General features: G+C 66.3%; 50 protein-coding genes (2 of these 50 only partly in view). 10 read left to right on the top strand and 40 right to left on the bottom strand.

Going from position 1 to position 57671, the window contains the following annotated elements; genetic code table 11:
• Together HWX09_RS30965 and HWX09_RS30960 are read right to left on the bottom strand one after the other, a co-directional pair.
• Nucleotides 1-565, bottom strand: the start of a protein-coding gene (locus HWX09_RS30965) for a pyridoxal phosphate-dependent aminotransferase (RefSeq protein WP_027783178.1). It extends 590 nt beyond the left edge of the window; only the first 565 of its 1155 coding nucleotides appear in the window; the start codon lies at nucleotides 563-565; its stop codon lies off the left edge, out of view.
• 206 nt (nucleotides 566-771) lie between these two features.
• Nucleotides 772-1440 (bottom strand): TetR/AcrR family transcriptional regulator, encoded by a 669-nt coding sequence (locus HWX09_RS30960; protein WP_027783177.1) that lies wholly within the window; start codon nucleotides 1438-1440, stop codon nucleotides 772-774.
• A gap of 119 nt (nucleotides 1441-1559) precedes the next feature.
• Between HWX09_RS30960 and HWX09_RS30955 the strand changes: the two genes are divergently transcribed.
• Nucleotides 1560-3212: an acyl-CoA dehydrogenase family protein gene (locus HWX09_RS30955; protein ID WP_027783176.1), complete on the top strand. Its 1653-nt coding sequence runs from the start codon at nucleotides 1560-1562 to the stop codon at nucleotides 3210-3212.
• A gap of 52 nt (nucleotides 3213-3264) precedes the next feature.
• Nucleotides 3265-4773 carry an AMP-binding protein gene (locus HWX09_RS30950; protein ID WP_027783175.1) on the top strand — a complete coding sequence of 503 codons (1509 nt, stop codon included), beginning with the start codon at nucleotides 3265-3267 and terminating at the stop codon, nucleotides 4771-4773.
• A 123-nt stretch (nucleotides 4774-4896) separates the two neighbouring features.
• On the opposite strand, the gene HWX09_RS30945 is transcribed toward HWX09_RS30950, so the two are convergent.
• The 4 genes from HWX09_RS30945 to hemE all read right to left on the bottom strand — a co-directional run bounded on the left by HWX09_RS30945 (nucleotide 4897) and on the right by hemE (nucleotide 14289).
• Nucleotides 4897-6036 (bottom strand): branched-chain amino acid ABC transporter substrate-binding protein, encoded by a 1140-nt coding sequence (locus HWX09_RS30945; protein ID WP_027783174.1) that lies wholly within the window; start codon nucleotides 6034-6036, stop codon nucleotides 4897-4899.
• Between the two features lie 84 nt (nucleotides 6037-6120).
• Entirely contained in the window at nucleotides 6121-10053 is a 3933-nt protein-coding gene (putA, locus tag HWX09_RS30940; RefSeq protein WP_027783173.1) for a trifunctional transcriptional regulator/proline dehydrogenase/L-glutamate gamma-semialdehyde dehydrogenase, read from the bottom strand.
• Between the two features lie 427 nt (nucleotides 10054-10480).
• Nucleotides 10481-12742 carry a primosomal protein N' gene (locus tag HWX09_RS30935; protein ID WP_027783172.1) on the bottom strand — a complete coding sequence of 754 codons (2262 nt, stop codon included), beginning with the start codon at nucleotides 12740-12742 and terminating at the stop codon, nucleotides 10481-10483.
• A 452-nt stretch (nucleotides 12743-13194) separates the two neighbouring features.
• Nucleotides 13195-14289 carry a uroporphyrinogen decarboxylase gene (gene hemE / locus HWX09_RS30930; protein WP_034185389.1) on the bottom strand — a complete coding sequence of 365 codons (1095 nt, stop codon included), beginning with the start codon at nucleotides 14287-14289 and terminating at the stop codon, nucleotides 13195-13197.
• Between the two features lie 149 nt (nucleotides 14290-14438).
• On the opposite strand from hemE, the gene HWX09_RS30925 reads away from it, so the two are divergent.
• Nucleotides 14439-15239, top strand: coding sequence for a transporter substrate-binding domain-containing protein (locus HWX09_RS30925; protein WP_027783170.1), 801 nt, complete (start codon nucleotides 14439-14441; stop codon nucleotides 15237-15239).
• A 247-nt stretch (nucleotides 15240-15486) separates the two neighbouring features.
• Nucleotides 15487-15675: a hypothetical protein gene (locus tag HWX09_RS30920; protein ID WP_155257337.1), complete on the top strand. Its 189-nt coding sequence runs from the start codon at nucleotides 15487-15489 to the stop codon at nucleotides 15673-15675.
• A 309-nt stretch (nucleotides 15676-15984) separates the two neighbouring features.
• Here the strand turns inward: HWX09_RS30920 and HWX09_RS30915 are convergent, their stop codons facing one another.
• The 26 genes from HWX09_RS30915 to HWX09_RS30790 form a co-directional block, all read right to left on the bottom strand.
• Nucleotides 15985-17712, bottom strand: a complete 1728-nt coding sequence (locus HWX09_RS30915) for an AMP-binding protein (RefSeq protein ID WP_027783169.1) — start codon at nucleotides 17710-17712, stop codon at nucleotides 15985-15987.
• A 255-nt stretch (nucleotides 17713-17967) separates the two neighbouring features.
• Nucleotides 17968-18393, bottom strand: a complete 426-nt coding sequence (locus HWX09_RS30910; protein ID WP_027783168.1) for a F0F1 ATP synthase subunit epsilon — start codon at nucleotides 18391-18393, stop codon at nucleotides 17968-17970.
• Nucleotides 18394-18609: 216 nt separating this feature from the next.
• Nucleotides 18610-20004, bottom strand: coding sequence for a F0F1 ATP synthase subunit beta (atpD, locus tag HWX09_RS30905; protein ID WP_027783167.1), 1395 nt, complete (start codon nucleotides 20002-20004; stop codon nucleotides 18610-18612).
• Nucleotides 20005-20079: 75 nt separating this feature from the next.
• The gene (atpG, locus tag HWX09_RS30900; RefSeq protein ID WP_027783166.1) at nucleotides 20080-20955 is read right to left on the bottom strand and encodes a F0F1 ATP synthase subunit gamma; all 876 of its coding nucleotides are present in this window, start codon (nucleotides 20953-20955) and stop codon (nucleotides 20080-20082) included.
• 71 nt (nucleotides 20956-21026) lie between these two features.
• Nucleotides 21027-22568 carry a F0F1 ATP synthase subunit alpha gene (gene atpA / locus HWX09_RS30895; RefSeq protein ID WP_027783165.1) on the bottom strand — a complete coding sequence of 514 codons (1542 nt, stop codon included), beginning with the start codon at nucleotides 22566-22568 and terminating at the stop codon, nucleotides 21027-21029.
• A gap of 44 nt (nucleotides 22569-22612) precedes the next feature.
• Nucleotides 22613-23152 (bottom strand): F0F1 ATP synthase subunit delta, encoded by a 540-nt coding sequence (locus HWX09_RS30890; RefSeq protein ID WP_027783164.1) that lies wholly within the window; start codon nucleotides 23150-23152, stop codon nucleotides 22613-22615.
• Between the two features lie 2 nt (nucleotides 23153-23154).
• Complete coding sequence (locus HWX09_RS30885; RefSeq protein ID WP_027783163.1) at nucleotides 23155-23625, bottom strand: F0F1 ATP synthase subunit B; 471 nt, start codon at nucleotides 23623-23625, stop codon at nucleotides 23155-23157.
• A gap of 127 nt (nucleotides 23626-23752) precedes the next feature.
• Nucleotides 23753-24022 (bottom strand): F0F1 ATP synthase subunit C, encoded by a 270-nt coding sequence (gene atpE / locus HWX09_RS30880; RefSeq protein WP_025990054.1) that lies wholly within the window; start codon nucleotides 24020-24022, stop codon nucleotides 23753-23755.
• A 75-nt stretch (nucleotides 24023-24097) separates the two neighbouring features.
• Nucleotides 24098-24949 carry a F0F1 ATP synthase subunit A gene (gene atpB / locus HWX09_RS30875; RefSeq protein ID WP_027783162.1) on the bottom strand — a complete coding sequence of 284 codons (852 nt, stop codon included), beginning with the start codon at nucleotides 24947-24949 and terminating at the stop codon, nucleotides 24098-24100.
• A gap of 111 nt (nucleotides 24950-25060) precedes the next feature.
• The gene (locus HWX09_RS30870; RefSeq protein ID WP_027783161.1) at nucleotides 25061-25588 is read right to left on the bottom strand and encodes an ATP synthase subunit I; all 528 of its coding nucleotides are present in this window, start codon (nucleotides 25586-25588) and stop codon (nucleotides 25061-25063) included.
• Nucleotides 25589-26150: 562 nt separating this feature from the next.
• Complete coding sequence (locus HWX09_RS30865) at nucleotides 26151-27281, bottom strand: SLC13 family permease (RefSeq protein WP_027783160.1); 1131 nt, start codon at nucleotides 27279-27281, stop codon at nucleotides 26151-26153.
• Nucleotides 27282-27291: 10 nt separating this feature from the next.
• Entirely contained in the window at nucleotides 27292-28185 is an 894-nt protein-coding gene (locus HWX09_RS30860) for a ParB/RepB/Spo0J family partition protein (RefSeq protein ID WP_027783159.1), read from the bottom strand.
• Nucleotides 28186-28216: 31 nt separating this feature from the next.
• A complete protein-coding gene (locus tag HWX09_RS30855; RefSeq protein WP_027783158.1) occupies nucleotides 28217-28996 on the bottom strand; it encodes an AAA family ATPase in 780 nt (259 codons plus the stop codon).
• A gap of 51 nt (nucleotides 28997-29047) precedes the next feature.
• The gene (gene rsmG, locus HWX09_RS30850) at nucleotides 29048-29734 is read right to left on the bottom strand and encodes a 16S rRNA (guanine(527)-N(7))-methyltransferase RsmG (RefSeq protein ID WP_027783157.1); all 687 of its coding nucleotides are present in this window, start codon (nucleotides 29732-29734) and stop codon (nucleotides 29048-29050) included.
• On the bottom strand, nucleotides 29731-31701 hold the full coding sequence (gene mnmG / locus HWX09_RS30845; RefSeq protein ID WP_027783156.1) for a tRNA uridine-5-carboxymethylaminomethyl(34) synthesis enzyme MnmG: 1971 nt from the start codon (nucleotides 31699-31701) through the stop codon (nucleotides 29731-29733). The genes rsmG and mnmG overlap by 4 nt, the downstream gene beginning before the upstream one ends.
• A gap of 537 nt (nucleotides 31702-32238) precedes the next feature.
• Complete coding sequence (locus HWX09_RS30840) at nucleotides 32239-32994, bottom strand: ABC transporter ATP-binding protein (RefSeq protein WP_027783155.1); 756 nt, start codon at nucleotides 32992-32994, stop codon at nucleotides 32239-32241.
• Nucleotides 32994-34778 carry a branched-chain amino acid ABC transporter ATP-binding protein/permease gene (locus HWX09_RS30835; protein ID WP_051421375.1) on the bottom strand — a complete coding sequence of 595 codons (1785 nt, stop codon included), beginning with the start codon at nucleotides 34776-34778 and terminating at the stop codon, nucleotides 32994-32996. The genes HWX09_RS30840 and HWX09_RS30835 overlap by 1 nt, the downstream gene beginning before the upstream one ends.
• 4 nt (nucleotides 34779-34782) lie before the next feature.
• On the bottom strand, nucleotides 34783-35832 hold the full coding sequence (locus HWX09_RS30830; RefSeq protein ID WP_027783153.1) for a branched-chain amino acid ABC transporter permease: 1050 nt from the start codon (nucleotides 35830-35832) through the stop codon (nucleotides 34783-34785).
• Between the two features lie 205 nt (nucleotides 35833-36037).
• Nucleotides 36038-37195 carry an ABC transporter substrate-binding protein gene (locus tag HWX09_RS30825; protein ID WP_027783152.1) on the bottom strand — a complete coding sequence of 386 codons (1158 nt, stop codon included), beginning with the start codon at nucleotides 37193-37195 and terminating at the stop codon, nucleotides 36038-36040.
• 78 nt (nucleotides 37196-37273) lie between these two features.
• On the bottom strand, nucleotides 37274-37843 hold the full coding sequence (locus tag HWX09_RS30820; RefSeq protein WP_152777878.1) for a hypothetical protein: 570 nt from the start codon (nucleotides 37841-37843) through the stop codon (nucleotides 37274-37276).
• A gap of 426 nt (nucleotides 37844-38269) precedes the next feature.
• Nucleotides 38270-39247, bottom strand: a complete 978-nt coding sequence (locus tag HWX09_RS30815) for a branched-chain amino acid ABC transporter permease (protein ID WP_027783151.1) — start codon at nucleotides 39245-39247, stop codon at nucleotides 38270-38272.
• Complete coding sequence (locus tag HWX09_RS30810) at nucleotides 39247-40131, bottom strand: branched-chain amino acid ABC transporter permease (RefSeq protein ID WP_027783150.1); 885 nt, start codon at nucleotides 40129-40131, stop codon at nucleotides 39247-39249. The genes HWX09_RS30815 and HWX09_RS30810 overlap by 1 nt, the downstream gene beginning before the upstream one ends.
• A 128-nt stretch (nucleotides 40132-40259) precedes the next feature.
• Nucleotides 40260-41459 carry an ABC transporter substrate-binding protein gene (locus HWX09_RS30805; protein ID WP_027783149.1) on the bottom strand — a complete coding sequence of 400 codons (1200 nt, stop codon included), beginning with the start codon at nucleotides 41457-41459 and terminating at the stop codon, nucleotides 40260-40262.
• Nucleotides 41460-41536: 77 nt separating this feature from the next.
• A complete protein-coding gene (locus tag HWX09_RS30800) occupies nucleotides 41537-42292 on the bottom strand; it encodes an ABC transporter ATP-binding protein (protein ID WP_027783148.1) in 756 nt (251 codons plus the stop codon).
• Nucleotides 42289-43068 carry an ABC transporter ATP-binding protein gene (locus HWX09_RS30795; RefSeq protein ID WP_027783147.1) on the bottom strand — a complete coding sequence of 260 codons (780 nt, stop codon included), beginning with the start codon at nucleotides 43066-43068 and terminating at the stop codon, nucleotides 42289-42291. Before HWX09_RS30795 ends, HWX09_RS30800 begins: the two co-directional genes overlap by 4 nt.
• A gap of 430 nt (nucleotides 43069-43498) precedes the next feature.
• Complete coding sequence (locus tag HWX09_RS30790; protein ID WP_027783146.1) at nucleotides 43499-45184, bottom strand: GMC family oxidoreductase N-terminal domain-containing protein; 1686 nt, start codon at nucleotides 45182-45184, stop codon at nucleotides 43499-43501.
• A 413-nt stretch (nucleotides 45185-45597) separates the two neighbouring features.
• Between HWX09_RS30790 and HWX09_RS30785 the strand changes: the two genes are divergently transcribed.
• Together HWX09_RS30785 and HWX09_RS30780 are read left to right on the top strand one after the other, a co-directional pair.
• A complete protein-coding gene (locus HWX09_RS30785) occupies nucleotides 45598-46497 on the top strand; it encodes a LysR family transcriptional regulator (RefSeq protein WP_027783145.1) in 900 nt (299 codons plus the stop codon).
• Between the two features lie 196 nt (nucleotides 46498-46693).
• Entirely contained in the window at nucleotides 46694-47227 is a 534-nt protein-coding gene (locus tag HWX09_RS30780; protein WP_027783144.1) for a class IV adenylate cyclase, read from the top strand.
• Nucleotides 47228-47291: 64 nt separating this feature from the next.
• On the opposite strand, the gene HWX09_RS30775 is transcribed toward HWX09_RS30780, so the two are convergent.
• Nucleotides 47292-47777 carry an Lrp/AsnC family transcriptional regulator gene (locus HWX09_RS30775; RefSeq protein ID WP_006408082.1) on the bottom strand — a complete coding sequence of 162 codons (486 nt, stop codon included), beginning with the start codon at nucleotides 47775-47777 and terminating at the stop codon, nucleotides 47292-47294.
• Between the two features lie 138 nt (nucleotides 47778-47915).
• On the opposite strand from HWX09_RS30775, the gene phhA reads away from it, so the two are divergent.
• Nucleotides 47916-48806 carry a phenylalanine 4-monooxygenase gene (gene phhA / locus HWX09_RS30770; protein WP_027783143.1) on the top strand — a complete coding sequence of 297 codons (891 nt, stop codon included), beginning with the start codon at nucleotides 47916-47918 and terminating at the stop codon, nucleotides 48804-48806.
• A 61-nt stretch (nucleotides 48807-48867) separates the two neighbouring features.
• Complete coding sequence (locus tag HWX09_RS30765; RefSeq protein ID WP_256980638.1) at nucleotides 48868-49245, top strand: 4a-hydroxytetrahydrobiopterin dehydratase; 378 nt, start codon at nucleotides 48868-48870, stop codon at nucleotides 49243-49245.
• 93 nt (nucleotides 49246-49338) lie between these two features.
• Here HWX09_RS30765 and HWX09_RS30760 read toward each other — a convergent pair whose 3' ends face one another.
• Nucleotides 49339-49569, bottom strand: coding sequence for a DUF3717 domain-containing protein (locus HWX09_RS30760; RefSeq protein ID WP_027783141.1), 231 nt, complete (start codon nucleotides 49567-49569; stop codon nucleotides 49339-49341).
• 122 nt (nucleotides 49570-49691) lie between these two features.
• On the opposite strand from HWX09_RS30760, the gene HWX09_RS30755 reads away from it, so the two are divergent.
• A complete protein-coding gene (locus HWX09_RS30755) occupies nucleotides 49692-50384 on the top strand; it encodes a response regulator transcription factor (RefSeq protein ID WP_006401494.1) in 693 nt (230 codons plus the stop codon).
• 120 nt (nucleotides 50385-50504) lie between these two features.
• Nucleotides 50505-51989, top strand: a complete 1485-nt coding sequence (locus HWX09_RS30750; protein ID WP_027783140.1) for a sensor histidine kinase — start codon at nucleotides 50505-50507, stop codon at nucleotides 51987-51989.
• 135 nt (nucleotides 51990-52124) lie between these two features.
• On the opposite strand, the gene HWX09_RS30745 is transcribed toward HWX09_RS30750, so the two are convergent.
• The 6 genes from HWX09_RS30745 to HWX09_RS30720 all read right to left on the bottom strand — a co-directional run.
• Entirely contained in the window at nucleotides 52125-52667 is a 543-nt protein-coding gene (locus tag HWX09_RS30745) for an SET domain-containing protein-lysine N-methyltransferase (RefSeq protein ID WP_027783139.1), read from the bottom strand.
• 177 nt (nucleotides 52668-52844) lie between these two features.
• Nucleotides 52845-53957: an NADH:flavin oxidoreductase/NADH oxidase gene (locus tag HWX09_RS30740; protein WP_027783138.1), complete on the bottom strand. Its 1113-nt coding sequence runs from the start codon at nucleotides 53955-53957 to the stop codon at nucleotides 52845-52847.
• A 209-nt stretch (nucleotides 53958-54166) separates the two neighbouring features.
• On the bottom strand, nucleotides 54167-54877 hold the full coding sequence (locus HWX09_RS30735) for a glutamine amidotransferase (protein ID WP_027783137.1): 711 nt from the start codon (nucleotides 54875-54877) through the stop codon (nucleotides 54167-54169).
• A gap of 28 nt (nucleotides 54878-54905) precedes the next feature.
• Nucleotides 54906-55544, bottom strand: coding sequence for a MarR family winged helix-turn-helix transcriptional regulator (locus HWX09_RS30730; protein ID WP_027783136.1), 639 nt, complete (start codon nucleotides 55542-55544; stop codon nucleotides 54906-54908).
• A 507-nt stretch (nucleotides 55545-56051) separates the two neighbouring features.
• Nucleotides 56052-57167, bottom strand: coding sequence for a YbdK family carboxylate-amine ligase (locus HWX09_RS30725; RefSeq protein ID WP_027783135.1), 1116 nt, complete (start codon nucleotides 57165-57167; stop codon nucleotides 56052-56054).
• A 14-nt stretch (nucleotides 57168-57181) separates the two neighbouring features.
• On the bottom strand, nucleotides 57182-57671 hold the final stretch of the coding sequence (locus HWX09_RS30720; RefSeq protein ID WP_027783134.1) for a cation:proton antiporter. 725 nt of this gene lie beyond the right edge of the window; only the last 490 of its 1215 coding nucleotides appear in the window; the start codon falls outside the window, past its right edge — the gene reads right to left on this strand; its stop codon occupies nucleotides 57182-57184.

Raw genomic sequence — 57671 nt, 5'->3', positions numbered from 1 at the left:
GCGCGAGCCGCTCGAGATCGTCGGCGGAGAACACCGTCGCGGTCGGGTTGTGCGGCGTGTTGACGATGATCATCCGCGTGCGCGGCGTGATGGCCGCGGCCACCTCGTCCCAGTTCACGCGGAAATGCTCGGGCGACAGCTTGATCGCGACCGGCGTCGCGCCCTGCAGCCGCACGATCGGCGCATAGCTGTCGAACGACGGCTCGAAATAGATCACTTCGTCGCCCGGATGCACGAGCGCGCTGATCGCCGCATAAAGCCCTTCGCTCGCGCTCGCGATGACCGTGATCTCGGTCGCCGGGTCGTAGCGCGCGCCGTACAGCGCCTCGGTCTTCTCGGCGAGCCGCTCGCGCAGCGCGATCACGCCGGCCATCGGCGCGTACTGGTTGTGGCCGTCGCGCATCGCACGCGCGACGCCTTCGACGAGCGCCGGATCGGGCGCGAAATTGGGTGCGCCCTGCGAAAGGTTCAACGCATCGTATTGCGCGGCCAGCTGGCCGATCACCGTGAAGATCGTCGTCCCGACGTCGGGCAGTTTCGAACGGGGCGCGGCGGCGCTTCGCATGACTCCTCCTCCTGATGTCCTTCGGCGGGCCGCGCCCTGCGCGGCCCTGCATCTGCCGCATGATTTAGCCCCAGCCAATATCGGCGGACAATCGAAAGTTCGTCATGGCGGCCATGCATTTTTCTCATGGCTCGCGGCGAGAAGTACGCAACGGCAAGGCTGATCTGCGGCCTCGACATGCGAATCAGGCATTTCCCCTACGAAAGCTATCCATTCGCCGCCGCGAGGTACGCGAGCAGCACGGCCCGCAGTTCGCGGCGTTGCGCGGCGAAATCGAGCGCCGGCCCGAGCGTCAGCAACGCCTGCGACAGCCCGCCGTAGCAGATCGTGTGGGCCATCCGCGCGAGCCCGTCGAGCCGCTCGGCCGGCGGCGGGTCGGCCGCGTGCGCGAGCGCATCGCGCCACAGCGCGACATAGGCGTCGTAATGCCGGCGATAGGCGGTCAGCGGCGACACCTGCCGCTCCAGCGCGAACAGCGCGCCCCACAGCGCCGCGTCGGCAGCGATCGTCTCGACCTGGAGGTCGACCAGCGCGGCAGCGAGCTGGGCCCGCGGCGCGCCGCGCAACCGCCGCACCATGTCGCGCAGCCGGTCGGCCAGCGCCAGCACGCGGCGGTGAATGCAGAGCGCCGCGAGGCTCTGCTTGTCGCCGAAATACTCGTAGAAGGTGCCGATGCTGACGCCCGCGACGGCCGCGATCTCGCGGATCGTCGCCTTCGCGTAGCCGCGTTCGAGCAAAAGCTGAACGAACGCCTGTTGCAGCGCGTCGGAGCTCGCCTGCGCGCGCGACTGGCGCGGCCGGCGGCGCAACGCGGGCGCGGGTTGCGCCGCCGGCGAGCCGGGCGGCGCCGGAACCTGAACATGTCGCGGCGGCATATTTGCTACTCTGAATTCAGCAGGGCATCCGTTTACCGGAAGCCGGAACCCGCGCCGAAGCGCCCCCCGCGCGGCACGACGCCGGCTGACCGCGAAGCATGAGACCGGAGACAACCGCGATGATCGACTCGATTCACGCCGTCACGAACCAGTTCGACGAACTCGTCGACTATAACCTCTTCGCGACGGATCTCGCGCTGCGCGGCGCGCTCGCCCGGGCGGGCGCCGACTGGGCCGTGCCGCAGCTCGACGCGTACGGCGCGCGGCTCGGGAGCGCCGACACCGCGCGGCTCGCCGACGAAGCGAACCGCCACACGCCCGAACTGAACGCGTTCGACCGGCGCGGCCGGCGCATCGACCGCGTCGACTTCCATCCCGCATGGCACGCACTGCTCGGCCAGTATCGCCACGAAGGCTTCGTGTCGCTCGCGTTCCGCGACGCGCGCCGCGGCCGCTGGGCCGCGACGGCCGCCGGCTTCTACCTGCACGGCCAGATCGAGGCCGGCACGCTGTGCCCCGCGACGATGACGCAGGCCGCGATCCCCGTGCTGCAGAAGGAGCCGGCGCTGTGGGCCCTGCTGCGCGACAAGCTCTACAGCGACGACTACGATCCGCGCGACGTGCCGGTCGCCGACAAGCGCGCGATCTGGTTCGGCATGGGCATGACCGAGAAACAGGGCGGCTCCGACGTGCGCGCGAACACGACGCTCGCCACGCCGGTCGGCGCGGGCGGGCGCGGCGGCGAATACCGGCTGCGCGGCCACAAGTGGTTCTTCTCCGCGCCGATGTGCGACGCGCACCTCGTCGTCGCGCGCACCGAAGCCGGCGGCCCGTCGTGCTTCTACGTGCCGCGCTGGCAGCCGGACGGCACGAAGAACGCAGTCGAGATCCAGCGGCTGAAGAACAAGGTCGGCAACCGCAGCAACTCGAGCAGCGAGGTCGAGCTGAACGATGCGTGGGGGATCATGCTCGGCGACGAAGGCCGCGGCATTCCGACCATCATCGAGATGGCCACCACCACGCGGCTGAACTGCGTGCTCGGCAGCGCGGCGATGCTGCGCCAGGGTGTCGTGCAGGCGATCGCCTACACGCGCCAGCGCCATGCATTCGGACGCGCGCTCGCCGAGCAGCCGCTGATGCGCACCGTGCTCGCCGATCTCGCGCTCGAAAGCGAGGCGGCACTGTCGCTCGCGATGCGCCTTGCCGACGCGTTCGAACGCGACGACTCGCCGCGCGAACGCGCATGGAAGCGGATCGTCACGCCCGCCGCGAAATTCTGGGTCTGCAAGCGCGCGGTCGAGCTGACCGGCGAGGTGATGGAAGTGTTCGGCGGCAACGGCTACGTCGACGACGGCCCGATCGCGCGCCTCTTCCGCGAGGCGCCCGTCAACTCGATCTGGGAAGGCTCGGGTAACGTGATGTGTCTCGACGTGCTGCGCGCGGTGTCGCGCGAGCCCGACGCGGCCGCCGCGCTGTTCGACGAATTGGCCGACCTCGGCGCGGGCGAACCGCGCATTCGCGCGCCGCTCGACGCGTTGCGCGCGATGCTCGCCGCCCCGGCCGACACGCTCGAGGCATCGGGCCGCGTGTTCGCGCAGCGGCTCGCGATCGTCGCGCAGGCGTGCCTGCTGCGCCGCGATGCGCCGGCGGCCGTCGCCGACGCGTTCGTCGCGACGCGGCTCGCCGCGCCCGACTGGGGCCGCATCGCGGGCGGCTTCGAGCCGCACGCGATCGACGTCGCCGCACTGCTGCAGCGCGCGTACCCGGCCTGACGCCGGTCCGTTCACCCGAATTCGCAGTCGTTCGCCTCGCCCCGGAGCCTCGATGAACCTCGTCGCCGCCCTCGACCGCGCCGCCCGTGCGACGCCCGACAAGCCGTTCCTCGTCAGCGAATCCGCGACGATCACGTATGCGGCCGCACGCGAGCGTTCGTACCGCGCGGCGGCCGTGCTGAGCGCGCTCGGCGTCGCGGCCGGCGACCGCGTCGCCGCGATGTGCCTCAACACGCCGGCCTTCGTCGACCTGATGTTCGGCGCATGGCGCCTCGGCGCGGCATTCGTGCCGGTCAACCACAAGCTGCAGGCGCCGGAGATCGACTACGTGCTCGAACACAGCGGCAGCAAGGCGCTGCTGTTCGACGTGACGCTCGCGCCGGTGGTCGAGCGCATCGTGCATCCGGCGCGGCGGCTCGTCACCGAGGGGGAACTCGACGGCGTGCCGAACTTCGACGCGATGTGCGCGACGATGGACGGCCTCGCGGGCATCGAGCCGGCCGACGACGACATCGCGCAGATCCTCTACACGTCCGGCACGACCGGCCGCCCGAAGGGGTGCGTGCACAGTCATCGCACCGTGACGCTCGCGGCGATGCAGGCGGCGCTCGCGACCGGGATCGGCCGCGACGAGCGCACGCTGATGGCGATGCCGATCTGGCATTCGTCGCCGCTGAACAACTGGTTCGGCGGCACGCTGTACGCGGGCGGCACCGTCGTGCTGCTGCGCGAATACCATCCGCTGCGCTTTCTGCAGACCGTCGAGCGCGAGCGCGTGACGCTGTATTTCGGCGCGCCGGTATCGTATACGCTGCCGCTCGACACGATCGACGGCTTCGCGGCATTCGACCTGTCGAGCGTGCGCGCGTGGCTGTACGGCGGCGGCCCGATCGGCGCCGCGCAGGCCGAACGGCTCGCCCACGCGTACCGCAGCCACGCGTTCTTCCACGTGTACGGGATGACCGAAACCGGGCCGGCCGGCACGACGCTGTATCCGGACGAGCAGATCGCGAAGGCGGGCTCCATCGGCCGCCAGGGCGGCCCGGGCGTCGACCTGCGGGTCGTACGGATGGACGGCGTCGATGCGCGGCCGGGCGAAACCGGCGAGATCTGGCTGAAGGCCGACTGCATGATGCTCGGCTATCTCGACGACGCGGCCGCGACGCGCGCCGCGTTCGCGCCGCACGGCTGGTATCGCACCGGCGACCTCGCGCGGATCGATCAGGATGGCTACCTGTTCATCGTCGACCGGCTGAAGGACATGATCGTCACCGGCGGCGAGAACGTCTATTCGAAGGAAGTGGAGGACGTGCTCGGCGCGCACCCGGACATCGCCGAGGCGGCCGTCGTCGGCGTCCCGCATCCGGACTGGGGCGAGACGGTCGTCGCGCACGTCGTGACGCGGGCGAACGCGGCGCTCGATGCGGATGCGCTGCGCACGTTCTGCGGCGAGCGGCTCGCCGCGTACAAGATCCCGCGCGAATTCACGTTCGTGCAGGCGCTGCCGCGCACGCCGACCGGCAAGCTGCAGAAGTTCCTGCTGCGCGTGCGCGGGGAGTAGCCTCCGCTCACGCCGATAAAAAAAGCCACCGAGCTCGACGGCCCGGTGGCTTTTTTACATGCATGAGCGGCCGGGCAGCGACCTTCGCCGCCGCCCGCGCTTCAGAACATCACGACCGGCTGCTTACTTGCCGCCGATGCTCTTCAGCGGCTTCCACTCGCCCTTCTCGACCTTGTACATCGTGATGCCGCCGTTCTTCAGGTCGCCCTTCGCGTCATACGCGACGTGCGTCGACGTGACGCCGGCCATGTCGGTCTTCGCGAGCACCGGCAGGTACTTCGCCGGGTCGGTCGAATCGGCCTTCTTCATCGCGTTCAGCATCGCCATCGCGCCGTCGTACGCGTACGGCGAGTACGTCTGCACGTCTTCGCCGAAGCGCTTCTTGTACTTGTCGGCGTAACCCTTGCCGCCCGGCATTTCTTCCAGCGGGAGGCCGGCCAGCGACGCGATCGTGCCTTCGGCCGCGTTGCCCGCGATCTTCAGGAACGTCGGCGTCTTCACCATTTCGCCGCTCATCAGCGGTGCGGTGATGCCGAGCGTCTTCATCTGCTTGACCATCGGCGCTGCCTGCGAATCCGCGCCGCCGTAGTAGACGAGGTCCGGCTTCGCCGCCTTCAGCTTCGTGAGAATGGCCTTGAAGTCGACGGCCTTGTCGTTCGTGAATTCACGGTCGACGATCGTCGCGCCGCCGGCCTTCGCGGCCTTCTCGAACTGGTCGGCGAGACCCTGGCCGTAGGCCGTGCGGTCGTCGACGATCGCGATCTTCTTCATGCCGAGATCCTTCGACGCGAACGTGCCGGCCACCGAGCCCTGCTGCGTGTCGGACGTCATCATGCGGAAGGTCGTCTTGTAGCCCTGCTGCGTGTATTCCGGCGCCGTCGCCATCGCGATTTCCGGAATGCCGGCGTTCGCGTAGATGCGCGAGGCCGGAATCGTCGTGCCCGAGTTGAAGTGGCCGAGCATGCCCTTGATGCCGTCGTCGACCAGCTTCTGCGCGACCGTCGTACCCGTGCGCGGGTCAGCCTGGTCGTCCTGCGTGTCGAGCACGAACTTCACGGCCTTGCCGCCGATCTTCGGGTTCGTCGCGTTGAAGTCTTCCAGCGCGAGCACGATCCCGTTCTGCATATCCTTGCCGTAGTGCGCCTGCGCGCCCGTCATCGGCCCTGCGTAACCGATCTTCACGTCATCCGCATGGGCCGTCCCCGCCAGCGACATGACCGCGACGAACGTCGCGCCTGCCACCTTTTTCATCGTGTGTTGCATAGCATCTCCTTGGTACCAGGGTAAATGGAGCGGCTTCGGGATCGCCTTGCCGCTTCCTTTGTTTGATCCGAACGGCAAGGATGATCAGCCGATCGTCATCAAATTCGCATTGCCGCCCGCCGCGGCCGTGTTCACGCTCACCGAGCGCTCCGTCAGGAGCCGCTCGAGCGCGTAGTCTTCCGCATCGCCGTTCTCGAACGCGCCCACCGACACGCCCTGCACCGACACGATCGGGCCCGGCCGCTGCGCGACGTCCTTCACGAGCGTCTGCAGCTCGTCGCTGTCGCCTTCGAACAGCACCGCGTCGAACGGCGCGTCGGCCTGCTTGCGCACGGCCGCGTGCGCCTTCAGCGACGCCGGCAGCGCGGCGACCAGCGCCTCGCCCGCCGCGCCGGCGAACAACGCGCGGTTGCCCGTCGCCAGCACCGCCGCGAACTGCGCACGCGCGCCGCCCGGCGTGGCCGCGACACACAGCACCGTGCCGCGCGGGCCGAGTGTATACGTGTTTCGCTCGCCCGTCGGGCCGGTCAGCACGGCGGTCGCGCCGGCCGGCACCTGCGCGAGATAGCCGTCGCAACGCGCGGCCAGCGCCGGCTCGCGCTGCTCGATCAGCCAGTCGCGCAGCGTCGTGAGCGCCGCCGCCGGGTTGCCGCGCGCATCGCTTTCGGTCGCGCCGTCCGCCACCAGCGACTGCGCGAGCGAGCGCGGCAGGCCCGACGGACGCGTCGCGAGCAGGCGCTGCAGGTACAGCGCGCCGCCGGCCTTCGGGCCCGTGCCCGACAGCCCTTCGCCGCCGAACGGCTGCACCCCGACCACCGCGCCGATCACGTTGCGGTTCACGTAGATGTTGCCCACGTGCGCATTCGAGATCACGTGCGCGATCGTCTCGTCGATCCGCGTGTGGATGCCGAGCGTCAGCCCGTAGCCGGTCGCGCGGATCTGCTCGAGCAGCTTGTCGAGCTGGTTGCGGCGGTAGCGCACCACGTGCAGCACGGGGCCGAACACTTCACGCTTCAACTCGTCGATGCTGCCGATCTCGATCAGCGTCGGCGGCACGAACGTGCCGTGCGCGCAGGCCTCGGGCATCGGTAGTTGCGTAACCGCGTGGCCCTTGTCCTTCATCGCCGCGACGTGCGTGTCGATCGTCTGCTTCGCTTCGGCGTCGATCACCGGGCCGACGTCGGTCGACAGCCGGTCGGGGTTGCCGAGCGTCAGTTCGTGCATCGCGCCCTTGAGCATCGTCAGCGTGCGGTCCGCGACGTCGTCCTGCAGACACAGAACGCGCAGCGCCGAACACCGTTGACCGGCCGAGTCGAACGACGACTGCATCACGTCCGCGACGACCTGCTCCGCGAGCGCCGACGAGTCGACGATCATCGCGTTCTGGCCGCCCGTTTCGGCGATCAGCGGAATCGGCTTGCCGTCCGGATCGAGGCGCGCCGAGAGCGTCTTGTTGATCAGGCGCGCGACTTCGGTCGAACCCGTGAACATCACCGCACGCGTGCGCGGATCGGCGACCAGCGCCGCGCCGACGGTCTCGCCGGTGCCCGGCAGCAGTTGCACCGCGCCGGCCGGCACCCCGGCCTCGCGCAGCAGGCGCACGGCTTGCGCGGCGATCAGCGGCGTCTGTTCGGCGGGCTTCGCGAGCACCGTGTTGCCGGCGGCCAGCGCCGCGGCCACCTGGCCCATGAAGATCGCGAGCGGGAAGTTCCACGGGCTGATGCAGACCACGGGGCCGAGCGGACGGTGCGTGTCGTTCGAGAATTCGCCGCGGATCTGCGCCGCGTAGTAGCGCAGGAAGTCGACCGCTTCGCGGATCTCGGCGATCGCGTTCGGCAGCGACTTGCCGGCTTCGCGCACGATCAGGCCCATCAGCGTGTGCATCTGCGCTTCGAGCAGGTCGGCCGCGCGCACCAGGCAATCGGCGCGCGCGTCGACCGGCGTCGCCTGCCAGATCGGCGCGGCGGCCACCGCGTGCGCGAGCGCCGCGCTCACGTGTTCGGCCGTCGCTTCGCTGACCGTGCCGACCACGTCGCGCTGGTCGGCCGGGTTGCGCACGTCGCGTGCCGGTGCGTCGGCGAGCGCGTCGTCGGCGAGCATCGGCGCCGCGCGCCACGGATGGTGCGCGCTCGCGAGCAGCGCGGACGACAGCGACGCGAGACGGTGTTCGTTCGACAGATCAAGGCCCATCGAGTTGGGACGCTCGTCGCCATACAGGTTGCGCGGCAGCGGGATCTTCGCGTGCGGCGCGCCGAGCGGCACGACCTTCGATGCTTCGTCGGCCGGATCGGCGACCAGTTCCTTCACCGACACCGTCTTGTCGGCGATACGGTTCACGAACGACGTGTTCGCGCCGTTTTCCAGCAGACGGCGGACGAGGTACGCGAGCAGCGTCTCGTGCGTGCCGACCGGTGCGTACACGCGGCACGGACGGTTCAGCTTGTCGCGGCCCGTGACTTCCTCGTACAGCGGCTCGCCCATCCCGTGCAGGCACTGGAATTCGTACTGGCCCGGGTAGTAGTTCTGGCCCGCGAGCTGGTAGATCGCGGCCAGCGTGTACGCGTTGTGCGTCGCAAATTGCGGGTAGACGGCGTCCGGTGCCGCGAGCAGCTTCTTCGCGCACGCGAGGTACGACACGTCGGTGTAGATCTTGCGCGTGTAGACCGGATAGCCTTCGAGGCCGTCGACCTGCGCCCGCTTGATTTCGGTATCCCAGTACGCGCCCTTCACCAGACGGATCATCAGGCGGTGACGGCTGCGGCGCGCGAGATCGATCAGGTAGTCGATGACGAACGGGCAGCGCTTCTGGTAGCCCTGCACGACGAAGCCGATGCCGTTCCAGCCCGCGAGCTCCGGATCGAAACACAGCGCCTCGAGCAGGTCGAGCGACAGTTCGAGGCGGTCGGCCTCTTCCGCGTCGATGTTCAGCCCGATGTCGTAGCGGCGCGCGAGCAGCGCGAGCGCACGCACGCGCGGCAGCAGTTCGCTCATCGTGCGGTCCTGCTGCGAGCGCGAGTAGCGCGCGTGCAGCGCCGACAGCTTGATCGAGATGCCCGGGCCTTCGTAGATGCCGCGGCCGCCGGCCGCCTTGCCGATCGCATGGATCGCCTGTTCGTACGACGCGTAGTAGCGCAGCGCATCCTCTTCGGTCGTCGCCGCTTCGCCGAGCATGTCGTACGAGTAGCGGAAGCCGCGCGCTTCGTACTTGCGGCTGTTCGCGAGCGCTTCGGAAATCGTTTCGCCGGTGACGAACTGCTCGCCCATCAGGCGCATCGCCATGTCGACGCCCTTGCGGATCAGCGGCTCGCCGCCGCGGCCGATCAGGCGCGTGAGCGCCGACGACAGGCCCGCTTCGCTGTTGGTCGTCACGAGCTTGCCGGTGATCATCAGCCCCCAGGTCGCCGCGTTCACGAACAGCGACGGCGCGTGGCCGACGTGCGAGCGCCAGTCGCCCTTGCTGATCTTGTCGCGGATCAGCGCATCGCGCGTCGCGCGATCGGGAATGCGCAGCAGCGCTTCGGCGAGACACATCAGCGCAACGCCTTCCTGGCTCGACAGCGAGAACTCGTGGATCAGCCCTTCGACGCCGCCGCCCGAGCTCTTCTCGCGCAGCGTCTCGACCAGCTTCGTCGCGAGCGCCTGCGCGTCCGCCTGCAGGTTCGCGGGCAGACGCGCCTGGCCGAGCAGGAACGGCACGCATTCCGGTTCCGGGCGGCGGTACGCGGCCGTGATCGCCGCGCGCAGCACCGATTGCGGCTGCACGTTCTGCGCGAACTCGAGGAACGGATGCGACGAGTTGTCGTCGTCGCCGTCCGCCGTCTGTCCGTCGGCGAGCTCCGTCACGCCGCTGTGGCCCGACAGCTCGGCCGGCAACTGGCCGTGCTCGATGCGCTCGAGATACGCGAAGATCGCCTGCTTGATCAGCCAGTGGGGAGTGCGCTCCAGACGCGCGGCGGCGTCCTTGAGGCGCGAGCGGAGAAGGTCGTCGACTTTGACGCCGAGAGTCGTGCTTGCCATGGTGGGTTCGTGCGCCGGTGCGAGCCCGGCAATGTGGTGTAAGAGGATGCGCGAAATCCTACGGCACGCAATAAAAAGGTGCAACCAAATTGAGAGGCAGGTTGCACCCATAAGTTAGCCAATATAATCAGACACTTATCCGGTTGCAACCTAGGGGTTGCCCGTGGTCTCGGGATCGGTGTTTTCCCTGATCGAGCCGGTTCGACGGGCGTGTGCAACCCTCGGCATGCGCGAAAGCGACCGAAAACGGGTTGCACTGGGGTGATGTGGTGCGGTGCCGGCGTCGGGCACGCGACGGCGGAAGACGGGTCGGGGCGCCCGGCGGCCCTGGCTTCCTGGCTTCCTGGCTTCCTGGCTTCCTGGCTTCCTGGCTTCCTGGCTTCCTGGCTTCCGGCAGCGGCCCGCGCCATGCGGGCGGGTACGCCGCTCAGATATCCAGCGGATCGACCTCGACGCTCCACCGCAACACGCCCTTCAGCGCGCGCAGCTCCGGCAGCCATGCGCGCAGCGCATGCTGCAGCGCCGCCCGCGACGCGCTTTCGAGCAGCAGTTGCGCGCGGTGGACGTTCGCGACCTTCACGATCGTCATCGGCACCGCGTCGTACACGGTCACACGATCGGCGCCCGGCAGCCCCGGCAACGCGGTCGCGGCCTGCAGCAGGAACGCAAGCGCCGCGTCGAGCGTGCGGCCTTCGGCGCGCAGCAGCGCCTGGTAGACGAACGGCGGCAGGTGCGCGTCGCGACGCTCGCCGAGCGTCGAATTCGCGAAGCCCACGTAGTCCTGCCGCCCGAGCGCGTGGTACAGCGCGTGACGCGGGTAGCGCGTCTGCACCATCACCTCGCCCGGCAGCCCGGCACGCCCTGCACGACCGCTCACCTGCATCAGCTGCGCGAACAGCCGCTCGCTCGCGCGGAAGTCGTGCGAGAACAGCGCGGTATCGGCATTGAGCACGCCGACGAGCGACACGCGCTGGAAATCGTGCCCCTTCGCGATCATCTGCGTGCCGACCAGGATGTCGACTTCGCCCGCGTGCACGTCCGAGAACAGTGCCTGCGCACTGCCCTTGCGGCGTGTGCTGTCCGCGTCGATCCGCAGAATCCTGGCGCCCGGCACGGCTTCGGCGAGCGCCTCCTCAATGCGCTGCGTCCCGCGTCCGAGCGGCGCGATATCGACGTTCCCGCACTCGGGGCACGACCGCGGAATGCGCGCTTCCCAGCCGCAGTGATGGCAGCGCAGCGCGTGCTCGGGCTTGTGCAGCACGACGTAGGCGCTGCAGCGCGGACAGCCGGCCACCCAGCCGCATGCGTCGCACGCGAGCTGCGGCGCGTAACCGCGCCGGTTCAGGAACACGAGGCTCTGTTCGCCGCGTTCGAGCCGCGCCTTCAGCGCCGCGACGAGCGGCCCCGACAGCCCGCCCATCGACGCGCGCCCGCGCCGCCGCTCTTCTTCTAGGTCGATCAGCCGCACGGTCGGCAGCGTCGCGTCGGCCACCGCGCGGCGCGACAGCGTGAGCCGCGTGTAGCGCCCCTGCTCGGCCTGCCACCAGGTTTCGAGCGACGGCGTGGCCGAGCCGAGCACGACCGTGATGCCGAGCTGTTTCGCGCGCCACACGGCCAGGTCGCGCGCCGAATAGCGCAGCCCTTCCTGCTGCTTGTACGCGGGCTCGTGCTCTTCGTCGACGACGATCAACGCGAGCGTCGGCATCGACGCGAGCACCGCGAGGCGCGTGCCGAGCACGATCCGCGCACGGCCCGTGTGCGCGGCGAGCCAGTTGCGCGCCCGCTCGCCTTCGGCGAGCCCGCTGTGCAGCGTGACGATCGCATCGTCGGCGAGCGTGCCCGCGAAGCGTGCGCGAAACGCGGCCTCGAACTGCGGCGTCAGGTTGATTTCGGGTACGAGCACGAGCGCCTGCGCGTCCGGCCGCGCGTCGAGCAGCGACGCGAGCGCATGCAGATAGACCTCGGTCTTGCCGCTGCCCGTCACGCCGTGCAGCAGGAATGGCGCGAACCCCTGCGCGGCGCGGAGCGCGTCGAGCGCCTCGGCCTGCTGGTCCGTCAACGCCGGCGGCACAGCGCGTCCACCGTTTGTCGACAGGTTATCCACAGGTTTGGTCACAGGCGCATCGGCCCAGCCGATCTCCTCGACGTCCACCCAGCCGCGCGCCGCCCAGTCGTCGAGCGTCGCGGCCGCCTTCGGATGCAGCGCGCGCGCGTCGGGCAGCGTCAGCGAGCCGGTATCGACGAGCGCCTGCGCGAGCCGGCGCAGCGCGGCGCCGCGCGCGGGCAACGCATCGGGCAGCGCGGCGCGGCCGGCTTCGGTCAGCCGGTAGCGTACTTCCGGCGCGAGCAGCCGCCCCCAGCGCCCGGCGTCGCGCAACGCCTGCGGCAGCGCCGGCAACGCGACTTCGCCGCGCCCGCGCTGATAGTAGTCGGCGGCGAACGACACGAGCGCGAGCCAGTCGGCCGACAACGGCGGCAGGTCGGCGCAGATCGCATCGACCGCGCGCAGCCGCGACGGCGGCACATCGGTGTGAGTGGTGACTTCGCAAACGAGCCCGACGGCCTGCCGCTTGCCGAACGGCACCTGCACGAGCGTGCCGGGCATGGGCGCCGGCTGCACGTCGCAGCGGTAGTCGAACAGGGTCGCGAGCGGATGGTCGAGCGCCACGCGCAGGTAGGTGCCGCTCATCGACATGCTCCGGCAGCGGCGGCATGCGGCGGACAGACGGCTTGCATCCTCGCCCGCACCGCGACGGCGAACTTAAAGTAAAACTTCAGATTCGGCGCTAAGTTTTGGATTCGCATTAGGAATCGCCGTATACCCTGCCACAGCCTGTGGATAACTTTGTTGAGAACTCGCCGCTCAACGGCCGCAACGCGCGCGGGGCCGCGCTTTCCGCTGTTTTTCGCCGCTTGCCGCGGGGCCCCGCGAAGCCTTATTCCATAAGGCTGCTATTCAAATTACCTAACCATAGCGAGATAAATTGACCGATACGGGGCTCTACCGCGCTGCAACGTGGAAAATGTGTATAAGTCAAGTCTTGACAAGCACCGAATCGGCAACGGGAGCGGGGTTGCGTCCTGTTTAGTTTCAGAAACGAAACACCGCCATTCCGCAACGCAGCATGACGGCGCTTGCGTTCAGCTCGCCGTTCCGCTACGGATCGCGCGGCTGTGGGTATGCACTTCGTCGACGAGTTCGGCGACGTGATCGGGCGACGTGAATTGCGAAATACCGTGCCCGAGGTTGAACACGTGGCCCGGATGGTTGCCGTAGCTGTCGAGCACCGCGCGCGCCTGTTCGCGCACCGCGGCCGGCGGCGCGAACAGGATCGTCGGATCGAGGTTGCCCTGCAGCGCCACGCGCCCCGCGACGCGCTCGCGCGCGGCGCCGAGGTTGACCGTCCAGTCGAGCCCGACCGCGTCGACGCCGGTCGCCGCGATCTCCTCGAGCCACAGCCCGCCGCCCTTCGTGAACGTGATCACCGGCACGCGCTCGCCGTCGTGCTCGCGCTTGAGCTGCGACACCACGCGGCGGATGTAATCGAGCGAGAAGCGCTGGTACGCGCCATCGGCCAGCGCGCCGCCCCACGTATCGAAGATCATCACGGCCTGCGCGCCCGCTTCGATCTGCGCGTTCAGGTACGCGGCCACCGCCTGCGCGTTCACGTCGAGGATCCGGTGCATCAGGTCGGGGCGCGAATACGCCATCGACTTCACCGTGCGGAAATCGTCCGAGCCGCCGCCTTCGACCATGTAGCACGCGAGCGTCCACGGGCTGCCCGAGAAACCGATCAGCGGCACGCGCTGACGGCCCTGGCCGTCGGTGAGCGCGTGGCGGATCTCGCGCACGGCGCCCGTCACGTAGCCGAGCGTCTCCTCGATGTCCGGCACCGCGAGCTTCGCGACGTCGGCCTCGGTACGCACCGGATGCGCGAACTTCGGCCCTTCGCCGACCTGGAAGTCGAGGCCGAGCCCCATCGCGTCGGGAATCGTCAGGATGTCCGAGAACAGGATCGCGGCGTCGAGCGGAAAGCGCTCGAGCGGCTGCAGCGTCACTTCGGTCGCGTAGTCGGGATTCTTCGCGAGGCCGAGGAAGCTGCCGGCGCGCGCGCGCGTCGCGTTGTATTCGGGCAGGTAGCGGCCGGCCTGGCGCATCAGCCAGATCGGCGTGTAGTCGGTCGGCTCGCGCAGAAGCGCACGCAGGAAGGTGTCGTTGAGCAGGTTATGGGCCACGGTAGGAGCGACGATGCGAAGGCAAAGCGGCATTTTACCGGACAGCTGCGATCGGACTGCGCATGCCGATGCGATGGCGGCCATATGACGCGCGCGATGGCTCCGTTATGATCGGACGCTCATATCGAACCGAACGAAGGAGGAGACCGATGAAGACATTCGCCACGCTCGCCGCAGCCGCGTTGCTGTGCTGCACCGCCGCGCACGCGCAGACCGCGGCCGGCACCGCCACGACCGCGCCGGCCGCCGGCTCGCGGCTCGACGACGTGCTCGCGCGCGGCGCGCTGCGCGTGTGCACGACGGGCGACTACAAGCCGTATTCGTACTACCGGGCGGACGGCCGCTTCGAGGGCATCGACATCGACATGGCGGAATCGCTCGCGAAATCGCTCGGCGTGAAGACCGACTACGTGAAGACGAGCTGGTCGAACCTCACCAACGACTTCGTCGCGAAGTGCGACATCGCGGTGGGCGGCGTGTCGACGACGCTCGAGCGCCAGAAGCGCGTGTTCTTCACGCAGCCGTACGTGGTCGACGGCAAGACGCCGATCGTGCGCTGCGCGGATGCCGACAAGTACCAGACCGTCGCGCAGATCGACCGGCCCGAGACGCGCGTGATCGTGAATCCGGGCGGCACCAACGAGCGCTTCGCGAAGCAGTTCTTCACGCATGCGAAGCTGGCCGTCTATCCGGACAACGTGACGATCTTCAAGCAGATCCTCGCGGGCAAGGCCGACGTGATGGTGACGGATGCATCCGAGACGCTGTTGCAGCAAAAGCTGAATCCGGGCCTCTGCTCGGTGCATCCGGACAAACCGTTCCAGTTCGGCGAGAAGGCGTACATGGTGCCGCGCGGCGACGTCGTGTTCCAGCAGTACGTCAACCAATGGCTGCATCTCGCGCTGTCCACCGATGAATATCAGGCAATTTCGGATAAGTGGCTGAAGTAAGCGGGCCTGCGCCATGGCGGCCGATCGCGGGCACCGACCCCGCTGCCGCCGGGCGCCGATCGCTCACCTGCGGCGGCAGCCGGCATGCCGCCGTTACATCTTCCCTTCGCGCCGCGGCGCCCGCCATCGGCGCAAAACCGTCGGATTGGCCGAACGGCCGACTTTCGCGCGTACCGATCACGTTTCAAAATCTTTCTGACGAATGAATCGTCATGCGCGGTATCGATCGCGCCATGCACTTTCTCGCGTGAAAATCGGCAATTCATCGCGCCCGATACGCGTGAAAAACGCATCGCGCGCATACCTTGAAAACGCGGCGGAAAATATGGGTAAAAATGACCTTTTTCAGGACCCCGAAAACAGCAAAAAATCCCGGAAAGCCTTATCTGGCGGGCGTTACAACCTGAAACACTTTGTTACCGCGACGGGTCATTAATTCGACCACAATGGGCCTCAACGGTTTCAACACGGATGCGGTCTCGTGTGCCAAGTGTGAGCGGACGCGAAGCGCTGCGAGCCAGTCGGTCACGTACCGAAGCCCTTCCGAGGGGCATCCCTGTTGGAGTCGTTTCCGGCTCCCCGCCGGACACGGTTTCATCTTTGGTCTCCTCGCGCTAACCCCGTAGCGTGTGGTTTTTAGCGGGCTAATAAGCCCGCTTTTTTTCGTCCATCGAAAACGTAGCGACCTGCATGGTCGGCCCGCAGGCCGCCATGTTTCTCCCGCATTTTCGCGCATCGTCCCGCTTCAAGCGGTCTTCTGCACGTCGAGCTTCAGCTCCTCGATCATCCGGTCGCGCATCACGAACTTCTGTACCTTGCCCGTCACCGTCATCGGCAGTTCGTCGACGAAGCGGATATAGCGCGGAATCTTGTAGTGCGCGATCTGCCCGTTGCAGAACGCGCGCACGTCGTCCTCGGTCATCTGCTCGTCCGCGCGCAGCACGATCCATGCGCACAGCTCCTCGCCGTACTTCGCATCGGGCACACCGAATACCTGTGCGCTCTGGATCTTCGGATGCCGGAACAGGAATTCCTCGATCTCGCGCGGATAGACGTTCTCGCCGCCGCGAATCACCATGTCCTTCAGGCGGCCGACGATGTTGCAGTAGCCGTCCTCGTCGAGCGTCGCGAGGTCGCCCGTATGCATCCAGCCGTCGATCAGCACCTCGCGCGTCTTTGCGTCGTCGTCCCAGTAGCCGAGCATCACCGAATAGCCCTTCGTGCACAGCTCGCCCGTCGCGCCGACCGGCACGATGTCGCCGGCCGGATCGACGATCTTCACTTCGAGATGCGGCTGGATGCGGCCGACCGTCGTCGTGCGCTTTTCCAGCGGATCGTCGGTCGAGCTCTGGAACGACACGGGGCTCGTCTCCGTCATCCCGTACGCGATCGTGATTTCGGAAAGATGCATCTGCGACACGACGCGCTTCATCGTCTCGATCGGGCACGGCGAGCCCGCCATGATCCCGGTGCGCAGCGTCGACAGGTCGAACTTCGCGAATTCCGGATGATCGAGCTCCGCAATGAACATCGTCGGCACGCCGTGCAGCGCGGTGCAGCGTTCTTCGGCCACCGCCGCGAGCGTCGCGACCGGGTCGAACGCTTCGCCGGGGAACACCATCGCGGCGCCCTTCGACACGCATGCGAGGACGGCCAGCACCATCCCGAAGCAGTGATAGAGCGGCACCGGGATGCAGAGCGAATCCTGTTCGGTGAAACGCATCGCCATCGCGATCGAGCGCGCGTTGTTGACGACGTTGCGGTGCGTGAGCGTCGCGCCTTTCGGGCTGCCGGTCGTGCCGCTCGTGAACTGGATATTGATCGGATCGTGGGCCTCGAGCGTCGCACCGATCGCATCGAGCAGCGCCGGATCGACGGCCTGGCGCCCGCGCGCCATCACGTCCGCGAAGCGGAACATGCCGGCGGGCGCCACCTCGCCCATCGACACGACCGTGCGCAGGCCAGGCACGCGCGCCGCGTGCAGGTCGCCCGGCGTCGCGGTCGCGAGCTCCGGCGCGATGGTCTGCAGCATCTCGACGTAGGCGGACGTCTTGAAGCGCTCGGCCGCGATCACGGCCTTGCAGCCGACCTTGTTCAGCGCGTATTCGAGTTCCGACAGGCGGTAGGCCGGATTGATGTTGACGAGCACCGCGCCGATCCGCGCGGTCGCGAACTGCGTGAGCAACCATTCGCTGCGGTTCGGCGACCAGATGCCGACGCGGTCGCCCTTCACGATCCCGAGCGCGGCGAGCCCCGCGGCCAGCACGTCGACCTCGTTCGCGAACTCGCGCCAGGTCCAGCGCACCTGCTGCTCGCGGAACACGACGGCCGGACGATCGGGAAAGCGGCCGGCCGTGTCGAGCAGGAACCGGCTGATCGTCGCTTCGGATAGCGGCACGTCGGTTGCGCCGCGCACGTACGACAGTCCGTTTTCGGGCGCGATCAGCGCCCCCTTGCCAAGGTCTGCTGCCATCGATGTCTCCGTCCGTTTTTGTCTGATCGGCCCGCGCGTGCGCCGCGCCCGTCTCCGCCGCAACGATCGCGACGGCCAGCCTCACCGCGGATGATGCCGCGCTCCGCTGACGACACTCTGACATCGAATCGCGGCGGACGGGTGAAATAGCACGACCGGACGATACGATCCGGCCCGCAAAAAGACGAACGAAAACCGCAGACGAAAAAAAAGCAGCCCGAAGGCTGCTTCCTTTCGCGGGATACGCGGCGCGGCTCAGTGCCGGCTGCGAATCTTCGCCAGACGCTGGATCGCCTCGAGCTGCGCCATCGCGGTCGCGAGCTCGGATTGCGCTTTCGCGAGGTCGAGATCCGACTTCGCGTTCTGCAGCGTTTCCTCGGCGCGCTTGCGCGCTTCCTCGGCCTTCGCCGAGTCGAGATCCTTGCCGCGGATCGCGGTATCGGCGAGCACCGTCACGGCGCCCGGCTGCACTTCGAGAATGCCGCCCGCGACGAACACGAATTCGTCGTTGCCGCCCTCGACTTCGATGCGCACCGCACCCGGACGAATCCGCGTGATCAGCGGCGTGTGGCCCGGCAGGATGCCCAGCTCACCCGCTTCGCCCGGCAGCGCGACGAATTTCGCCACGCCCGAGAAGATCTGCTCTTCCGCGCTGACGACGTCTACTTTGATGGTTGCCATATCGACTCCTGTCGATCGGTGTCGGCGCTTTGGCGCTTACTCCGATCCCATGCCGTGGTTGGCGAGAGTTGGCGCTTCAGCGCTTACTCTCGGCCCGCGGCGCTCTCATGCACGGCGGGTTGAGCATGTTGCGGCCGGCACGTGCCGGCCGGAACCTCAGTCAACGACGACTGACATCCCGGCCGACACGCGTCAGCATGCGACTCACTCAAGCCCTTACTGGATCTTCTTGGCCTTTTCGAAGGCTTCGTCGATCGTGCCGACCATGTAGAACGCCTGTTCCGGCAGGTGGTCGCACTCGCCTTCGACGATCATCTTGAAGCCACGGATCGTTTCCTTCAGCGGCACGTACTTGCCCGGCGAGCCCGTGAACACTTCTGCAACGTGGAACGGCTGCGACAGGAAACGCTGGATCTTACGTGCGCGCGCGACCGACAGCTTGTCTTCCGGCGACAGTTCGTCCATGCCCAGAATCGCGATGATGTCGCGCAGTTCCTTGTAGCGCTGCAGCGTCTGCTGCACGCCGCGCGTGATCGAGTAGTGCTCTTCGCCGATCACGTTCGGGTCGATCTGGCGCGACGTCGAGTCGAGCGGATCGACTGCCGGGTAGATACCCAGCGAAGCGATGTCACGCGACAGAACGACGGTTGCGTCCAGGTGGCCGAAGGTGGTGGCCGGCGACGGGTCGGTCAAGTCATCCGCAGGGACGTACACGGCCTGAACCGACGTGATCGAGCCCTTCTTGGTCGACGTAATGCGCTCTTGCAGCTTGCCCATTTCTTCAGCCAGCGTCGGCTGATAGCCCACTGCCGACGGCATACGGCCGAGCAGTGCCGACACTTCGGTACCGGCCAGCGTGAAACGGTAGATGTTGTCGACGAAGAACAGCACGTCGAGGCCTTCGTCACGGAAGTGCTCGGCCATCGTCAGGCCGGTCAGCGCGACGCGCAGACGGTTGCCCGGCGGCTCGTTCATCTGGCCGTACACGAGCGCGACCTTGTCGAGAACGTTCGAGTCCTTCATTTCGTGGTAGAAGTCGTTCCCTTCACGGGTACGCTCGCCCACGCCCGCGAACACGGAGTAACCGCCGTGCTCCTTCGCGATGTTGTTGATGAGCTCCATCATGTTGACGGTCTTGCCCACGCCTGCACCACCGAACAGACCGACCTTGCCGCCCTTGGCGAACGGGCAGATCAGGTCGATGACCTTGATGCCCGTTTCGAGCAGTTCGGTCGACGGCGACAGTTCGTCGAACGCCGGCGCCTTCTGGTGGATCGAACGCGTCACGTCGCTGGCGATCGGGCCAGCCTCGTCGATCGGACGGCCGAGCACGTCCATGATCCGGCCGAGGGTCGGCTTGCCGACCGGCACCGAGATCGGCTTGCCCGTGTTCTTCACGACCAGGCCGCGGCGCAGGCCGTCGGATGCACCCAGACAGATGGTGCGGACCACGCCGTCGCCCAGCTGCTGCTGGACTTCGAGCGTCAGTTCCGAGCCATCGAGCGTCAGCGCGTCGTAGATCTTCGGCATGGTTTCGCGCGGGAATTCCACGTCGATAACGGCGCCGATGCACTGTACGATCTTGCCTTCTACCAAAGCAGCAGTACTCATCGCTTTTCCTTTAAATACCTGATTCTTTACTCGCGCAAAGGCGCAGTTTCCCGAGCGTCAAATTCCCGCGCGCGCTTAAACAGCAGCAGCGCCGCCGACGATCTCCGACAGTTCTTTCGTGATCGCGGCCTGACGGCTCTTGTTGTAAACCAATTGCAGCTCGCTGATCACCGTCTTCGCGTTGTCCGAAGCAGCCTTCATCGCGACCATTCGCGCCGATTGTTCCGACGCCATGTTTTCCGCCACGGCCTGGTACACCAGCGCCTCGACGTAACGCACGAGCAGTTCGTCGACCACCGCGGGCGCATCCGGTTCGTAGATGTAGTCCCACGCCGTGGACGGCGTGTCGCTGTCGCCCTCGAGACGATCCGACGACAGCGGCAACAGCTGTTCGATCACCGCTTCCTGCTTCATCGTGTTGATGAAGCGCGTGTACCCGATATAGACAGCCGACAGCTTGCCTTCCGAGTACTGATCGAGTTGCGTCTTCACTGCGCCGATCAGCTTGTCGAGATGCGGCGTATCGCCGAGATGCACGACCTGCGAGATCACCTTCGCGCCGAAACGATTCAGGAACCCGAGGCCCTTGCCGCCGATCGCGGTGGCTTCGACCTTCTGGCCCTTCTCTTCCAGCTCCTTGAACTTCTGCAGCGTGGCGCGCAGCACGTTCGTGTTCAAGCCGCCGCACAGACCCTTGTCGGTCGTGACGAGGATGATGCCGGCCGTGTTCGCGCCGTCGTTCGCCACCATGAACGGGTGGCGGTACTCCGGGTTCGCGCGGCCCATGTGCGCGGCGATGGCGCGGACCTTCTCCGCATACGGGCGGGCAGCGCGCATGCGTTCCTGCGCGCGGCGCATCTTCGATGCGGCCACCATCTCCATCGCCTTCGTGATCTTGCGCGTGTTTTGCACGCTCTTGATCTTCCCGCGAATTTCCTTCATTCCAGCCATAGCTTGCTCCTTGACCGAAGCGGCGCGGGCGCGTTATGCGGCCCGCGCCGCTTCAAGGTGTCCCTCGCGGATCAATAGGCACCGGACTTCTTGAAGGCGTCGAGCGCGGCGCGCAGCGCGCCTTCGTCGTCCTTCGACAAGTCCTTGTTGTCTTCGATGCGCTTGATGAGGTCAGCGTGGCTCGTCTTCAGGAATTCGCGCATGCCCTTCTCGAACGGCAGCACGTCCTTGACGTCGATGTCGTCGAGGTAGCCATTGTTCGCAGCGAACAGCGACACGGCCAGCTCCCACACCTGCAGCGGCTGATACTGCGGCTGCTTCAGCAGTTCCGTCACGCGGCGGCCGCGCTCGAGCTGCTTGCGGGTCGCTTCGTCGAGGTCAGACGCGAACTGTGCGAACGCGGCGAGCTCACGGTACTGCGCGAGGTCGGTACGGATACCGCCCGACAGCTTCTTGACGACCTTCGTCTGCGCAGCGCCACCGACACGCGACACCGACACGCCGGCGTTGATTGCCGGGCGGATGCCTGCGTTGAACAGGTCGGTTTCCAGGAAGATCTGGCCGTCGGTAATCGAGATCACGTTCGTCGGAACGAACGCCGTCACGTCGCCTGCCTGCGTTTCGATGACCGGCAGTGCCGTCAGCGAACCGCTCTTGCCCTTCACTTCGCCGTTCGTGAACTTCTCGACGTAGTCTTCCGACACGCGAGCCGCACGCTCGAGCAGACGCGAGTGCAGATAGAACACGTCGCCCGGGTACGCTTCACGGCCCGGCGGGCGGCGCAGCAGCAGCGAGATCTGGCGATATGCCCATGCCTGCTTGGTCAAGTCGTCATAAATGATCAGCGCGTCCTGGCCGCGATCGCGGAAGTATTCGCCCATCGTGCAGCCCGCATACGGTGCGAGGTACTGCATCGCGGCCGAATCCGACGCCGAAGCGGCGACCACGATGGTGTACTCCATCGCGCCCGTTTCTTCGAGCTTGCGCACCACGTTCATGATCGACGAAGCCTTCTGGCCGATCGCGACGTAGATACAGATGAGGTCCTTGCCCTTCTGGTTGATGATCGCGTCGATCGCCACCGCGGTCTTGCCGCACTGACGGTCGCCGATGATCAGCTCACGCTGGCCACGGCCGATCGGCACCATCGCGTCGATCGACTTGAGGCCCGTCTGCACCGGCTGCGACACCGACTTGCGCCAGATCACGCCCGGCGCGATCTTTTCGATTGCGTCGGTCAGCTTCGCGTTGACGGGACCCTTGCCGTCGATCGGGTTGCCGAGCGCATCGACCACGCGGCCGATGAGTTCCGGGCCGACCGGGACTTCGAGAATGCGGCCCGTCGTCTTGACGATGTCGCCTTCCGAGATGTGTTCGTATTCGCCGAGAATCACCGCGCCGACCGAGTCGCGCTCGAGGTTCAGCGCGAGGCCGAACGTGTTGCCCGGAAACTCGAGCATTTCGCCCTGCATCACGTCCGACAGGCCGTGGATACGCACGATACCGTCGGTCACGGAGATCACGGTGCCCTGGTTGCGAACGTCCGCGTTCGCTTCAAGGCCCTGGATCCGGCTCTTGATCAGCTCGCTGATCTCAGAGGGATTGAGTTGCATTATTCGCTCCTGATAGTCAATTCTGTTGCGTGCCGGCGTGGCGCTCAGGCGGCCAGAGCGGCCTGCATCGAAGCAAGGCGCGCGCGAACCGAGGTGTCGAGCACTTCGTCGCCGACCGTCACGCGCACGCCGCCGATCAGCGACGAATCGACTTGGACCGTCGGCTTCAGCTTGCGCTTGAACTTGCGCTCGAGGCCGGAGACGAGCCCTTCGAGCTCGGTACCGTTCAGCGGATACGCGCTGACGATGGTGGCATCGGCGGCGCCTTCACGCGCATTTTTCAACTCGTCGAACTGCGTGGCGATTTCCGGCAGCAGCGCGATACGATGATTGTCGACCAGCATCTGCACGAAGTTCTTCGCCTCGGCGCTTGCCGCGAGCGGCGACTTCTGCGTGGCGAGCAACAGCTCCACCACTTGCGCACGGGTCACCTTCGGGCTCGACGCGACGGACAACACATCGGGCAGACGCGCAACCTGGGCCAGCTCTTGCACGAGCGAGGACCAGGCGGCGATGTCACCCGCCTCGGCCACGCGGAACAGCGCTTCAGCGTAAGGGCGGGCGATGGTTGCAAGTTCGGCCATGATCAGAGCTCGGCTTTCAGTTGATTCAGCAGTTGGGCGTGGGCCGTTTGATCGACTTCGCGCATCAGGATCTGCTCGGCGCCCTTGACGGCCAGGCTGGCGACTTCGCCGCGCAGCGTTTCACGCGCCTTCACGATTTGCTGGTCGGCGTCCGCCTTCGCTTGCGCGATGATGCGGGCGGCTTCGGCGTGTGCCTGGGCCTTGATTTCGTCGGCAACGGCCTGCGCGCGCTTTTCAGCGTCGGCAATGCGTTGTTGACCGTCGTTGCGGGCCTGCACGAGTTCCTGTTCGACGCGCTTGTGCGCCGCCACGAGTTCCGCCTGCCCCTTTTCCGCAGCCGAGAGGCCGTCGGCAATTTTCTTCGAGCGCTCGTCGAGGGCGTTGATCAACGGCGGCCACACGAACTTCATCGTGAACCACGCGAGGATCAGGAACACGACCATTTGCGCAAACAGGGTTGCGTTGAGATTCACGGTGTTTCCTTATCTGCTATTCCGGAAATTGAAACGAGGAGGAGCGCGTCGAAACTGAATTCGATTGGCGCTCGTCATCCGTTCCACCCTGCGCCGGCGATGCCTGGCGCAATGCTTCCGAGGAACCTTAGCCTGCGAGCTTCGACAGGAGCGGGTTCGCGAATGCAAACAGCATTGCCACGCCGACGCCAATCAGGAACGCCGCATCGATCAGGCCAGCCAGCAGGAACATCTTCGTTTGCAGCGGGTTGATCAGCTCGGGCTGACGTGCGCATGCTTCGATGTACTTGCCACCCATCAGGCCGATACCGATACAGGCGCCGATAGCACCCAGGCCGATGATGATGCCGATACCGATAGCGGTCAGACCCTGGATGTTGGCGATGAAAGCTTGCATGATCACTCCTTTGTGAAAAGACTTGGAACTGGAATTAAAAAAACTAAAAACAAACCTGCTTGATTGCCCCGCCGCTCAGTGCGACTCGTGTGCCTGACCGAGATACACCAGCGTGAGCATCATGAAAATGAACGCCTGCAGCAAAACGATCAGGATGTGGAAGATCGCCCAGATGCTGCCCGCGAGGATGTGGCCGATGAAGCCGAGCACCGACGCGTCCGCGCCGAAGCCCCACATGCTGCCCAGCAACGCGATCAGCAGGAACAGCAGTTCGCCCGCGTACATGTTGCCGAACAGCCGCATGCCGAGCGACACGGTCTTGGCGACGTATTCGACGATGTTCAGGCCGAGGTTCGGGATCCACAGCAGCGGATGCGCACCGAACGGAGCCGACACGAGCTCATGCACGAAGCCGCCCGCGCCCTTGATCTTGATGCTGTAGTAGATCATCAGCACGAACACGCCGAGCGCGATGCCGAGCGTACCGTTGAGGTCGGCCGTCGGGACGATGCGATGGTGCGAAATCACGTCCGACAGACCGAGCGCGCCGATGATGCGGCCCGGCAGGTCGACGGGGAGGAAGTCGAGGGAGTTCATCAGCGCGACCCAGATGAACACGGTCAGCGCGAGCGGCGCGATGAAGGTACGATTGCCGTGCACGACGGCCTTCGACTGGTCTTCCACCATCTCGACGATCATCTCGATCGCGCACTGGAAGCGACCCGGCACGCCCGGCGTTGCCTTGCGGGCAGCCATGTACAGGATCAGAATCGTAGCGAGACCGCAGACGATCGACCAGAACAGCGTGTCGAGATTCCAGACGTGGATATCGAAAATCGACGTCTGATGCGCGGTGGAGAAATTCTGCAAGTGGTGCGCAATGTACTCGGACGGATCCAGAGCACGCGAGCCTTCGCTGGTTGCCATATCGTTAGTGCCACCCAAATTGTCGAAAATCGGTCGTCCGCTTCGCCGCAACACTCTATTGCGGGAACGCGCCTGCGCAGGTTCCGGTCAAACCGCGCAAGACTTCAAAGCCTATCGCCAGGCCAGCGCTATCCAGTACGTTTTCAGCACGAGCAGGTACGTAATCAGCAGGGGCACCCAGTGCACACCGGGATACCACACGGCGATCGCCACGAACATCGCGATCGTCGCACCCATCTTGACTACTTCACCGACCACCCAGCCCATCACGGTGTCGGCACCGCCTCGCCTCAAACGCGCCGCGAACAATGCGCTCGGCAGCCAGCCAATCGCTCCGCCCATGAATGCCGATTGCGCAGCGGCGCCCGGCGGCTTCGAGGAAAACAGCCACCACGCCAGCGTTGCAACCAGGGACAAGACCACTTGCGCGATCACCACCCGGTAAGGCGTGACCCGTGAGGGTCGGCTCACGTCCGGGCCGAACAGCGTCTCCGCTTCTGCCCGCGTAAGCGGAACGATTGTATTGTCTTGCTGCTCGGCATCCCATTCGTCGTCGGCGGCATGCCGCCCGTCGACCACCGGTTGAGTGCGGCGCGCGCTGTGCTTGTCGTGACCTTCGATCGGCTCCTGACTCGCCATCGCAACCTTCCGCAAATTCCCAATCCGCCCCAAACTTTCCGAAAGCTTTCGGGGGTGCCTAGCTAACAAATCCGGGCGATTGTAAGCGATAGTTGCAAGTGATTCAAGGCTTTAGACGTGATAAAAACCGGCGTAAAACGACACGTCATCATGTGGAAAAACACGCGATTCGATGACGTACGATGACAGTTGTAAGGTCAGATTGGGCACCGGTAGTTCTTGCTCGAACAAATCCGGCGACGGGCAGCATGGCGGGAAGCGATGCCCGATGGGGACCAGGAGGAAGCGGCGCGACCGCCGCCGCGAATTCGCTGCAGTGCAGCCGTCGGGAACGGCCCGGCGCGACGCGGCGGAACAAGCGGAACACCGCGCCCGGACCACCGCGCGCGACCCGCGAGATTCGACCGGAGGTTCGCGCATCGATTCGTCCAGTCAGTTGTCGCGCCGCCACAGATGTTCGACTGTGGGTTGCGGCACTTATCAACAGCCCTGATCGCCGCGAACGCCGTGCGCCCCGCTCGTCACCCGAACGGCACACCTGTGCCGCACGCACCGGCCTCGCTCAACCGTGCATGAGCAGCCACGCGCCGAGCACCGCGCTCACCAGCGCGAACGGAATCGACACGAGGTGGAACGGCAGCCACATGCGCGGCTCCTTCGCGAGACGCACCGCGATCAGGTTCGCGAGCGAACCGATCGCAAAACCGAAGCCGCCGACCGATACGCCGAATGCAAGCGCGCGCCAGTCGTGCGTGAACTCCGACAGCAGGATCGCAGCCGGCACGTTGCTGATCGCCTGCGACAGCACGGCGCCGGCGGCATAGACACGCAGCGGCGAATCGAGTTGCGCGTGCGCGATCGCGTCGTGCACGACGGGCAGCGCAGCCGCACTGCGCAACACGACGAACATCAGCACGAAGATCAGCAGCAGCAGCCAGTCGATCTTCAGGACTGCGTCGCGTTTGACGGCGAGCAGCACGATCGCGACACCGACGAGGCCCGGCAGCGGATGGTGCGCATCCGCGAGCAGCACGAACGCGGCGAACAGCACCGCCGCGATCAGCGCATGCAACCGTTGTACGGGAAAGGCGGCAGCGTCGCCGGACAGGTCGAGCGGTTTCGCGCGAAACATCAGCGCAGTCAGCACGAGCAGCAGCGCCATCAGCGCGAGGGCGAGCGGCCCGAGCGTGACCACGAAGCGGCCGAACGACACGCCGCTCAATTGCCACAGGAAAAGATTCTGCGGATTGCCGAGCGGCGTCGCGACGGACCCCGCATTGACGGCCAGCGCAACGACGATCACGAGCCGCCGGAACGGCAGCGGTGTCAGCGCGCGTAGCGACACCATCAACGGCACGACCACGAACAGCGCGACGTCGTTGGTGAGCCACATCGACAACACCGCGGCGAAGCCGACGAGCAGCAACGCGAGCCCGCGTTCGGAATGCACGTGATGCACGATGCGATGCGCGAGCCACATCAGGCAGCCGGACAGCTCGAGCGCCTTGGTCAGCATCAGCAGGCCCGCGAGCGTCGCGACCGTCTGCCAGTCGACGCGATCGGCGAGTACCGAAAATGGTTGCGGGCGCACCCATTGCAGCACGATCAGGCCAAGCGCGAGCACCGACAGCACCGGTTCCTGCGCAAGCCAGCCGAGCCACCGGCGCGGCGCCGGTGTGCCCATCTGTTCCATGGGTTGCCCGTTACTCTTCGGTCGCGACGTTGCCGCGCAGTCGCGCGAGAATGCCCTCGAGCGCGTCGAGATTGCCGAAGTCGATCAGCACCTGCCCTCGCCCGCGACGGCCGAGCTTGATCTTCACCGTCGACGCGAGCAGGTCGGACAACTCCTCTTCAAGGCGACGCGTATCGCGGCCGCCATCGTCCTTCGCACGCGCCTTCACGGCCGGCGCTTCCCTGGTCGTGTGCGCGACGAGCTTCTCGGTCTCGCGCACCGACATGCGCTTGTTGACCACCTGATGCGCGAGCGTGATCTGCGTGGCCGCATCGACGGCGAGCAGCGCGCGCGCGTGCCCCATGTCGAGATCGCCGGCCAGCAGCATCGTCTGCACCGGTGACGCGAGGTTCAGCAGGCGCAGCAGGTTCGACACCGCGCTGCGCGAACGGCCGACCGATTCGGCGGCCTGTTCGTGCGTGAAACCGAACTCGTCGAGCAGGCGCTGGATACCGTGCGCCTCTTCAAGCGGGTTCAGGTCCTCGCGCTGGATGTTCTCGATCAGCGCCATCGCGGCGGCAGCCTGATCGGATACGTCCTTCACGAGCACCGGCACTTCATCGAGGCCGGCCAGACGCGCGGCACGGAAACGCCGTTCGCCCGCGATGATCTCGTATTTGTCTGATGAAATGGGCCGTACCAGGATCGGCTGCATCACGCCCTGCGCGCGAATGCTTGCCGCGAGCTCCTGCAGGCTGCCCTCGTCCATCCGCGTGCGCGGCTGGTACTTGCCGGCTTGCAGCTTGCCGAGCGCGAGCGTGTTCGGTGCGCCTTCGATCTTCACCGCTTCGGTGATATCGGCACTGCCGCCGAGCAGCGCTTCGAGGCCACGTCCCAAGCCCTTCTTCTTTGGTACCGCGTTCATGTCTTTCTTCCTCGCTTCGCTCATGTCCGGATCACGACACCTCGAACGCGCGCACGCGCTCGATCATCTCGGCACCGAACTGGATATACGCCTGCGCACCGCGCGAATTGCGGTCGAACACGACGCCCGGCAACCCGTAACTCGGCGCTTCCGCCAGGCGCACGTTGCGCGGAATCACCGCGTCGAACACCTTGTCGCCGAAGTGCGCTTTCAGTTGATCGGAGACTTGCTGCTGCAGCGTGATGCGCGGATCGAACATCACGCGCAGCAAGCCGATGATCTTCAGGTCGCGGTTCATGTTCGCGTGAACCTGCTTGATCGTGTTGACGAGATCCGACAGCCCTTCCAGTGCGAAGTACTCGCACTGCATCGGGATCACGACGCCATGCGCCGCGCACAGCCCGTTCAGCGTCAGCAGCGACAGCGTCGGCGGGCAATCGATCAGCACGAAATCGTAGTCGTCGGCCACGCGCTCGAGCGCGGCCTTCAGGCGGCGCTCGCGGTTGTCGATACCGATCAGTTCGATCTCGGCGCCGGACAGCTCGCGGTTCGCGGGAAGCACGTCGTAAGTCACGCCTTCCGGACGCACACGTGCGTCCGTCACCGACACGCCGTCGATCAGCACTTCATACACGGTCGCTTCGCACGCGGCCTTGTCGATCCCGCTGCCCATCGTCGCGTTGCCCTGCGGGTCGAGATCGATCAACAGGACTCGTTGCTCCTGCGCTGCAAGGCTTGCGGCGAGATTGACCGATGTCGTCGTCTTGCCGACGCCCCCCTTCTGGTTCGCAACGCAGAAGATCTTTGCCATCGTTGGTGTGTTCCCTTTACCTTCAAACAAACGGCGCGCTACTGCGCGCCTTCAATTCGCGTCGTCGACGGCCACTTCGAACAGATGCCGCTCTGCATCGAGCATCGGCACCGCCAGCCGGATCGTCTGCTTCACGCGGCTGCCTTCCGGCAACCGCGCAATCTCGTCATACGGGTGAACGCCCTTCATCGCCCAGATCGACCCGCCCGGTGCAACCAGATGTCGAGCAAGTTTAACGAAGTCGGACAGGTCAGCGAAAGCGCGGGATACGATCATGTCGAATTTTTCCGGCACTTCGACACCCGGCTGCAGCGATTCGACCCGCCCGGTGACGACTGACAGGTTCGCGAGCTTCAGCTCCGCGCGCATCTGCGTCTGGAAGGCAGACTTCTTCTGCACGATATCGTTCAGCGTGACCTGCCAACCCGGCTCGACGATCGCCAGCACGATACCGGGCAGCCCGCCGCCCGAGCCGACGTCGAGCACGCGCGCCGACGTACGGCCGCGCAGATGCGGGACGATGGAAAGCGAATCGAGGATGTGCTGGATCAGCATCTGCTTCGGGTCGCGGATCGCGGTCAGGTTGTAGACCGCGTTCCACTTGCCGAGCAGCGCAACATAGTCGAGCAGTTGGTTGCGTTGTGTATCCGTCAGCGTGAGGTCGAGTGCCGCCGTACCTTCGACGAGCATCTGTTCCAGTACGTCCCGATTAACCGCCGGCGCGCGACGCACCGTCATTGTTGCGTCGGGACGCTGCCGTCCCCCTGCTCCGCGGCCTCTGCGGCCGTGCCGTTACGGCGGCCCAGGCCGCGACGCTTCAGATGCACCATGAGCAGCGAGATGGCCGCCGGCGTGACGCCCGAGATGCGCGATGCCTGCCCGATCGTTTCCGGCCGGAACTCGTTGAGCTTCTGGCTCACCTCGAATGACAGCCCGCGGACTTCGCGGTAATCGATACCGTCCGGCAGGCGCGTGTTCTCGTTCGCGTCGTTGCGCTCGATCTCGGATGCCTGACGTTCGATATAGCCCTGATACTTGATGCCGATCTCGACCTGCTCCTTGATCTGCTCCAGCAGCACCGGATCGTCCGTCAGCGGCTCCGCAGGGCCGCACTCGCCGCCCTTCAGCCCGCACACGCCGTCGTAGCCCACACCCGGGCGGCGCAGCAGCTCGGCGAGGCTGTATTCGTGATCGATCGCCTTCCCCAGCAGCGCTGTCGCCTCTTCCGCCGGCAGCGTCTTCGGCGTAACCCACGTCGACTTCAGGCGTTCGGTTTCACGTGAAACAGCGTCGCGCTTCCGGCTGAAGGCGTCCCAGCGCGCGTCGTCGACCAACCCAAGCTCGCGGCCGACCTCGGTCAGGCGCATGTCGGCGTTGTCTTCGCGCAGGCTCAGGCGGTACTCGGCCCGGCTCGTGAACATCCGGTACGGTTCGGCCACGCCGCGCGTGACGAGATCGTCGACCAGCACGCCCAGATACGCCTGGTCGCGACGCGGGCACCATGCATCCTTCTCTTGCACGTAGCGGCCCGCATTGAGGCCGGCCAACAAACCCTGCGCAGCCGCTTCCTCGTAGCCGGTCGTGCCGTTGATCTGGCCCGCAAAGAACAGCCCGTTGATTGCCTTCGTCTCGAGCGACGCCTTCAGCGCGCGCGGGTCGAAATAGTCGTATTCGATCGCGTAGCCGGGGCGCAGGATATGCGCGTTCTCGAGGCCGCGCATCGAATGCACGAGCTCGAGCTGGACATCGAACGGCAGGCTCGTCGAGATCCCGTTCGGATAGAACTCGTTGGTCGTCAGCCCTTCCGGCTCGAGGAAGATCTGGTGCGATTCCTTCGACGCGAACCGGTGGATCTTGTCCTCGATCGACGGGCAATAGCGCGGCCCCACCCCTTCGATCACGCCTGTATACATGGGCGAACGATCGAGACCGCCGCGAATGATGTCGTGCGTGCGCTCGTTCGTGTGCGTGACCCAGCACGGCAGCTGCTGCGGATGCTGCTCCGCGCGGCCCAGGAACGAGAACACGGGGATCGGATCGAAGTCGCCCGGCTGCTCGTCGAGCTTCGAGAAGTCGATCGTGCGGCCATCGATACGCGGCGGCGTACCGGTCTTCAGCCGGCCCTGCGGCAGCTTCAGCTCCTTCAGGCGCGACGACAGCGACACGGCCGCCGGATCGCCTGCGCGACCGCCCGTGTAATTGTTCAGGCCCACGTGGATCTTGCCATCGAGGAACGTACCGGCCGTCAGCACCACCGCGCGAGCGCGGAAGCGGATGCCGATCTGCGTGACGGCGCCCACCACGCGGTCGCCTTCGACCATCAGATCGTCGACGGCCTGCTGGAACAGCCACAAGTTGTGCTGATTTTCGAGCCGGTGGCGGATCGCGGCCTTGTACAGGATCCGATCGGCCTGCGCACGCGTCGCGCGCACGGCCGGACCCTTCGACGAATTGAGGATCCGGAACTGAATACCGCTTTCGTCCGTCGCGGCCGCCATTGCGCCGCCCAGCGCGTCGACTTCCTTGACCAGATGGCCCTTGCCAATGCCGCCGATCGACGGATTGCAGCTCATCTGCCCAAGCGTTTCGATGTTGTGGGTCAGCAGCAGTGTCTTTGCGCCCATACGGGCGGACGCCAGCGCGGCTTCCGTGCCGGCATGACCGCCGCCGACGACGATGACGTCAAATTCTGTGGGAAAAAGCATGGTGGATTCCGTACGCGGAGCTGCGCACGAACCTATCTGAGAAATGTATGGGCCGAATTATAGCGGGTTCGCTTTTCACCCGAAGGCCGTCCGAATGGTAGGGTCTGTGCATTTCGGCGATTTTTTAGCTGTGGAGACGGGAATTTGCCGTATCGGGCAGCTTCGGCGGTACCTGCGAGCACGTCTACGCACATCGTCGCACCTGTGCAAAATCTGGTTGATCGTCACGCCAGCATGTGTGGAATCCCTGATCTGACCGATGTCTGTGCCCAACCGGCACTCCAGACACCACAACTCTGTGCCCTAACTCCACACAGCATTTCTGGCCGGAGTCCCGCGACTTGTCCACCGAAGTGCGACGCATCGCCGACGGTGGAACAAGCCTGCGCGGCACCGCACAGTACCTCCGACTATTCCGGAGCGACTTATCCCCCACCCCCAAACGCCGATGCATCGAGCCCCCGCGCGACCTCGCAAACAAAAACGGCGTGTTTCACGTGAAACACGCCGCCCGTTTCCTACCCACCGCACCACCAATCAAGCCGTCTTCTTCGCCAATCCAAGATAGGTCTCGATTACACGCGGATTCTGCGCAAGCTCGGCCGCCGGCCCCTCCAGTACAAACTCGCCCGTCTCGAGCACATAGCCGTAGTCGGAGATCTGCAGCGCCGCCCGTGCATTCTGCTCGATCAGCAGCGTCGCAACGCCGGTACCGCGCAACGCGCTGATGATATGAAAGATCTCCTTCACGATCAGCGGCGCCAGCCCGAGGCTCGGCTCGTCGAGCATCAGCAGGTCGGGCTTGCCCATCAGCGCACGACCGACCGCCAGCATTTGCCGCTCGCCGCCCGACAGCGTGCCGGCCGCCTGCCTACGGCGCTCCTTCAGTCGCGGAAACAGCGCGAACACGTGATCGAGTTGATCGAGGAAGTTCGTTTCCCCTGCCTGCTTGCGCCGATATGCGCCCAATATGAGGTTGTCCTCGACCGTCATCGTGCTGAACAGCTCGCGCTTTTCCGGTACAAGGCACATCCCGCGCGCGACGCGCTGCTCGACCGGCAACGCGCCGACATCGTTGCCGCGATACACGACCGCGCCCGACGCGTGCCCCGTTATTGGCAGCGCGCCCATGACCGCGTTCAGCAGCGTCGATTTACCGGCCCCGTTCGGGCCGATCACGCTGACGATCTGCCCCGCCCCGACCTTGATGGCAGCACCGTGCAGCGCCTCCACCTTCCCGTACCGCACCGCCAGCCCGCGTACCTCGAGAATCGGCATCGTCGTGTCCGTCATCACTCCACCCCGCCCAGATACGCTTCGAGCACGGCCGGATCCTGCTGCACATCCTGCGGCAGCCCTTCCGCGATCCGCGTACCGAACTCCATCACCACCAGCCGGTCGGTGAGGTTCATCACGAAATCCATGTCGTGTTCCACGAGCAACACGCTCATGCCTTCGGCCTTCAGCCGCCGCAGCAGGTCGGCGAGTTGCTGCTTCTCCTGGTAACGCAGGCCGGCGGCCGGCTCGTCGAGCAGCAGCAGCGTCGGATCGCAGCACAACGCCCGTGCGATTTCGAGAATCCGCTGCTGGCCGAGCGCGAGGCTGCCCGCTTCGTCGTACATGTGCTTCTCGAGCCCGACGCGGCGGATCTGGCGCGCGGCTTCGGCCAGCAACTGCGCTTCCTCGTGCGCATTGAGCCGCGCGATGCTGCGCCACACGCCCGTATGACCGCGCAGATGCGCGCCAATCGCGACGTTCTCGAGCACCGTCATCGCCGGCAACAGCTTCACGTGCTGGAACGTGCGACCGATGCCGCGGCGGACGATCTGACGCGACGTCAGCCCGTCGATGCGCTCGCCGCGAAACGTGATCGCACCGCCGGTCGGCTTCAGCACGCCGGTCACGAGGTTGAACGTGGTCGACTTGCCCGCGCCGTTCGGGCCGATCAGCCCGACGATCTGCCCCGCTTTCACGTCGAAGCTGACGTCGTTGACCGCCACGAGCCCGCCGAACTGCTTGCGCGCGGTGTCGACCACGAGCAGCGGCTCGCCGGCCACGGGCTTCGCGCGCTGCGGCAGCGGATCGGCCTGCTCCGGCACATGCGCGCGCGGCCCGCGCGGGAACAGTCTCGCGACGAACGGCCAGACGCCCTGGCGCGCGTACTGCAGCAGCAGCACCATCAGTACGCCGAACACGATGATCTCGAAGTTGCCCTCCGAACCGAGCAGCTTCGGCAGCAGCGTCTGCAGATAGTCCTGCAGCACGGTGAGAATCGCCGCGCCGAGCACCGCGCCCCATACGTGCGACACGCCGCCCACCACCGCCATGAACAGGAATTCGATCCCGTGGTTCAGGCCGAACGGGGTCGGGTTCACAGCACGTTGCAGGTGCGCGTACAGGAAGCCGGACACGGCAGCGAGCACGGCCGCATAGACGAAGATCACCACGCGCATCCACGCGGTGTTCACGCCCATCGCCTCGGCCATCACGCCGCCGCCGCGCAACGCGCGGATCGCGCGGCCGGGCCGGCTGTTGAGCAGGTTCTGCACCGACACGATCGCGGCCAGCACCACGGCCCAGATCAGGAAATACAGGCTGCGGCCGCTTTCGAGCTGGATGCCGAACAGGTTCAGCACCGGAATCCCGTTGATCCCGTCGTACTTGCCGAGCAGTTCGAGGTTGCCGAACAGATAGAACAGCGCGAGGCCCCACGCGATCGTGCCGAGCGGCAGAAAGTGCCCGGACAGCCGCATCGTCACGGCGCCGAGCATGAGCGCGACGAGCGCCGTCAGCACGACGCCGACGATCAGCGCGAGCCACGGCGACACGCCGTACCGCGTCGTCAGGAACGCGGTCGCATACGCGCCGATGCCGACGAACGCGGCCTGCCCGAAGCTCGTCATTCCGCCGACGCCCGTCAGCAGCACGAGCCCGATCGCGACGATCGCATACAGGCCGATGTAGTTCAGCAGCGTGATCCAGTACTCGGGCACCTGCAGCGCGCCGGGCAGCACCGGCAGCGCGAACAGCACCACGAGAAACAGCCAGAAGGTCTTGTTGCGTACCATCGTCTTCATCGCGTCACTCCTCTTCCGCATGCGGCGTCACGAAGCTCCGCCACAGCAGCACCGGAATGATCAGCGTGAACACGATCACCTCCTTGTATGCGCTCGCCCAGAACGACGAATACGATTCGAGCACGCCGACCAGCAGCGAGCCGGCGGCCGCGAGCGGGTAGCTGACGAGCCCGCCGATGATCGCGCCGACGAAGCCCTTCAGGCCGATCAGGAAACCCGAGTCGTAGTAGATCGTCGTCAGCGGGCCGACGAGGATCCCCGACAGCACGCCGAGCCCTGCCGCGAGCGTAAACGCGAGCCGTCCGGCTTCGGTCGTGCCGATGCCGACGAGCCGCGCACCGAGCCGATTCACCGACGTCGCGCGCAGCGCCTTGCCGGCGATCGTGCGGCCGAAGTACACGTAGAGCGCGCCGATCAGCACGAGCGCCGTGACGACGACCAGGATGCTCTGGGCCGATACCGTCATGCTGCCGATCGCGAACGACGCGTCCGAGAATCCGTTGGTGCGCGAGCCTTCCGCACCGAACATCACGAGGCCGAGGCCGACCATCGCGAAATGGACGGCGACCGACACGATCAGCAGCAGCAGCGTCGTGCCTTCGGCGATCGGCTGGTACACGAGCCGGTAGACGAACGGCCCCATCGGCACGACGATCGCGAGTGTCAGCGCGATCTGCGCGAGCATCGGCAACGGCTGCGCGGCAAAGCCGCGCGTGACCGCGAATACCGCGAGCGGCAGCAGCACGTAGCGGCTCGCCAGCGTCGCGAGCGTGCGGCCGAGCTGATGACGGCGTTCGCGATGGCGGATCAGGCCGCCGACTTCCAGCAGGAAGCACGCGATGCCCATCACGAACAGCAGCCAGCAGGTGGCGGGGAATTTCTGCGCCTGCAACGCGGCCAGCGTCAGCACACCGTAGGCGACGAATTCGCCCTGGGGAATGAAGATCACCCGCGTGACGGAAAACACCAGCACGAGCGCCAGCGACAACAATGCATAAATGGCGCCGGTCGTGATGCCGTCTTGCGCGAGGATCGCCGCAATCGAGAGATCCATACGTTTCGTGTATCGAGAGAGAGAATGCTGCGGAGAAACGAAAGGCGAAAACGCCCGGGGCGCGCGCGAAGCGATCGGCCCGTCGCGCGCCATGCGGCGGCCCCCGGTGGTTCCAGGCGGCACGGGTGCGGCCCGTGGGGCGCGCCACCCTGCCGACGGCACACGCGGCGCCGTTCGCGCCGCGCACGCCGGTTTCACGTGATGCTTACTCGGCCTGCAACTTCCACTTGCCGTCGACGATCTGCACCATCACGCGCGCACGCGTGTCGAAGCCGTTGTGATCGGTCGCCGTCGTGTTGATCACGCCGTGCGAGACGGGCAGATCCTTCACGCTTTCGAGCGACGCGCGCAGCGCTTCGCGGAACGCCTCGGTGCCCGGCTGGCCCTTCTTCAGCGCTTCCGGGATCGCCCTCTGCAGCAGCAGCCCCGCATCCCACGCATGGCCGCCGAACGTCGACAGCGAACCCGCGCCGTAGGCCTTCTCGTACGCGGCCTTGTAGCCGAGCGCCGGCTTCTTCACCGGATTCGAATCGGGCAATTGATCGGTCACGAGCACGGGGCCGGCCGGCAGGATCTCGCCTTCGCAATCCTTGCCGCACACGCGCAGGAAATCGTTGTTCGCGACGCCGTGCGTCTGGTACACCTTGCCCTTGTAGCCGCGCTCCTTCAGCGTCTTGGCCGGCAGCGCCGCCGGCGTGCCGGAGCCCGCGATCAGCACCGCATCGGGGTTCGAGCCCAGCAGCTTCAGCACCTGCCCCATCACCGACGAGTCGGTCCGGTTGTAGCGCTCGTTCGACACCAGCTTCAGCCCGTTCTTCGCGGCCGCCGCGTCGAACGTCTTGTACCAGCTGTCGCCGTACGCATCGGCGAAGCCGATGAAGCCGACCGTCTTCACGCCGTGCTTCGCCATGTAGCCGGCGATCGCGTCGGCCATCAGCTGATCGTTCTGCGGCACCTTGAACATCCACGCGCGCTTCGCGTCCATCGGCGCGATGATCTGCGCGCTCGCCGCAAGCGAGATCGTCGGCGTCTTGCCTTGCGACACGGGGTCGAGCATCGCGAGCGAGTTCGGCGTGACGGAGGAGCCGATGATCGCGTCGACGTGGTCCTCGTCGATCAGCTTGCGCACGTTCTGCACCGCGCGGCTCGTGTCGGAGGCGTCGTCGAGCACGATGTACTGCACGCTCTTGCCCGCGATTTCCTTCGGCAGCAGCGCGATCGTGTTCTTTTCCGGAATCCCGAGCGAGGCGGCCGGGCCGGTGGCCGACAGCGTCACGCCGATCTTGACCTGCGCCGACGCCGTGGCCGCCGCACACATGAGGCCCGCGGCAAGCAGGGCCTCCATCCATCGATTCATCTTCATTTACGTTGTCTCCAAACGCTGCTCGAAAAAACCACGGGTCGCTCGGGCGGCTCCCGGTCCCCAAAACAAGTTAATATCTTAATTATCCAGATCATCCGCGCCCATGCTCGTTTTCCCGTGAAACGCCGCACCCATGCGCCGCATGCCGGCCGAAACGGTCATTCGGCCATCACGATGCGCAGCAGCAATGTCGTCAGGATGAAGAAGGCGAATAAATGCGGGATCGCGCGGAAAATCGGTGCGTGCGCAACGATGGCGGAAACGCACGCCATTCCGGGCCGGTGCAGCCCAGTACGCGCACGATGAAACGTCGGAAAACCGGCCGCTCATGAGGAGGATGCAGATACGGATGCGAGCGCAACGATCCGCGCGGGCGTCTGGACGCGCATCCAGGCCGCGGAGCGGCTCGGGAATGCCGCGACGACCCATCGCGCATCCGATGACGAACGAACGGCGCTCGCCGCCTCTCCTGCCCCGATCCACCGCGCTGCGCTGCTCATCCAACCGTACTCCCTCTTCTGCATTGTGCTTGTAGGAGAACTGCCGACCGATTTTCCCGACCGCACGGTCGGCGAAAGCCGAGTGTAACGGACGCATTTCGTGCACGCCAACCGGGTAAGCCCGGAGCGCCTGTGCAGGATTGCGCATCGTCTGCGAACGGATCGCGGGAAAGGGAAAACGGGGGGACGCGCGAAGCGCGGAAAGACGCGGTGCGAACGCAAACGCGGGAGGCGGCCGTCACGCGGGCCGATGCACCATCGATGGAATCCGTGCACGCAAATGAAAAAGCGCTGTTGGATTCCGTCCAACAGCGCTTTGGGGTCCGGGCACTTTGTGCCTCGATTGTCTCCTCGTTCTCCACCTGCAAATTCGTTTCGCGGTGCATCAGAACTGAGGTGAATCTTAAAGAGGCTTAAGCACCACGACAACTTAGCATTTACCCCTATGGTGCATCGCCGCACGAAAATGGGGCAACAGCGTGCCGCGCGGCGTCGGCGCCAACCCGCTGCGACGCCGTTCCCGGGCGTGCCGGATGGTGCTTCGCATCAACGCGCGGCGACGCGCACGGCCGGCTCACGACGAGGCTCTCAACGGCTTGATCCGCGCGACCATCTCGCCGACGATGCCGCGCCGGAATGCCAGCACGCATGCGATGAAGATCAGGCCGGTAACGATCGTCGCCGATTCGCCGAGCGAATGAAACCACGCGACGCCCGTCGTCGACGCGAGCCATTCGCCGATGTCGCCGAGCCGGTCTTCGAGCGCCACGATCAACGCGGCACCCAGGAGCGGCCCGAACAGCGTGCCCATCCCGCCGACGAGCGTCATCAGCACGACGAGGCCCGACATCGTCCAGTACGCGTCCGACAGCGTCTCGAAGCCGAGCACCAGTACCTTCAGCGAGCCGGCCAGCCCCGCGAGCCCGGCCGACAGGATGAACGCGAGCAGCTTGAAGCGATCGGTGTCGTAGCCGAGCGAGATCGCGCGCGCTTCGTTCTCCTTGATGGCGACGAGCACCTGGCCGAACGGCGAATGGACGACCCGCACGATGAACGCGCACGCGGCCACGACCACCACCAGCACGACGTAGTACAGCGCGACGTCGTTCGACAGGTCGAGCAGCCCGAACAGGCGGCCGCGCGGCACGCCCTGCAGGCCGTCCTCGCCGTGCGTGAACGGCGCCTGCAGATAGATGAAGTAGACCATCTGCGCGAACGCGAGCGTGATCATCGCGAAGTAGATGCCTTGCCGGCGGATCGCGAACAGCCCGACGACGAGCCCGAGCAGCGTCGCGGCGACGGTGCCGACCAGCACGCCGAGCTCCGGCGTGAAACCGAGCGTCTGTATCGAATAGCCGGTCGCATAGCCGGCGGTCGCGAGGAACATCGCATGGCCGAACGACAGCAGCCCCGTATAGCCGATCAGCAGGTTGAACGCGGCCGCGAACAGCGCGAAGGTGAGCACCTTCATCACGAACACCGGATACGCGCCGATGAACGGCGCGGCGAGCAGTGCGGCGAGCAGCACGCCGTAGAGCACTTTTCTCTGCATCATTTTTCCTTGCCGAAGAGGCCCGCCGGGCGGAACAGCAGCACGATCGCCATGATCACGAACACGACGGTGGCCGACGCTTCGGGATAGAACACGCGCGTGAAGCCCTCGATCACGCCGAGCAGCAGGCCCGTGACGATCGAGCCGAGGATCGAGCCCATCCCGCCGATCACGACCACCGCGAACACGGTGATGATCATCGGCTGGCCCATCAGCGGCGACACCTGGATCACGGGCGCGGCCAGCACGCCAGCGAAAGCGGCGAGCGCGACGCCGAAGCCGTAGGTGAGCGTGATCATCATCGGCACGTTCACGCCGAACGCCTCGACGAGCTTCGGGTTCTCGGTGCCCGCGCGCAGGTACGCGCCGAGGCGCGTCTTCTCGATCACGAACCACGTCGCGAGGCACACCGCGAGCGACGCGACGACGACCCACGCGCGATAGTTCGGCAGGAACATGAAGCCGAGGTTGGTCGCGCCGGACAACTGCGACGGCACGTCGTACGGCTGGCCGGACGACCCGTAGATCGACCGGAACACGCCTTCGACGACCAGCGTGAGGCCGAACGTGAGCAGCAGCCCGTACAGGTGATCGAGCTTGTACAGCCAGCGCAGCATCGAGCGTTCGATCGCGATTCCGAACGCGCCGACGAGCACCGGCGCCAGCACGAGCATCGCCCAGTACGGCAGCCCGAAATACGACAGGCCCATCCACGCGAGCATCGCGCCCAGCATGAACAATGCGCCGTGCGCGAAGTTGATTACGTTGAGCAGCCCGAAGATCACCGCGAGCCCGAGGCTCAGGATCGCGTAGAACGAGCCGTTGACGAGCCCGAGCAGCAACTGGCTCAGCATCGCCGGCAACGGAATGCCAAAGATTTCCATCGACTTAGCCGTCAGAATGAGTTTCATTGCGTGCGCAACGTTCATGCATCGCGCACGCGGGCGGCGCAGCGGGCACATCGCTGCAGCCGCCACCGTGCGGCGCGCCCGTGCGCGCCGCTAGGCGATGCTTACTTCCACAACGCGCAGCGCGTTTCCTGCTTGGTGCCGAACGCCTGTTCGCCCGGAATCGTCGCGAGCACCTTGTAGTAGTCCCACGGCTCCTTCGATTCCGAGGGCTTCTTGACTTCCATCAGGTACATGTCGTGGATCATGCTGCCGTCCTGGCGGATATAGCCCTTCGCGTAGAAGTCGCTGATCTTGATCTTCTTCAGCTCGGCCATCACCTTGTCGGAGTCAGTCGTACCGGCAGCCTGCACGGCCTTCAGGTAGGTCGTCACCGACGAGTAGTCGGCCGCCTGCAGGCTCGACGGCATCTTCTTCATCTTGCCGAAGTAGCGCTGCGCCCACTGGCGCGACGCCGCGTCGCGGTTCCAGTACCAGCTGTCGGTCAGCACGAGGCCCTGCGTCGTTTCGAGGCCGAGGCTGTGCACGTCGTCGATGAACATCAGCAGCGCGGCGAGCTTCATCGTCTTCGTGATGCCGAACTCCTTCGCGGCCTTGATCGAGTTGATCGTGTCGCCGCCCGCGTTCGCGAGGCCGAGAATCTGCGCCTTCGACGCCTGCGCCTGCAGCAGGAACGACGAGAAATCCGACGCGGATAGCGGGTGACGCACCGCGCCGAGCACCTGGCCGCCGTTCGCCTTCACGACGTCCGAGGTGTTCTTCTCGAGCGCCTTGCCGAACGCGTAGTCGGCCGTCAGGAAGAACCACGTCTTGCCGCCCTGCTTCACCACCGCGGAACCGGTGCCCTTCGCGAGCGCCATCGTGTCGTACGCGTAGTGGACCGTGTACGGCGTGCACTGCTCGTTGGTCAGCGTGTCGGCGCCCGCGCCGATGTTGATGTAGACCTTCTTCTTCTCGGCCGCGACCTGGTTCATCGACAGCGCGGTCGCCGAGTTCGTGCCGCCGACCAGCAGGTCCAGCCCGCCGCGGTCCATCCATTCGCGCGCCTTCGACGCGGCGATGTCAGCCTTGTTCTGGTGATCGGCATAGACGACCTCGATCGGCTTGCCGAGCACCTTGCCGCCGAAGTCCGCGACCGCCATGCGGATCGCCTCGAGACCGCCCTGCCCGTCGATATCCGCGTAAAGCCCCGACATGTCGGTGATGAAGCCGATCTTCACGGTATCCGCCGCGTGGGCGGCGCCGGCGGTGAACGCGGCGGTCGCGAGCGCGAGACAGGCCTGTGCGAGGGTCTTCATTTTCATTGACGTCTCCTGTTGTTCTGATGCGTTGTGGTTGTTCGAGGGCCGCCACGGCTAGCGGCAAGGGAAACGGGGCGGCGTCACACCCCGAGCAGGTCGTGCAGGGTCGGCATCTTGCCTTCCAGTTCGGACGCGCGGAAATGCTCGACGATGCTGCCGTGCTCCATCACGTAGAAGCGGTCGGCGAGCGGCGCGGCGAAGCGGAAATTCTGTTCGACCATCACGATCGTGTAGCCGCGCGCCTTCAGCGCGACGATCATCCGTGCGAGCGTCTGCACGATCACCGGCGCGAGGCCTTCGGAGATCTCGTCGAGCAGCAGCAGGTTCGCGCCGGTGCGCAGGATCCGCGCGACCGCGAGCATCTGCTGCTCGCCGCCGGACAGCCGCGTGCCCTGGCTCTGCCGGCGCGACGCGAGGTTCGGGAACATCGCGTAGATCTCGTCGAGCGACATCGCATGCTCGCGCGGCCCGATCAGCGGCGGCAGCATCAGGTTCTCCTCGCACGACAGGCTCGAGAAGATCCCGCGCTCCTCCGGGCAGTAGCCGATGCCGTAATGCGCGATGCGGTGCGTCGCGAGGCCGATCGTCTCGTGGCCCGCGACCTTGATCGACCCGCTGCGGCGGCCCGTGAGGCCCATGATCGCGCGCAGCGTCGTCGTGCGGCCCGCGCCGTTGCGGCCGAGCAGCGTGACGACCTCGCCGCGATGCACGGTCAGGTCGACACCGTGCAATATGTGGGATTCCCCGTACCAGGCCTCCAGGCCCGTGATCTCCAGCGCAGGCGTACCGCTCTCGACGCCGCTCAATTCGCGTTCCTCCCGTTCGCTGTGCTTCATGCGTGCGCCCCCGCGAGCGCCGCGTCGGCACTGCCCATGTAGGCCTCGATCACGAGCGGATTCTTCGACACTTCCGCATACGAGCCTTCGGCCAGCACCTCGCCGCGTTGCAGGACGGTGATCGTGTCGGAGATCCCCGCGATCACGTTCATGTTGTGTTCCACCATCAGGATCGTGCGGCCGCTCGCGACCTTCTTGATCAGCGCGGTCACGCGGTCGACGTCCTCGTGGCCCATCCCCTGCGTGGGCTCGTCGAGCAGCATCAGTTCGGGCTCCATCGCCAGCGTCGTCGCGATCTCGAGCGCGCGCTTGCGGCCGTAGGCCAGCTCGACGGTGGGCACGTGCGCGAAATCGGTGAGGCCGACCTGCGTGAGCAGGTCCATCGCGCGATCGTCGAGCCGCTTCAGCGTGCGTTCGCTGCGCCAGAAATGGAATTCGGTGCCGAGTGCCCGCTGCAGGCCGATGCGCACGTTCTGCAGCGCGCTCAGATGCGGGAACACGGCCGAGATCTGGAACGAGCGGATGATGCCGCGCCGCGCGACCTGCGCGGGCCGCTCGTCGGTGATGTCGATGCCGTTGAAGACGATCTGGCCGGCCGTGGGCGTCAGAAATTTGGTGAGGAGGTTGAAACAGGTGGTCTTGCCCGCGCCGTTCGGCCCGATCAATGCATGGATCGCACCGCGCCGCACACGCAGGTTGACGCCGTTCACGGCGGTGAAGCCCCTGAATTCCTTCGTCAGTCCGCGTGTTTCCAGAATCGTGTCGCCGAGAATCATGTTCCCTTCCGTACGAAGTCAGGCGAAGCACCGGGAAGCCTGGCGCAAGCGGCCGCGAACAGGTCAGCGGATCAGCGGGCTGCCCCCGGGCGCCGTGGTACGCCTCGAGGGTGGTCTCCCGCGCCGACGCGTATGCACATTGCGCAACATTGTCGCGCCGTTGGTGCAGTGCAATCATCGGGATTTGCACTTATAGGGGTGGCCGCCATATCGGACGCGACTGCGTGCGGTTTTTCTCCACGCTTTTTTGATACGTGCATCATCACGCGTTGACCTGCTGCAGGACGCGGCACGCGCGCCGAAAAAAAGCCGCGCGACGGCGCGGCTTGCACGGATCTTGCCGTTCGAGCAGAAGCGACGTCAGCCATGCTTCGCATAGCGAATCAGCGGGTGTGCATGACGGCGCGCTGGCGCGCGTGTCAGCGGGCCGTCATGCAGCCGTCACCGCGGCCTCGGTTCGCACCGACGTCGTTTCGCGCGCCGCACGGCGGTCGGCACGAATCATGTCGCTCGCGCGCTCGGCGATCATCAACGTCGGCGAATTGGTGTTGCCCGACGTGATGAACGGCATCACCGACGCATCGACGATTCTCAGCCCGGCGATGCCGCGCACGCGCAGCCGGCTGTCGACCACCGCGCGCTCGTCGTCGGCGCGCCCCATCCGGCAGGTGCCGACCGGGTGGAAGATCGTCGTGCCGATGGCGCCGGCCGCATCGATCAGTTCGGCCTCGGTCCGGTACTGCGGGCCCGGCAGGATTTCCTCGGGACGATAGCGCGCGAGCGCCGGCGCGGACGCGATCCGGCGTGTGAGACGCAGCGCGTTCGCGGCGACGTGCCGATCGTGATCGGTCGACAGGTAGTTCGGCGCGATCGACGGTGCGCTGCCCGGATCGGCGCTCGTGACGTGCACGCTGCCGCGCGACGTCGGCCGCAAATGGCAGACCGACGCCGTAAAGGCGTTGAAGCCGTGCAGCGGCTCGCCGAAGCGTTCGAGCGACAGCGGCTGCACGTGGTATTCGAGATCGGGGCGCGTGAGTGCGGGATCGTCCGGGTCCGATTTCGCGAATGCGCCCAGTTGCGACGGCGCCATCGACATCGGCCCGCGCTGCAGCAGCGCATATTGGGCGCCGATCATCAGCTTGCCCCACCAGTGCGCGGACAGCGTGTTGAGCGTGCGCACGCCGTCGACGCGAAACGCCATCCGCAATTGCAGGTGATCCTGCAGGTTTTCGCCGACGCCCGGCAGATGCTGCACGACGTCGATGCCGAGCGCCTGCAGCCGCCGACCGTCGCCGATCCCCGACAGTTCGAGCAATTGCGGCGAATTCACGGCGCCCGACGTCAGCAGCACCTCCGCCCGCGCCCGCGCGACGTAATCGGTGCCGCCGCCGTGGTACTCGACGCCGACCGCGCGCCGCCCGTCGAAGATCACGCGCTGCGCGTGCGCGCCGGTGATCACGGTCAGGTTCGGGCGCGCCATCGCGGGCCGCAGGAACGCCTTCGACGTATTCCAGCGCACGCCGCGCTTCTGGTTCACTTCGAAGTAGCCGACCCCGGCATTGTCGCCGCGGTTGAAATCGTCGGTGGCGGGGATGCCCGTCTGCTGCGCGGCCTGCGCGAACGATTCGAGAATCTCCCAGCGCAGCCGCTGCTTCTCGACGCGCCAGTAGCCGCCCGCCCCGTGCGCGTCGCTCGCGCCCGCATGGTGATCCTCGCTGCGCTTGAAGATCGGCAGCACGCTGTCCCACGACCAGCCGGCGTCGCCGGTTTCCCGCGCCCAGTCGTCATAGTCCTCGCGCTGGCCGCGCATGTAGATCATCCCGTTGATCGACGAGCAGCCGCCGAGCACGCGGCCGCGCGGATACGACAGCGCCCGGCCGTTGAGCGCCGCTTCGGGCTGCGTCTTGTACAGCCAGTCGGTGCGCGGGTTGCCGATGCAGTACAGATAGCCGACCGGGATATGAATCCAGTGATAGTCGTCCTTGCCGCCTGCTTCGAGCAGCAGCACGTGGATGTCGGGATCCTCGGTCAGGCGGTTCGCGAGCACGCAGCCCGCGGTGCCTGCGCCGACGATCACGTAGTCGAATTCGCCCTCGAGCGTGCGTTGAGTAGTCACTGCTTGTCTCCTGTCGACCAGCGTTAGCGCTTTAGCGCTTACGCTGGTCCCATGGCGTGGCTGGATGGAGTTAGCGCTTCAGCGCTTACTCCATCCCCACGGCGGTCGATCCAAGTTGGCGCTTCAGCACTTACTCGGGTCCCATGGCGTGGCTGGACGGAGTTGCCGCTTCAGCGGCTTACTCCATCCCCACGGCGGTCGACCCAAGTTGGCGCTTCAGCGCTCACTCGGCTCCAAACCTCTTTGTTATTGCACCGCGCGGCGCGATGCCGCGCGCCTTTTCAGCATAGTGCGTCGCGTCGCACCGCGCCTGCTGCCCGCGCGCACGACCCGATGAAGCGTACTCCCGCGCCCGGCCGCCGATCCAATGAGTTATGCTGAACCGCGTTATAAGCTACGCTCATATCACGACGATGGATCTCACCCTGCTCCGCGCGTTCGCGACGGTCGCGCGCGAAGGCAACCTGACGCGCGCCGCGGCGCAGTTGCACCTCACGCAGCCGGCCGTCAGCCTGCAGATCAAGCATCTGCAGGAAACGCTCGGCGTCGTGCTGTTCACGCGCACGTCGCGCGGCCTTGCGCTCACGCGCGACGGCCAGACGCTGCTGCCGCACGCGGAACGCGCGCTCGCCGCGGCCGCCGACGTGCAGCGCGCCGCTGCCGCGCTGCGGCACGAGGTGCGCGGCCGGCTGCGGATCGGCACGATCCTCGACCCGGGGTTCCTGCGGCTCGGCGGCTTCCTGCGCGCGCTGGTCGAGACCCATCCGCAGATCGAGACCGCGCTGCGGCACGGGATGTCGGGCTGGGTGATCGAACAGGTGCGCGCGCGGGCGCTCGACGTCGGCTACTACATCGGCCGGCCGGGCGAGGACGATCCGCTCGACGGCGCGCTGTTCCACACCCTCACGCTCACGCATTTCCAGTACCGCGTGCTCGCGCCCGCCGGCTGGAAGGAGCGCGTACAGCGCGCGCACGACTGGCGCGCGCTCGCCGCGCTGCCGTGGATCTGGACGCCGCCGGCGTCCGCGCATCACCGGCTGCTGTCGCGGCGTTTCGCGGACGCCGGCGCACAGCCGGTGAAGGTCGCCGAGGTCGACCAGGAGCAATCGATGCTCGACCTCGTCAAATCGGGGATCGGGTTAACGCTCGCGCGCGATTCGACCGCGCTGGCCGAAGCGCACGCGCATGCGCTGACGATCGTGGAGCGCGTGACGGTGCCGACCGAACTGACGTTCGTGACGCTCGCCGAGCGGCGCGACGAACCGGCGATCGCGGCCGCGCTGCGGTTGATCGAAACGCAGTGGGCGATATGAGCGTTGCTGATGTCGATGCGGCCGGCTGTGCCTCGGGTTTCGCCGCCTGACGCATTCCGCGGATCGCCGTGACGGACCGGATCGCCCGCTCCCGCGTCGTGTCGCCGCGTCCCGTCCGGTCGTCACGCCATCGTTGCAGGCTTTTTGCTAGATTGTGCGTTCGCACACCGCGAGACCCCGATTGAAGGAGACCCGCATGGCCCGCAACATCGAGATCAAAGCCCGCGCCCGCGAATTCGACCGGCTGCGCGAACAGGCGGCTCAGCTCGCGACCGAAGCACCATTGTTCTACCGCCAGCAGGATTTCTTCTACGACGTGCCGCGCGGCCGGCTGAAGCTGCGCCGCTTCGAGGACGGCACGCCGGCCGAGCTGATCTTCTATCAGCGCGACGACCGCGATGGCCCGAAGGCGTCGTACTACACGCGCAGCCCGGTGACGAACCCCGACGCGATGCATTCGCTGCTCGCGACCGCACTGACCACGCGCGGGATCGTGACGAAGGAGCGGCACGTGTACCTCGCGGGCCGAACCCGCATCCACCTCGACCGCGTCGACGGCCTCGGTGACTTCATCGAGCTCGAAGTCGTGCTCGGCCCGGACGACGACGAAGCCGGCGGCGAAGCCGAAGCGCACGAGGTGTTCACGAAGCTCGGCGTGGCGCAGGACGATCTCGTCGCGGTCGCGTACGTCGATCTGCTGAACGCCGACACCCAACCCGAAACGGCCTGATCCGGCCCCACCGACGGCGCCCCGCACGGGACGCCCCCGGGGCCTGTGCCGCGGCTCCTCCCCGTCACGCGGCGCCGGGCGCCAGATGCGCGAGCGGCAGTGCGCCGTTGCGCTTGAAGGTCGTCAGCACGATGTTCGAGCGCACGCTGTCGACGCCCGGTACCCGCATCAGCTTCTTCATCACGAACTGCGACAGCGCGTTGAGATCCGGCGCGACGATCCGCAGCAGGTAGTCGGCATCGCCCACCACCGCATGGCATTCGAGCACTTCCGGCAGCACGTCGATCTGCTGCTGGAACTGCTCGATGATCGAATCGCCGTGATGCTTGAGCTTCAGGCTCGTGAACGCGGTCACGCCGAGCCCGAGCTTTTCGGGCCGCAGCATCACGCGGTAGCCTTCGATCACGCCGGCCGCCTCGAGCCGCTGCAGCCGCCGGCCGATCTGCGACGGCGACAGCGGCACCTCCTCGCCCAACTGCTGATGCGTCGCGCGACCGAAGCGCTGCAGCACGTCCAGCAGCGCGAGATCGAAGTGATCGAGTTCCAGCATGAACATTCTCCGCATTGATTCATGGTTTGATGCGAGATTATCGCATCATTGAGCGATTGAACGCCAACTATGCGCCCATTCCGCGCGCGGCCCGCTCTACACTTGCATGGTCCCAACCTCAGCGTGCAGAGCCTGATCATGTCCACCGTCGTCACCGCGAAACTGCAGGAGCAGTTCGATGCGGGCCTCGAAACCCGCGCCGATTTCACCATCGACCAGCCGCTGCAGCGCTACGGCCAGGTCGACCACGCGGTATGGACGCAGCTCTATGCGCGCCAGTCGGCCCTGCTGCGCGGCCGCGCGTGCGATGCATTCGTCGCCGGGCTCGGCAAGATCGACCTGCCGGTCGATCGCGTGCCGTCGTTCGCCGACGTGAACCGCCAGTTGAAGCCCGTGACCGGCTGGGAAATCGTCGCGGTGCCGGGCCTCGTGCCCGACCGCGTGTTCTTCGAGCACCTCGCGAACCGGCGTTTTCCGGTCACCTGGTGGATGCGCCGTCTCGATCAGCTCGACTACCTGCAGGAACCCGACTGCTTCCACGACCTGTTCGGCCACGTGCCGCTGCTGATCGATCCGGTGTTCGCCGACTACATGCAGGCGTATGGCCGCACCGCGCTCGCGGTCGCCGACGACGAAGCGGCGCTGGCGCGGCTCGCGCGCCTCTATTGGTATACGGTGGAATTCGGGCTGATCCGCGACCCGCGCGGGACCAACGGGCTGTCGATCTACGGCGCCGGGATCGTGTCGAGCAAGGGCGAAAGCCTGTACAGCCTCGAAAGCGCGGCGCCGAACCGGCTCGGGTTCGACCTCGAGCGCGTGATGCGCACGAAGTATCGGATCGACACGTTCCAGAAGACCTACTTCGTGATCGACGATTTCGCGCAGTTGTTCGCGCTCGCCGACGTCGACGGTCGCGCGCTGGCCGACCGGCTCGCGGCGCTGCCCGAATTCGCGGCCGGCGCGGTGCTCGAGACCGACCGCGTGCTGCATCGCGGCACGGGCGAAGGCTGGCCCGACGACGACGCGTGACGCATGACACGCCGGCGCCGCGGCGCCAGCCGCCCGTCACCCTTTGCACAACTATGAAACAATGAACGATGCCGGCTGCGCCGCGCGGCGCAGCCGTGCGCGGGCGCCGTTACCGAACGAGAGGTGCAAGATGATCCACAAGCTCACATCCGAAGAACGCAAGACCCGGCTCGAAGGCCTGCCGCTCTGGACGGCCGTGCCGGGCCGCGACGCGATCCAGCGCCGCCTGCGCTTCGCCGATTTCAACGAGGCATTCGGCTTCATGACGCGCGTCGCCATCAAGGCGCAGGAGATGAACCATCATCCGGAATGGTTCAACGTGTACAACCGCGTCGACGTCACGCTGTCGACCCACGACGCCGACGGCCTGACCGAGCGCGACATCGAACTCGCGCGGTTCATCGACGGCGCCGCCGCGCACGCGCAACCGGGCGCCTGAGTCCCGCCTCTACCGCCGCGCGTCTTTTCGATGCGCGGCGCGTCAACTTTTCATTTCGCTAAACGTTTTCTAGGATGTACTCAGCGAAAGCCTTCAGCTTTCCAAGCCATCCTTAAGGCGCGCGTAAGTCTCGTACGCTTTCCGCGCCTTGGGGTCCAAACCTTCCAGTTGCAGCGCGCTTTCGCGCTGTACAATCAGCAGCGCATACGGCTTGGAGAGCGCGCTGGCCTCTTCGCAGAGTTTGAGTTCGTCGCCGCTCGACGGCGAGCGGGCGCGCCAGAAATTGATCGCGGCTTCTAGGTCGTGGATCGAAATATCGGACATGATTGGATCTAATCGTTCGCTGGCCGCCATGCTTGATGTCAGGCGATGCGGCACCCCTGTGGAAACGGCTTCGTGCTGTCCGCGTGCCTGAACCGCCAACCCATTGTACTTGAGCGAACTTCATGCGACTCCTTCTGATCGAAGACGACCGCCCCATCGCACGCGGTATCCAGAGCAGCCTCGAGCAGGCTGGCTTCACCGTCGACATGGTGCATGACGGCATTTTTGCCGAACAGGCGCTGGCACAAAACCGCCACGAACTCGTGATCCTCGACCTCGGCCTGCCGGGCATCGACGGGATGACGCTGCTCACGCGCTTCCGCCAGACCAACCGCCACACGCCCGTGATCGTGCTGACCGCACGCGACGAGCTGAACGACCGGATCCAGGGCCTGAACTCCGGCGCCGACGACTACATGCTCAAGCCGTTCGAGCCGGCCGAGCTCGAAGCGCGCATCCGCGCGGTGATGCGCCGCAGCGGCCCGCACAGCGACATGCCGCGTCCGGAAGTGTCGCTCGGCGGCGTCCGGCTGTCGGGCGTCGACCGCCGCATCTTCAACGACGACAAGCCGCTCGAACTGTCGCCGCGCGAATTCGCGGTGCTCGAGATGCTGCTGCTGCGTCACGGCCGCGTCGTCAGCAAGGCCCAGTTGCAGGATCACCTCACGCATTTCGGCGGCGATCTCGGCGACACCGCGATCGAAGTCTACGTGCACCGCGTACGCAAGAAACTCGAACAGTGCCGAGTCGAAATCGTCACGGTGCGCGGTTTCGGCTACCTGCTGCAGGAAATCCGCCAGACGGCGAGCGTCTGAGCGACGCCGCGCGCCGGCCGGCCGCGTGCCGTCGGCGCATGCGTGCGGCTCCGCGTCGCCGCTCCCGGCGTACGACCGCGCCGCTCCCCGTGAGCGGCGCTTATCCATTTGCCCGTCGAAATGTCTCCTGATCCGGCTGTGACCACCAGCCTGCGCCGCTCGCTGCTCCGGCGCCTCGCCGCCCCGCTGTCGATGCTCGCGCTGATGAGCGGCCTGATCGCCTACTGGCTCGCGTGGCAATACACGCAGCACGTGATCGACCGTTCGCTCGCCGATCTCGCGACCGCCATCTCCAAACAGATCCAGATCGCCGGCCCCGACGCGCCGTTCACGGTGCCGCCGCTCGCGCAGGCGATGTTCTCCGATCCGGCCGAAGCGCTGATCTACCGGATCAGCGACGGCGAGCAGGAACTCGCCGGCGACCCGAAGCTGCCGCTGCAGGGCATCAACGTCCGCCGCATGCATCATGCGTACGTGTTCGAGGCCGAATACGACAACCGCGCGGTGCGGGTCGCGCAGGTGCGCGTCGACAACGTCGAAGGCGGCCGGCCGATGGTCGTCGAAGTCGCGCAGCCGGTACGGCACCGCTACCGGATCGCGGCCGAATTCCTCGTCGCGATCATGATGCCGCTGCTGCTGCTGCTGCTCGCGGGCTGGGGCATCGTGTGGCGCGTCGTGAACCAGCAACTGGGCCCGCTCACGCATCTCGCCGATTCGCTGAACCGGCAGACCCACACGTCGCTGGAACCGGTCGACGAAACCGACGTGCCGCTGGAGATCCGGCCGCTGACGAGCGCGATGAACGCGCTGCTCGGCCGCCTGAAGACCGCGCTCGACGCGCAGCGCAAGTTCATCGCCGATGCCGCCCACCAGTTGCGCACGCCGCTCACCGCGGTGAAGCTGCATGCCGAGCAGGCGGCCGTCGCGCGCGACCCGCACCAGACCTACGCCGCGGTGCGCGAGCTGCGCGCGGCCGCGGACCGCGCGGTGCGGCTGTCCAACCAGTTGCTGTCGCTCGCGCGTGCCGAGCCGGGCGAACAGGCCGCACGCTTCGTCGATGTCGATCTCGCGGCGATGGCGTTCGAGACGGGAGCCGAATGGGTGCCGCGCGCGCTCGCGTCGCACGTCGACCTCGGCTTCCAGCGCAGCGACGACGCAGGCGACGACGAGAAGCTGATCGTGCGCGGCAACCCCGTGCTGCTGCGCGAGGTGATCGCGAACTTGCTCGACAATGCGCTGAAGTACGTGCCGCTCGCGCGGCCGAACGGCGCGCGGATCACGGTGAACGTCGCGCGCGCCGCGCTCGAGGACAGCCAGCCTGCCGCCGAGATCGTCGTCGAGGACAACGGCCCCGGCGTGCCCGCCAACCAGCAGGCCGACCTGTTCAAGCGTTTCTTCCGCGGCGACGCGCAAAGCGGCAACGGCGTCGAAACGGGCGCCGGGCTGGGGCTCGCGATCGTGCACGACATCATTGCGATGCACGGCGGCACCGTGTCGTACGAGGACGCAGCGGAAGGCGGCTCGCGCTTCGTGGTGAGGGTGCCGCTCGCCGCGCATACGGAGAAACCGGCCAGCGAAACGCCGGCCGCGGCGCCGACGCACTGAGCGATTCGCGGCGGGCAGCCGCCGGCCCGTTGACCGGGTGGCCCGCCGGAAAAGGAAAGCGAACGACGGCCCGCTACGATGCGGCAACCGTCGGCTGAAACGACAGCGGCAGCGCGAGATGCGCTGCCGCCTGCATCACTTCCTGCTCTTCTTGTCCTTCGAACCGGACGCGGACTTGCCGTCCTTCTTGTCCTTGTCCTTGTCCTTCTTCTTTTTCTTCTTTCCGCCTTCGTCGGACGTCGCAAGCAACGTGCCGCGGCACGACTCCGCCCCGCAGTGGCACGCGTATTCGCGCTTGAGCTTCTTCGTCAGCTTCGCGTCGATCACGAGGCCGTAGTCGTAGAACAGCTCTTCTTCCGGCCCGATGTCGCGCAGCGCGTGGATGTACACGCGGCCCTTGACCTCCTCGGCTTCGCAGTTCGGCGCGCACGAATGGTTGATCCAGCGCGCGCTGTTGCCGTCGATCTTGCCGTCGATCACGCCGCCTTCGTCGAGTGCGAAGTAGAACGTATGATTCGGCTCGCTCGGGTCGTGCGGATGACGGCGCAGCGCTTCCTTCCACGAGATTCGCTCGCCCTTGTATTCCACTACGCGCTCGCCGGCCTTGATCGGCGCCACGGCGAACACGCCCTTGCCGTGTACTCCCGAGCGGCGCACCGCGATCCTGCGTGAACTCATCGAACGATCCCTTGTGAAGACGACTTGAATGGAAGCGGCCGCGATCGCGGCCGGGCGCCGCACCAAACGAAAACGCGGCACCGGTCGGTGCCGCGTCGGGGCATGCGGCGAATCACCCGCATCCTACACGTTCACGATTGCTTCGTTCAACATCGCGCGCAATATTGCGCGATGTGCTCAGCGCTGGCCGAATGCGACGTCGCCGAACAGCGCCTTGTGCTCGCGCGGCTGCGAGCGCCAGTATTGCGGCGGCGCCGTCACCTGCGCGCCGAGTTCGGCCGCCGCGTGCCACGGCCAGCGCGGGTCGTACAGCATCGCGCGCGCCATCGCGACGAGATCGGCGTCGCCGGCCTCGATCAGCCGGTCCGCGTGCCCGGGTTCGTTGATCAGGCCGACCGCGATCGTCGGCATGCCGACCGCCCGCTTCACGGCCTGCGCGAACGGCACCTGGTAGCCGGGCGCCAGCGGAATCTTCTGGAGCGGCGACACGCCGCCGGACGACACGTCGATCCAGTCGCAGCCGCGGCGCTTCAGTTCGTGCGCGAACGCGATCGTATCGTCGAGCTCCCAACCGCCTTCGACCCAGTCGGTCGCGGACACGCGCACGCCGACCGGCCGGTCTTCCGGAAACGCGGCGCGCACGATCTCGAAGATCTCGAGCGGAAACCGCATCCGGTTTTCGCGCGAGCCGCCGTATTCGTCGGTGCGCCGGTTCGCGAGCGGAGACAGGAACTGATGCAGCAGGTAGCCGTGCGCCGCGTGCACTTCGATCGCATCGATACCGAGCCGCGCGGCCCGCCGGGCCGACGCCGCGAAGGCGTCGCGGATGCGGTTCAGGCCCGCGGCATCGAGTGCGAGCGGCGGCGTCTCGCCGTCCTTGTGCGGCACGGCCGACGGCCCGTGGGCCAACCAGCCGCCGTCGGCGACCGGCACGAGCTGGCCGCCTTCCCACGGCGCCGCGCTCGACGCCTTGCGCCCCGCATGCGACAACTGCATCGCGACGCGGACCGGCGAATGCTTGCGGATCGCGGCCAGCACCGGCTTCAGCGCGGCTTCGGTCACGTCGTCCCACAGGCCGAGGTCGCCATGCGTGATGCGCCCGTCGGGTTCCACCGCAGTCGCTTCGATGCACAGCAGCCCCGCGCCCGACAGCGCGAGATGGCCGAGGTGAATCATGTGCCAGTCGGTCGCTTCGCCGCGTTCGGCCGAGTACTGGCACATCGGGGAAATCACGATCCGGTTCGGAAGGGTTACGCCGCGCAGCGTGAACGGAGAAAACAGCGCTGTCATGGAAGCCGCTCGTCAGGAAAGGGAAAGAGCGGACGAGCGTAGCACGCACGCCTGAAGCGTGCAGACGGCGCGATCGACAGTAAGCGGATGGTCAGGTACGGCCGGCCGGATGCCGGCGGTGCACGGAACGTGCGGTGTACGGCGATGCGCCGGCTCGCAACGGATGCAGACTGGACCCAAGCTTGGCAGCGGCGCGGCTGCCCGCGACGTCAGAGCCCGACGCTGTCGAGCCACTCCGCGAACATGCGCCGTGCGGCCGTCTCGAGCGCGGGGCCTTGCTGCGCGGTATCGGCGCGCAACTGGCGCGCGTCGACACCGGGCGTCGCGGCGATTTCGCCGGCGTTCGCGATCAGCCACGGTTCGAAGCGCTCGGTGCGGATCTCGGGATGACATTGCAGCGCCAGCACGTGCTGCCCCCATGCGAATGCCTGGTGGCGGCAGGCCGGCGTCGACGCGAGATGGATCGCACCGCCCGGCAGGTCGAACGTATCGCCATGCCAGTGCAGCATCGACGTCGTCGCGCCGTCGAGATGGCGCAACGGCGACGCACGACCGGCGTCGGTGAGCGTCAGTGGCGTCCAGCCGAGTTCGTGCCGTGCGGCCGGATAGACGTGCGCCCCGAGCGCCCGTGCGATGAACTGCGCGCCGAGGCAGATGCCGAGGATCGGCAGCCCCGCGTCGATGCGCTGGCGCACGAGCGCCAGGAGCGGCGCGATCGTCGGATACTGCGCATCGTCGTACACGCTGAGCGGCCCGCCGAGCACGACGAGCAGCGACGGCTCGAGCACATCGAGCACCTCGACCCGCGACGATCCGACATCGACGTAGCGCACCCGTCGACCGCGTTCGCCGAGCACCTGCTCGAAGCTCCCGAGATCCTCGAAATGCACGTGGCGGATCGCCACGACTTCAGCGTTCATCATCGGCCTCCCGGTCGATCGACGGACGTCAGCCTGCGAAAATCTTCCAGGTCTTCTTCTGCGTCGCCGCGTCGGCTTCTTCCTGCACCGAGCAGTCGAGACGCAGATCGCTGTCGGACATCGAGATGTCGAGCGCCGCGCAGTGATGCACGGTCTTCTTCGACAGCTTGCCCGGCTGGAAATGCGTGCACGTGAGGCACATGCGTTGCGGCGGCGTCGCCCCGGCCACCTGCAGCTCGCGCAGCGTCTTCAGCAGCGCGCGATACAGCGTGCCCTGCTCGTCCGCGCCGAGCTTGCCGACCGCTTTCGTCAGGAATTCAGGCCATTGCAGCGCCTTCTTCGCGGCCGTACGGCCACGCGCCGACAGGCGCACGGCCAGTGCCCGGCCGTCGTCCAGCGCACGGCGCTTCTCGACGAGCCCCTTCGTCTCGAGCGTGCTGACCGCATCGCTCGTGGTGGCTGCGGTGAGCTGCGTCTCGCGCGCGATCTCGCCGAGCCGCATCGGGCCCTTGCGCTGCAGCAGCAGCACGAGAATCTCGCCCTGCGTCGGCGTAAGGCCAGCGCCTTCCGCCCAATCCCATGCCTCGCTCCGCATGGCCGTGCTCAACCGCAGCAGGCTGTGGGTCACACGTCCCGCAGCCTGGTTCCCGTAAACGCCTTCGCTCATAGTCTTTTCGCTTTGCCGCCGCCCGGATGGCCGAGCGGCCGTAGTGTGGAGATCGAATCCATCTCAAAACAGACGCACTCTTTCGAGTGGCGTCAGCACGGCCGTCGCGAGGCACACGCGGCGGTCGCGTTCGCGGCGACCGGAGAGACACGCATCGTTTCCGGTGTCCGCAAAGCCGACATTCTAAGCGAGAGCGGAAAATCGCACAGCTAAGTTATCCCCTGCACTCTGTGGAAAATCGCTGGATAACCGGATTTTTTCGTTGTGCGTGCAATGTCGCGCGCCCGCGAAACGGGGCGCGCCGGTATTTTCCTGTTCGGATCGGCCATCGGCCGCACGCTGATGATCCACCGGGTTATCCCGCCCGCAGAGCATTGACTTTGCAGTGGAATATCGGGTTATCCACAGATTTTCAGGACGCCCGACGACGATTTCGGCCGGACATGGCAGCGAACGCCATTCAGTGAATCGCGCCGCGGTCGATCCCGCAATCTGCAAAACATTTTTTCACTCGCGCCAACGCAAGCACTGCTGCCGGACCGTCTCGTTCAGCGATTTTTCCTGTTTGAAAACGGTTCTCAACCACGATGCGTCGTTCACGCGCGCCTTCGCGAGCGCACCGATCTCGTCGAGCGCCGCGCGCGAACCCAGCGCGGCCGCATGCGGGGCGATCCGGTCGAGCGTGTCGAGGATGTCTTCCGCGATCGTGCGGCGCTCGCCCGTCTGAGGATTCACGCAGGTGCCTTCGAGCCCGAAGCGGCACGCTTCGAAACGGTTGAACGTGTAGACGAGGTAATCGTCCTCCGACAGCTTCAGCGGCCGGTCGGTCAGCAGGTAGCGTGCGAGCGTCTGGATGTAGCAGGCGATCGCCGCCGCGCGATCTACCGACAGCGGCGTGTCCATCACGCGCACCTCGATCGTGCCGTAGCCGGGCTTCGGCCGGATATCCCAGTAGAAGTCCTTCATCGAATTGACGACGCCCGTGTTCACCATCTTCGTGAAGTACTCCTCGAAGCTGTCCCAGGTCAGCACGAACGGCGCGCGGCCCGACAGCGGGAACGCGAACACCGAATTCAGGCGTGCCGAATGGAAGCCCGTGTCGACGTTCTGCACGAATGGCGACGACGCGGACAGCGCGATGAAGTGCGGGATGAAGCGCGACATCGAGTGCAGCAGGAACAGCGCGCTGTCGGGATCGGGGCAACCGATGTGCACGTGCTGGCCGAACACGGTGAACTGCTTCGCAAGATAGCCGTACAGCTCGGAGATGTACTGGAAGCGCGGCGCATCGTAGATCTGCCGGTCGCTCCATTGCTGGAACGCATGCGTGCCGCCGCCGGCCAGCCCGACGTTGAGCTGGTCGGCTGCCTTCACGAGCACGTCGCGGATCGCATGCAGTTCGCCGACGGCTTGCTCGTGCGAATGGCAGATGCCGGTCGACAGCTCGATCATGCTTTCGGTGATTTCCGGCGTGATGTTGCCCGGAAAGGTCTCGCCCTGGATCAGGCGCATCAGGTCGGATGCCGCTTTGGTCAGGTCGTAGTTGTGTGTGTTGACGACCTGGATCTCCAGTTCGACGCCGAACGTGAACGGTTCGGAATTGACGAAGGTTTCGAGTGCCATGGCAGGTTCCGGAATCAGTTGCCGTCGCTGCGTTCGCCGACCGCCGACAGGCAGCGGTAGACGACGAACGGGCTGACGAGCTGCAGGATCACGATCGAGCACATCACGATCGCGCGCAGGTGCGGGTCGAAATTCGGATAGAGCTGGTAGGTATCGTCGACGAGCAGGTACGACAGCGCGGACATCGGCGTGAGCGCGATGCCGAGCGCGATGCCCTGCTTCATCCCGATGCCGCTCGGCTTCGCGAACGCGACGACGCCGGCCAGCTTCGCGACGAGCCGCGTGACGATCAGCACGATCGCGAGCAGCCCGCCGAGCGCGATGTCGCCCCACGTGAACGACGTGAGCGTCAGCACGAACAGCACCACCGTCAGCAGCCATCCGGCCGTGCCGAAATGCTCGGGCCACAGCTGCGGCCGCGCTTCGAGGTTCTTCACGATGATGCCGGCGAGCAGCAGCGTGAGCAGCGTCGACAGTTTCAACGCCTGCGCGACGGCAATCGCG

The organism is Burkholderia sp. BCC1208, assembly GCF_902833095.1.
In the GTDB taxonomy this organism is placed as follows: Bacteria; Pseudomonadota; Gammaproteobacteria; order Burkholderiales; family Burkholderiaceae; genus Burkholderia.
This window is presented reverse-complemented; position numbering and strand designations above follow the sequence as displayed.

Coding starts and splice junctions, on each gene's coding strand:
- HWX09_RS30960 (WP_027783177.1), bottom strand. CDS start 1,440: ATGCCGCCGCGACATGTTCAGGTTCCGGCGCCGCCCGGCTCGCCGGCG.
- HWX09_RS30955 (WP_027783176.1), top strand. CDS start 1,560: ATGATCGACTCGATTCACGCCGTCACGAACCAGTTCGACGAACTCGTC.
- HWX09_RS30950 (WP_027783175.1), top strand. CDS start 3,265: ATGAACCTCGTCGCCGCCCTCGACCGCGCCGCCCGTGCGACGCCCGAC.
- HWX09_RS30945 (WP_027783174.1), bottom strand. CDS start 6,036: ATGCAACACACGATGAAAAAGGTGGCAGGCGCGACGTTCGTCGCGGTC.
- putA (WP_027783173.1), bottom strand. CDS start 10,053: ATGGCAAGCACGACTCTCGGCGTCAAAGTCGACGACCTTCTCCGCTCG.
- HWX09_RS30935 (WP_027783172.1), bottom strand. CDS start 12,742: ATGAGCGGCACCTACCTGCGCGTGGCGCTCGACCATCCGCTCGCGACC.
- HWX09_RS30925 (WP_027783170.1), top strand. CDS start 14,439: ATGAAGACATTCGCCACGCTCGCCGCAGCCGCGTTGCTGTGCTGCACC.
- HWX09_RS30915 (WP_027783169.1), bottom strand. CDS start 17,712: ATGGCAGCAGACCTTGGCAAGGGGGCGCTGATCGCGCCCGAAAACGGA.
- HWX09_RS30910 (WP_027783168.1), bottom strand. CDS start 18,393: ATGGCAACCATCAAAGTAGACGTCGTCAGCGCGGAAGAGCAGATCTTC.
- atpD (WP_027783167.1), bottom strand. CDS start 20,004: ATGAGTACTGCTGCTTTGGTAGAAGGCAAGATCGTACAGTGCATCGGC.
- atpG (WP_027783166.1), bottom strand. CDS start 20,955: ATGGCTGGAATGAAGGAAATTCGCGGGAAGATCAAGAGCGTGCAAAAC.
- atpA (WP_027783165.1), bottom strand. CDS start 22,568: ATGCAACTCAATCCCTCTGAGATCAGCGAGCTGATCAAGAGCCGGATC.
- HWX09_RS30890 (WP_027783164.1), bottom strand. CDS start 23,152: ATGGCCGAACTTGCAACCATCGCCCGCCCTTACGCTGAAGCGCTGTTC.
- atpE (WP_025990054.1), bottom strand. CDS start 24,022: ATGCAAGCTTTCATCGCCAACATCCAGGGTCTGACCGCTATCGGTATC.
- atpB (WP_027783162.1), bottom strand. CDS start 24,949: ATGGCAACCAGCGAAGGCTCGCGTGCTCTGGATCCGTCCGAGTACATT.
- HWX09_RS30870 (WP_027783161.1), bottom strand. CDS start 25,588: ATGGCGAGTCAGGAGCCGATCGAAGGTCACGACAAGCACAGCGCGCGC.
- HWX09_RS30865 (WP_027783160.1), bottom strand. CDS start 27,281: ATGGAACAGATGGGCACACCGGCGCCGCGCCGGTGGCTCGGCTGGCTT.
- HWX09_RS30860 (WP_027783159.1), bottom strand. CDS start 28,185: ATGAACGCGGTACCAAAGAAGAAGGGCTTGGGACGTGGCCTCGAAGCG.
- HWX09_RS30855 (WP_027783158.1), bottom strand. CDS start 28,996: ATGGCAAAGATCTTCTGCGTTGCGAACCAGAAGGGGGGCGTCGGCAAG.
- rsmG (WP_027783157.1), bottom strand. CDS start 29,734: ATGACGGTGCGTCGCGCGCCGGCGGTTAATCGGGACGTACTGGAACAG.
- mnmG (WP_027783156.1), bottom strand. CDS start 31,701: ATGCTTTTTCCCACAGAATTTGACGTCATCGTCGTCGGCGGCGGTCAT.
- HWX09_RS30840 (WP_027783155.1), bottom strand. CDS start 32,994: ATGACGGACACGACGATGCCGATTCTCGAGGTACGCGGGCTGGCGGTG.
- HWX09_RS30835 (WP_051421375.1), bottom strand. CDS start 34,778: ATGAAGACGATGGTACGCAACAAGACCTTCTGGCTGTTTCTCGTGGTG.
- HWX09_RS30830 (WP_027783153.1), bottom strand. CDS start 35,832: ATGGATCTCTCGATTGCGGCGATCCTCGCGCAAGACGGCATCACGACC.
- HWX09_RS30825 (WP_027783152.1), bottom strand. CDS start 37,195: ATGAAGATGAATCGATGGATGGAGGCCCTGCTTGCCGCGGGCCTCATG.
- HWX09_RS30820 (WP_152777878.1), bottom strand. CDS start 37,843: ATGCGCAATCCTGCACAGGCGCTCCGGGCTTACCCGGTTGGCGTGCAC.
- HWX09_RS30815 (WP_027783151.1), bottom strand. CDS start 39,247: ATGCAGAGAAAAGTGCTCTACGGCGTGCTGCTCGCCGCACTGCTCGCC.
- HWX09_RS30810 (WP_027783150.1), bottom strand. CDS start 40,131: ATGGAAATCTTTGGCATTCCGTTGCCGGCGATGCTGAGCCAGTTGCTG.
- HWX09_RS30805 (WP_027783149.1), bottom strand. CDS start 41,459: ATGAAAATGAAGACCCTCGCACAGGCCTGTCTCGCGCTCGCGACCGCC.
- HWX09_RS30800 (WP_027783148.1), bottom strand. CDS start 42,292: ATGAAGCACAGCGAACGGGAGGAACGCGAATTGAGCGGCGTCGAGAGC.
- HWX09_RS30795 (WP_027783147.1), bottom strand. CDS start 43,068: ATGATTCTCGGCGACACGATTCTGGAAACACGCGGACTGACGAAGGAA.
- HWX09_RS30785 (WP_027783145.1), top strand. CDS start 45,598: ATGGATCTCACCCTGCTCCGCGCGTTCGCGACGGTCGCGCGCGAAGGC.
- HWX09_RS30780 (WP_027783144.1), top strand. CDS start 46,694: ATGGCCCGCAACATCGAGATCAAAGCCCGCGCCCGCGAATTCGACCGG.
- HWX09_RS30775 (WP_006408082.1), bottom strand. CDS start 47,777: ATGCTGGAACTCGATCACTTCGATCTCGCGCTGCTGGACGTGCTGCAG.
- phhA (WP_027783143.1), top strand. CDS start 47,916: ATGTCCACCGTCGTCACCGCGAAACTGCAGGAGCAGTTCGATGCGGGC.
- HWX09_RS30765 (WP_256980638.1), top strand. CDS start 48,868: ATGAACGATGCCGGCTGCGCCGCGCGGCGCAGCCGTGCGCGGGCGCCG.
- HWX09_RS30760 (WP_027783141.1), bottom strand. CDS start 49,569: ATGTCCGATATTTCGATCCACGACCTAGAAGCCGCGATCAATTTCTGG.
- HWX09_RS30755 (WP_006401494.1), top strand. CDS start 49,692: ATGCGACTCCTTCTGATCGAAGACGACCGCCCCATCGCACGCGGTATC.
- HWX09_RS30750 (WP_027783140.1), top strand. CDS start 50,505: ATGTCTCCTGATCCGGCTGTGACCACCAGCCTGCGCCGCTCGCTGCTC.
- HWX09_RS30745 (WP_027783139.1), bottom strand. CDS start 52,667: ATGAGTTCACGCAGGATCGCGGTGCGCCGCTCGGGAGTACACGGCAAG.
- HWX09_RS30740 (WP_027783138.1), bottom strand. CDS start 53,957: ATGACAGCGCTGTTTTCTCCGTTCACGCTGCGCGGCGTAACCCTTCCG.
- HWX09_RS30735 (WP_027783137.1), bottom strand. CDS start 54,877: ATGAACGCTGAAGTCGTGGCGATCCGCCACGTGCATTTCGAGGATCTC.
- HWX09_RS30730 (WP_027783136.1), bottom strand. CDS start 55,544: ATGAGCGAAGGCGTTTACGGGAACCAGGCTGCGGGACGTGTGACCCAC.
- HWX09_RS30725 (WP_027783135.1), bottom strand. CDS start 57,167: ATGGCACTCGAAACCTTCGTCAATTCCGAACCGTTCACGTTCGGCGTC.